The organism is Halomonas campaniensis, from assembly GCF_014193375.1.
Lineage (GTDB): Bacteria > Pseudomonadota > Gammaproteobacteria > Pseudomonadales > Halomonadaceae > Halomonas > Halomonas campaniensis.
In genome coordinates, this window is record NZ_JACHZF010000008.1 from 1 (window position 1) to 53,896 (window position 53,896).

Genomic DNA, 53,896 nt, shown 5'->3' on the forward strand with positions numbered 1-53,896 from the left:
CTGGCTGAACCCGGACCAGGAAGACCCGCTGGTTCAACGCGATCAGCGATTAGAAGCCGCCTGATTCCAGGTTCCAACAATCTTGACAGGCATCGGGTGCCACAGGCTACCTGATGGGTAAAAAAGACCACACAGGCCAAAATAGAGCGGTTGATCCAGTGCTTTTGAGCGGTTCAACAAAGGACTTTGAGCAAATCGTTGGTTTTGGTAATCAGGCGGGAAAGTATACGAGTGGTGGCTTGTATTTTGAAGAAACCAGAGAAGACTTAATAAAGAAGTTTGGCAGTGAAAAAGCAGTCAATGAGAAGCTACAAGAAATAATGGATGGTTTTGAAGAAACCTTGTTCCCAGGATTAGACAAAGATCAATATTGCGGAGTATGGGTTTTACATGAAGATAAAGGAAACATCGAGCTCAACTTTCTTTTTGCCAAAGAAGAATTGAGAAGTGGAAAAAGCCTAACACCTTATTTTCATAAGGCTGATTATTCAAGAGTTAATGCTTGGAAAGATATTGTTAATTATGAGAACGGGTTTTCAAATCCTGGCTCACCAGACAAAAGAAGATATTTTATCCCAGAGTTTTTTCAAGAGTATGCTCCCGCCGATTTTGGAAAGACTGAATCAAGGAGAAGAGATTTTAAAAAAGATTTGGTTGAAGAGTTGGAGATAATGGCTGCAAACGACCAGTTTGAAAATAGAGATGATTTGACGGGTTATCTTGAAAATCAAAGAGGGTTGAAAGTTTCAAGGAAGATAAAAACAGCAATATCGGTAATCAATCCACAAACAGATAAACCAGTGAGATTGAAAGGCGAACTGTTTGAAGAAAAGGCCGATTATAAAAAATTCTCAAGCGAAGATTATAGAAAAGAGTTAATGGAAAAGTATGAGAATGAAAGGTTGGAGAAAATACAAGCACAGAAAGAGAAATACCAAAAGCATATGATTTATAAAAAAGAAGAATTGACCAAAAAATACAACAAGGAGGTTGAAAATGGACAAATATATGAAGGAATCAATATCGAAGTTTATAGAAGAGCACCAAGAGTTGATGAAATCAACGAAAAGGGAAATAAAAGAACTGAGGGAAGAGAGCAATTTGTTGAGAGAAGAGAACAAGAAAATACGAGAGGAACAGATTTTTTCGAGGAAGAAGAGGGCATCGATTTGGAAACATTTGAAAGTGATTGCCGAAAGGCAAGAAGAGCTAGAGAATCAGCTTTCAATAGATTTTTCGGAGAGGATGGACTCTTTGGAAAAATTGTTGGCGAAGTTAGTAGAAGGCTAGCTTTATCAACTGGAATAGCTAGCAAGTTTGATAGCATAGAAAAATCCGATATTGATAAGGAATTCGAGGCCGAAATAGATTTTGAGAAGGAAGGGCAGGTAGAAAAAGAGCAAGAAATAGAGCAAGAAAACAAGAAGAAAAGCCTAAAAAACACCCAAGGCTTTTCTATGTAAGGGGCATTTAATAGCCCCTCATATCCAGTATTTCCGCTTTCAATAACTCATTTTTGCTTTCAAGAATGGCTTGCTTGTTATAATACACAAAGCCATCCCCTTCCATCTTTAATACAATACCGCCCTCGACAACCTTGGCGGTATCGCTTGGTTTTTCACTGAATAAATCGCAGAGCATTGCCTCCATATAGCCTCCTTATGCTGCTTTAAGCTTTGTCTCGAAAGGAATTCCTCTAAACTCTTCTCTAAGCTCTTTCATTAGTTTGTAGTGTGCTCCTGCCCCACCTCTCCATAAAATAAATGGCGACACCCAAATCTTTTCTAGAGCATGCCCTGACTTCGAGAAGCTAATTAAATTAAGCTCCTTTAGTTTTTTGAAAGCTCTTGACACCTCTGCATTGTCTAAACATAGCTCATCTGCTATTGCCTTTTGTGTCTTTTTAACTTTATCCATATCAACTTTGTTGTCGTAGTCGATATGCTCGATGAAGTAATAAAGAACAGCATTGTCTGTGTTGTTTAGCAACTTTCCCTTCAAGGTCTTGATTTCTTTTTCAATACTCTGAAGAGCTTCTTTATTCGAAACCATTTTTTTATTCTCTCTAAGCTGCTTTATTCTTCTCCTGACTGCTGTTTCATATTTTCTAAGTCTCATAACATACCCCTCCTTGTCGAAGCTAAAAAAGGCGAACTTTTGAAATCCAACCTTTGTCTTTGAATCTTCTTTTTGATCTTTTTTGTTTTTTGTGTTATTATTGTCCATAACTTAGTCTCCTTGATTAAGTGAAATCTCTTAAAAAATCCAAGGCACTCTGGCAAGTGCCTTTAAAGTTCGACCATTATATCACAGTTTGGATATTATCACAAAGACTTTGGATATTATCCAAACTCTATTTTCCATATTTCCAGCTCTTTTCCTTTGAAAATAACTTTTATTTTTTTTTGCTTATAGAGTATTAGTTAGTGGGCTGGTGATTTTGTCAAAAAACAAGCATTTTTTTATTGAAAACGACACCAAGCCCGCTCTCGCGGGCATCTCTTTGTTTTCGACTCTACCGCCCTGCGGGCTCTCGTTCGCTTCGCTCACTCACTGCGGGGCTTCGCCCCTTGGCTATTGAGCAAGGAGGAATTGGCTTTCTCTATCGTTAGCCTTTCAGTTTTGTGGTGATAGCTACCTACCACAGCTAGAAGGCTCTAAAAGCTCGCCTGAGCGGTTTTGTGGGTGTGGCTAGGGCGATGGGCAGGGTGTAGCCATAAGACGGCTTAGTAGGGCATATAGATGCAGGAAGATTTTGGGGCAAAAGGTTGGGACAATTCGAAAAAGAAAAAGCCCCGCAACCTGTTGATTTGCGGGGCTTTTTCAGATCTGGCGGAGGGACAGCCCGCCGGAATCAGGTTCCAAGCCGTTGCATTGTGTTTCAATAAACCTTTTAACTTCAGCAGGTTAGTCGGTTAATCCGTCCTTCCCCTGTTTCACCTTGTGGCATTCTGTGGCATCCAATGCTATCTTTTATGTTGGGATAGACGTTGGGAGCCAAACACCATGCCCAGAGTAGCTAAAGAGCTAAGTGCCGCCGAAGTTCGCCGCCTGACCCAGGCGGGCTTCTACGCCGTGGGTGGGGTGGCGGGCCTGCATCTTATCGTAAGGGATACCGGCGCGCGATCTTGGATTCTTCGCGCCCAGGTAGGGGCCAAGCGCCGGGATATTGGGCTTGGGGGCTTTCCAGACGTTCCCCTGGCCCAGGCGCGTGAAGACGCCCGCGAGGCCAAGCGTAATATCAAGGAAGGCATCGACCCGGTAGCCGAGCGGAAGGGAGCCCGGAGCAAGCTGCTAGCCCAGCAGGTGCAAGAAATCACCTTCGAGCAGGCCGCCGCCAAGGTAATAGAGAAAAAGCAGGCCGAGGCCCGCAACCCGAAGCACGCCCAGCAATGGGAAAACACCCTGAAGACCTACGCCTTCCCCCTGCTGGGGAAAATGGCGGTGAAGGACGTAGACCTAGCCGCCGTTATCAAGGTGTTAGAGCCGGAGTGGGAAACCAAGACCGAAACCATGACCCGCGTGCGCCAGCGCATCGAGGCGGTGATAGCGTGGGCGACCGTTCACGGCCACCGCAGCGGGGATAACCCGGCCCGCTGGAAAGGCAACCTTGATGCAGTGCTGCCAGCCCCGGCTAAGGTGAAGGGGGCCAAGAATCATGCCGCGCTGCCATACGCCCGCGCTGCCGAGTTTATGGCCGACCTTCGCGCCCGTGACGGGCTGGCCGCCAAGGCGTTGGAGTTCGCCATTCTCACCGCCGCGCGATCCAACGAAATACGGGGGGCCACCTGGCGGGAAATCGACCTAGCCGAGCTGGTGTGGATCATTCCCGCCGCCCGCATGAAAGCCAAGCGTGAACACCGCGTTCCCCTTTCCCCCGCCGCCGTGGCCCTGCTGGAAGCCCTGCCACGCTTTGAGGGTAACGAGCTGGTATTCCCGGCCCCGCGTGGGGGGCAAATGTCAGACTCTACCCTGGCCGCCGTTATCAAGCGGATGCACGCCAGCGCCAAGGAAAAGGACAAAGACGCGCCCGGCTACATCGACCCACGCCAAGGCGACCGCGTGATAACCCAGCACGGCTTCCGTTCCACCTTCCGCGATTGGGCAGGGGAGCGCACCGCCTACCCTGGCGGGGCCATAGAGCAAGCCCTGGCCCATACCATCCGCAACGCTGCCGAAGCCGCCTACCGCCGTGGCGATATGCTGGACAAGCGCCGCCACCTGATGACCGATTGGGCCGACTACCTGGCCGACCAAGCGCCAGCAAAAGGCACCGTGACCCCGATTCGCAAGGAGGCGAAGGCATGAGCGAATGGAAGGCGAGCGACGGCACCCCGCTAGAGTTCAACCCGCATGACCCGGAAGAGGTGCGGCGCTGGCACCTTCGCAACCTTGACCGCTTCGAGGATGAGATAGCCCAAGGCGGGGAGGTGTCAGGACGGGAGGGGCTGCACCTGATGGCCGACCTTCAGAGAGAGTGGGCCGCAGACCTTCGTAGCAGGGTAGAAAAAGAGTGGAGCCGAGCGTCGGGGGGGGACAGGATAGCCCCGGAGGCCGCTGCTCTTATCAACGGCTTTATGGCCCAGCAGAACACCCTAGCCGAGGCGATACACCAGCAGGCGACCGCCGCCACGGATATGGAAGAGGTAGGGGCACCCACGGCTATAGACGGGCTGCGCAGCAAGCGCAAAAGCACGGCAAGCGGTAGTAAAGGCGGGAAGGCCCCCAAGCGTAAGGAGTGGGCCGAGATGGCCGCCAACAGCTTGGCTAAAGAGGCTGAGGGCCTGACCAAGGATAAGGCATGGGACAAGTTGCCAACGTCCTATAGCGCGTGGGAGTTCGAGACAGACGCCGCAGCCTTTTGTGTTTACCGCGATGGGGACACCCTTTGCGCGGAAGACCTAGAGAATGGCCAGCGCCTTGGCGAAATAAAGAAATCCGCCTTTTTGAAGCGGTATTACAGGAAAGCAGGACAGTAACCCCCCTTTCTGTCCGACCCCCCTAGTCAACCTGCACCCGTTGCCATTCAATGAAACGAGGTGCGGGACTATGACCCACGAAACCTATTTAACCGTTCAGCAGGTAGCCGACCGCTACGCCACCAGCACTAGCTCTATCTGGCGTTGGGTGCGCCGTGGCCAGTTCCCCCGGCCCGTTAAACTTTCCCCAGGCTGCACCCGCTGGCGCGCGTCAGACGTTGAAGCGTGGGAAGAGAGCCGGGAGGTGGCAGCCCATGCTTGATGCAAAGAAAGGCCCCGCCGTGGCTGGCACCACTGGCGAGGCTCAAGATATGTCGTCTACCGCCAATGATACCAGCAATATGGCTGCGCTGACCATCATCAACTCAATCAAACCTGCCTATCTGGCCAAGCATTACCGGCTCGATGACAACGGCGAGTTGGTCAAGCCGCCCGGCGGTGAGTTGGTGTCTGGTAATAGTGAAATCGTCACCGTATCGAGCTTGCCAGAGTTCGCGGCGCTGCTATCGTCATTATCGCCTGCCCAGGCGCTGACGTATGGCGTACCCGAGCGCGATAACGTCAAGATCGTGACCAAAAGCCAATGGCTCAAGACGGGCCGCCCTGATGATGCGGTGCCGAGGTCGAAAGAGGCCTTTTCCTGGCCGGCTGGCGCTGGCGTCATGATGAATGACTATGACCCTGGTGCTGGCGCCGGTGTACTCGACCGGGAGGCGCTACTCGCCAGCCTATATGCAGCGGTGCCAGCCCTGGCCGAGTACGCCGCCCTGTGGTGGCCGTCATCGTCGAGCCATATCACCCGCAGCGATACCGGAGAGGATTTGACCGGGCTGCGCGGACAACGCCTGTACTGGATCGCCCAGGATGCCGGCGATATTCCCCGCGCAGGCGAAGCCCTGGAAACCTATCTTTGGGCGGCGGGGTATGGACGCATTGAGGTAGGCGCCGCCGGCCAGCTACTCAAGCGAACCTTGATTGATAGCAGTGTCTGGCAGGCCAACCGGCTCGACTTCGCTGCTGGTGCTGCCTGCATGGCACCGCTAGAGCAGCGCAGAGGGCATCCGGTGCTACTTGATGGCGCTCCCGTCATGGATACCCGAGCGGTTATTCCCGACCCCGACCCGGCGACCGTCGCGGCTGCTGAAAGGGCGATTCTCGAGGCCAAGCGCGAAGCCAAGCCCGAGGCATTCGCAGTGCGGGAGGCGTATCTCGAGGATCGCGCTATCGAGATGGCTGGCGCTGATGCCGATGACGAAAGGCTAGAACACTGTCGGGCCGTCGTCTGCCGAGCCCTGGACCATGACACGCTCGCCGGCGACTTCCCGTTGGTTATCGACGTGGATGGGCAGCGGCTCGCCACTACCGTGGGCGATGTGCTCGACAATCCCGAGCGGTATCACGGCTGCCTGACGCTTGACCCGGTAGAACCGGATTATCAGGGCGGGAAGGTCGTCGGCAAGCTGTACTTGATGGGCAGCCGACCGCGCCTCTACTCATTCGCGCATGGTGGCCGCACCTTCAAACTGACACGCCCGCCTGCCCGTGTGGAGCTGGTGAAGGGCCGCACCGTGGATGCGGTCGAGCAGGTGCTGGCGCTGATGCGTAGGGCGCCCGATGTGTTCGACTTTGGTGGGCCGCTGGTCACTGTGAACGCTGGGCAGGTTCACCCGATGGACGAGCATTCACTAAAGCACTGGCTCGGCGGTACTACTCAATTCTGGCGGCTGCACCGCATGCCCAAGGGACAAATGGTCGAGGTGCTGGAAGATCCGCCGACCGCGATTGCTAAACAGTTGCTGTCGCTGGGGGAGCGCCGCCGGCTCAAGCGTCTTGAAGGCGTCATCACCGCACCGACACTCCGGCCCGATGGCTCGATCCTAAATCAACCGGGCTTCGACGAGTTGACCGGGCTGCTACTCGAGGCCGATAGCGATGACCTCTACCCGGTGCCGGCCCAGCCGACTACCGAAGAGGTAGGGCAGGCACTCGAGCGGCTGATGCTCCCGTTCTCCGACTTCCCGCTAGTCGGGCCGGTGGATCGTGGCGTTCTGCTGGCGGCGCTGCTGACGGCTGCTGTTCGGCCGGTGCTGGACACCGCGCCCGCCATTGGCTTCGATGCGCCCGTTCAGGGCAGCGGAAAGACGCTGCTGGCGAAGTGTATTGCAGTGCTGTCGCTCGGCACCGTGCCGACTGTCTGGCCGCATACTCACGCCCGCGACGATGAGGAGATCCGCAAGCGCATCATGACCATTCTGATGACCGGCACCCGTGCTGTGATTTGGGATAACGTCATCGGCGTGTTTGATAGTGCTGCGCTGGCCGGGGCTCTAACGTCGCATCACTACTCCGACCGGATTCTAGGCAAGACTGGCGCCGCCAACGTCCCGAACAAGGCTATATGGCTGTTGACCGGCAACAACCTGACGCTTGCCGGCGATTTGCCGCGCCGTGTGCTCAAGTGTCGGATTGACCCGGAGATGGATAGGCCGTTCGCTCGACGCTTTGACCTTGACCCCGAGGCGTACTGCAAACGTCATCGCCAGCGCATGATAGCCGACGCCCTGACCATCGTTCGCGGTTGGCTGTTATCCGGTGCAGCGCCAGCCGCCGGCAGCATGGCCAGCTTCGAGGGCTGGGATTCACTGGTGAGGCAGCCTGTCGCCTGGATTAGCCGAGAGTTCGACTTGCTAGGCGAGTATGCCGACCCGATGGAAGCTGTAGACGCCGCCCAAGCCGCCGACCCTGAGCAAGAGCAACTCGACGCGCTGTTGTCGTCACTGGCTGATGTTTTCGGCACTGAGCCTTTCTCGAGCAAGGACATCAAGCGGGTACTAGACCGCTGTGCCGATGCGGGCCGTGTCGGATTCGAGCCGATACCCGGTGACGAGCAACAAACGCTTGCCGATACGCTGGAGGAGTACCGGACAGGCCGGCAACTCACTGCCCGTGGCATCGGCAAGGTCCTGCAATTCCGAGCCGACCGGGTATGCAATGGCCGACGCTTGCGGAAGCGGCAGGGGCGGTCGCGGGAAACCGCATGGATAATTGAGAAGCTGTAGCAACTGAGGGGCCGAAAGGCCCCTTTTTTCGTCAAGATGTGCAGTTTGGTGAGTATGGTGAGTTTGTTTCTACCCGTCATGAGCTACTCATAGAAGTCTATGTCGATAGTATTTGGGGGGGAATCATACTCACCAAACTCACCATACTGCATCCACCACCGGACAGAAGACTGCCCCGAAAAGTGAGAGTCTTATAAATCAAGCGTTTACGGCATCCATGGCGCCGCACCCCACTCCACCGCCTGATCCCCACGCTCAGAGCAGGCCGCTAAGGCATCGGCAAGAAATTGAACTCAATTTTTAAATCTTATCTTGACTTTTCCATGATAGCTCCTGTTTATCTATTTGTTGCTCTTGATAGCTTCATGCTATAATAAGGAACAGGCTAATGAGGTATCCCAAATGACTGAACGATTACCCGATGGGCGATTCAAGCCAGGCACCAGCGGCAACCCGAACGGGCGCCCGAAGTCGGCAACAACCGAACTCCGCCGGCAGCTGGCCGAGCATGGGCCGGCACTGGCGAGCAAAGCCGTAGAGATGGCCCTGGCTGGCGATGCCCAGGCGTTGCGGATCTGCCTTGACCGCATATCGCCGTCACTGAAACCGCAGCCGGCACCGATCCATGTGGATCTTGACGGGGCCGAGGGGCTGGCTGGCGTCTCCCGCCGCCTGGTGGATAGTGCCGCCGCTGGAGAGATTCCCGCCGATGTCGCTGCGCAGTTGGTGGGCGCTCTCGGGCAGGTGGCCCGAATCACTGAGATTGACGAGCTGGAGCGCCGTCTGGCCGCCCTGGAGGAATCCGCCAATGGGGTAGCCAACCCGCCCACCGCCTGGCCGCCCTGGATCCCCGACAGCCACAGCCACGCCAAACAGCCAACGAGTTTTTCATCGGCCTCTACCGCGACTTCTACCACACCGTGACCGGCGACCCGGACGCGCCCGATTGCCCTGACCCGACTGCCTGGAGGAAGGCCCCGTGAAGACAAACATCACGCTATCAGCATCAAACCACACCAAGTCACGCGCCGGCGGCCAGGCCCGCCAAGGTGGCCGCCTTCCGCATGAATCGCCCAAGCATCGCGCCAAGACTCAGCAGACCCCGAGGAACCGTAAATGACCATCCAGCATTCCCCCGCCCGTACCGCGCATGTGGTGGGCGCCATTGCCAGTAATCACACCCTGCCCCGGCAGCAACTCGAGAGCATCGTGGCCGACGCCCTGCAAGCCGCTGTGATCTTCGACGCCGATGCGACCTATGCCGGCACCCGCACCGATGCCGCTGACAAGCGACCCCAGCCGACAAGCCGGGAACGAGCGCACGAAATCAGCCGCGCCCAGCAAGATGCAGCCGCCGCTGATATGAAAAACCAATGGAAGAAATCGACCGGCAAGGGAGGCCAACGCTAATGGCCAAGCAAACCGCCACCGCCAAGATCGACGCCCAGCTGGCCCAGGCAGTAGAGGCTGAGGAGCAGGCCACCGCCCTCGAGGAGCAGGCCCGTCAGGCGTATCAAGATGCGCTCGCCGCTGGTGATATGGCCGCCGCCGATGTGGCCACGGTAGAGGTGGAGCGTCAGGTTCGCGCCGCCGGTATCGCCCGTGACCGCCTGGAGATCCTCGAGGAGCAGCGCATCGAAGCCGCCGCCCAGGATGCCAAGCCGGCCCATCAAAAGGCGCTCAAGGCGCTGGATGATGCGTTCGAGGCCGAGCGTCAGGCCCATGACGAGCTCGCCGCCCTGGTGCGTCAGGTGGCCGAGGTGCGGGCCAAGCTGGACGGGCTGCACAACGCAAGCAACGCGGCCATCAAAGGCGCCTGTGCTGCTGCTGACGCTGCACATGAGCCGAGCCCCAGCCTGCAAGGCCGTAGCAGTCTGGACGCCCACCCCGAGGTGATGCAGGCGTTCACCCTGGCTCGGGAGATTGCCAACATCGCCGGCCATCAAGCACAACTCATCTTCACCGCCCAACAGCGGGCGCGGGGCGCGTGACCCGCCACCGCATCGACAGGCGCCTAGCCGCCCTCGAGTCCATGGTGGAGGCTTACACCTAATGGGACTGCAATCGCGCTTATCACGCCTTGAGAGTCGCGCTAGACATTGGCGCGGCAACCTATCCCCCGAAGTGGTGGACGCGCTCAGACACCGCGCCCGCCATGCTGAGAGTGATACCAAACGCGAGCTAGCCGCGTTAATCCTGAACGCGAACGGTATCGACGCATGAGACAGATTAAAAACCGCGTGCAACGCCTAGAGCGCACCACCGCACCCGCTGGCCCTGACGACCGCGCCAACGTAGTAGCGGGCCTGGCTGCGCAGGGCATTGGCCAGCGTAACCGGATGCTAGACCTAATCACCTGGTGAAGGAGGCCCCCATGGGCAGCTTATCCATGTGGCCAATGAACGGGCACGGGCAGCGTAACCCCACGCCCGGCTAGGCGTTTTCTACCATTTTGGGAAAGTTGGGAAGGATGTTGGGACGTTTGGACTGGCAATAAAAAAGCCCTGTAAAAACAGGGCTTTGGGAATAGAAATGGCGGAGGGACAGGGATTCGAACCCTGGAAGGGCGTTAACCCTTGCCGGTTTTCAAGACCGGTGCATTCAACCGCTCTGCCATCCCTCCGGCTCACGGGTCGGCATATTACCAGTTTTCCCGGGTGGGTCAAGAGCGCCAGCGTATCAAGGCGTTAGCCAAGCGGGGCGTCCTGCGGCACACTGGAGGCAAAGGAGGGAGCCCAGCATGCCAGATTTCAGAGACGAGGCCGCCCTGCGCCCGGTGCCGGCGGTGTCGGCCGCGCTGATTCGCGACGGCCATATCCTGATGGTCCGGCGCCGCTACCCGCCCAATGCGGGACGACTGGCCCTGCCCGGTGGCAAGGTCGAGGCCGGCGAGAGCCTCCGGGACGCCGCCGCGCGGGAACTGCGCGAGGAGACCGGCGTCGAGGCCATCGGCGAGGTCGTGCTCACGGCCATCGACCTGTTCGACCATGATGCCCTGGGCAGCCTGGTGGCCCACTACGTGATCGTGGTCATCGGCATGCGCTGGCGGGGAGGCGTCGAGGCCGCCGCCGACGATGCCACGGAGCTGCGCTGGATGGACCTCGCCACGCTGGATGCGGCGGGCCCCGACGTCTGCGAGACCGCAGCAGAGGTGGCCAGGCGCCTGCTTCAGTCGGGATCGGGTGAGGAAACAGCGTTGAGGGCTTGTGCCTCAACGTCTTGCGTCGGGAACCTCTAGTCGGCATTCTAGGTCAACTGCCAAGATCACTAGACCACAGGGAGCACTGGATCCATGGCTTATCAAGACACTCAGCTGAGCCGCCAGCAGACACAGGCGGTCGGCACCAACAAGGTCCTGCGCAACACCTATGGCCTGCTGGCCATGACGCTGCTGTTCTCCGCCGTGACCGCCGGTGCGGCCATGGCGATGGGTCTCGAGCGCATGAACATCCTGGTGTTCTTCATCGGCGCCTACGGCCTGATGTTCCTAGTGCACAAGACCGCCAACTCCGCGCTGGGCCTGCTGTCCACCTTCGCCTTCACCGGCTTCATGGGCTTCACCCTGGGTCCGATCCTCAACGCCTACCTGGCGCTGCCCAATGGCGCGGCCCTGGTGATGAACGCCCTGGCCATGACCGGCCTCACCTTCATCGGGCTCTCCGCCGTGGCGCTGGTGTCCAAGAAGGACTTCAGCTTCCTGGGCAACTTCCTGATGGCCGGTGCCATCGTGCTGATCCTGGCCATGGTGGCGGGACTGGTCTTCCAGATCCCGACCCTGATGCTGATGGTCTCCGCCGGCTTCGTGCTGTTCGCCTCCGCGGCGATCCTCTACCAGACCAGCGAGATCGTCCACCGGGCCGGCGAGACCAACTACATCCTCGCCACCATCACCCTCTACGTGTCGATCTACAACCTGTTCGTGAGCCTGCTGTCGCTGCTCGGCATCATGAGCAACGACTGACCCGTCAGGCTCAGGCACGGTTCGGCTGGCCCCGCCTCGGCGGGGCCAGCCTGTTTGCGGAGACACTTTCATCATGCGCTACGCCATCCTGCTGCTCGGTGCCCCCTACAGCCGCCAGGCCTCTCACTCCGCCCTGCGCTTCGCCCGTGCCCTGGTGGCCAGGGGGCATGGCCTGGAGGGCGTCTTCTTCTACCATGACGGCGTGCACAACGCGGCGCGCCTCGCCGCCCCCCCGCAGGATGAACCCCATCTCGTCGATGGCTGGAAGGCCCTGAACCGTGAACAGGGCGTGCCGCTGCAGGTCTGCATCGCCGCGGCGCTTCGCCGGGGCCTGCTCGACGAGCGTGAAGCGGCCCGCCACGGCAAGCAGGGGCACAGCGTCGAGCCCCCCTTCGAGCTGACCGGGCTTGGCCAGCTGGTCGACCTGGGGTTGCGCTGCGATCGCCTGGTCACCTTCGGCCCCTGAGGCCGAACCGTTGAAGGAGCAAGGCAGATGAGTGAGGAGTCCACCCGGGAGAACGTGGCCGACCTGCTGGTGATCCTGCGCCACGGGCCCCATGGCTCGAGCTGGCTGCGCGAGGGGCTGGATGCCGCCCTGGTGGCGGCGGCCTTCGGCCGGCAGGTCTCGCTGCTGTTCATGGGCGAGGCCGTCACTGCCCTGGTCAGGGGCCAGCAGGCGGGCGCACTGGGCCAGAAGGGGACCGCCGCGACCCTCGAGATGCTGGCGATGTATGATATCGATACCCTGCTGGTGGAAGCCGAGGCCCTGGCACGCTTCGGTCTCGCCGAGCAGGACCTGATGCTGCCGGTGAACCGGCTCGATGCCGAATCGCTTCCCCGCCTGCCGGCCGAGCACAGGCTGGTGCTGACCTTCTGACCGTCCCCGCCGCGGGCCGGTCCGCGGCCCGAGGAGCCGAGCATGCTGCTGCATATCCTGAATCGTTCCCCCGCCACCAGCCTGGTCTATCGCCAGGCGCTGACGGCCATCGGCCCCGAGGATCGCCTCCTGCTGATCGAGGATGGCGTCCAGGGGGCCATGCCGCAGCTGGTGCGCCATTTCGAGGGGCTGGAAGGGCGACTCTTCGCCCTGCGCGAGGACCTGGCGTCGCGCGGCCTGGAGGGGCATTGCGACCCGGCCGTCCAGGTGGTCGACGTCGACGGCTTCGTCCTGCTGACGGAGGAGGCGGACCGCACGGTGAGCTGGTACTGATGGCCACGACGGAGATCGCACGCCACCTGACGGTGGAGGGCCGTGACATCGCCCTCGACCCCGAGGGCTACCTGGTCGAGCTGGCCGACTGGTCACCGGCGGTTGCCGAGCGCCTGGCGGCCGAGGAGGGGCTGACGCTCGTCGATGAACACTGGGAGGTGATCGAGGTGCTGCGCGACTTCTACGCGCGCTTCGAGCAGGCTCCGGCGATGCGCCCCCTGGTCAAGGCCGTGGGCCTGGCCCTGGGGCCGGAGAAGGGGCGCTCCATCCACCTGATGCGGCTGTTCCCCGGCAGCCCGGCCAAGGTGGCGGCCAGGCTGGCGGGCCTGCCCAAGCCGGCCAACTGCCTCTAGGCGGCCATGAACTTCCTGGCTCACGCCTGGCTGGCCCAGGGCGGCAGCGACGACTTCCTCTACGGCAACCTGATCGCCGACGGGGTGAAGGGGGCCGACCTCACGGCCTGGGCGGCGGAGGTGGCCGCCGGGATCCGCCATCATCGCCGCGTGGATGCCTACGTGGACGGCCATCCGGTGGTGCGCTCGGTGCGGGAGAGGGCGCCGTCACCCCAGCGCCGCTATGCGGGCATCGCCCTGGACCTGGTCTGGGATCACTTCGTGGCCCGCGACCTGGGGCTCGCCCGCCAGGAATCCCGGCTGGTGGCGCGCTGCTACCGGCTGCTGGCCGATCGCCCCGCGCCGGCTCGCCTGGCTCCCATGATGCCGGTGCTGGTGGAGCAGGACTGGCTCCATCGCTACGCCGACTTCGCCTTCACCTGCCGGGCCATCCGCGGGATCGGCCAGCGGCTGTCGGGCCCCAACCGCCTGGCCGAGCTGGTCCCCTGGCTGGTCGGTGACTATCCCCGGCTGGAGGCCGACTTCCAGCGCCTCTGGCCCGAGGTCAGGGCGGCGCTGGAAATCCCCGAGGCGTGACCCTCACTCCACCCGCAGCCACAGGCAGTCGATGATCTCTCCGGGGGCGACGTGGCTATTGGCCGGAATCACGGCCAGGGCATCTGCGCTGATGCAGGAGGAGAGCACCCCGGAGTTCTGGTCGCGGAAGGCCCTCGCCAGGATGCCCTCTTCGGTGAACTCCAGCGCCACGCGCATGTAGTGCCGGCGTGGCCCTGTGGTGGTGGTGAAGTCGGCCCGGGCCTTCAGCCTGGGCAGGCTGGCCAGGGACGGGCAGCCCTGCAGCGCCCCCATCAGCGGCCTCAGGAACAGCCAGGCGCCGACGAAGCTCGACACCGGGTTACCCGGTAAACCGACGAAGTGCGCCTCGCGCCCCGCCTCGCCGGGCAGGCGTCCCAGCGCCAGCGGCTTGCCCGGACGGATGGCCAGGCGCCACAGGTCGAGGCGTCCCAGCCGCTCCAGTGCCGCCTTGACGTGGTCCTCCTCACCGACGCTGACGCCACCGGTGGAGATCACCACGTCGGCTTCCCGGGCCGCGGTGGCCAGGGTCTCCCGGGTCCCGGCCGCGTCATCGGGCACCGAGGCGACCCGCACCAGTTCGGCACCGAAGCGTTCCAGCAGGCGCCTGAGCATGGGCCGGTTCGAGTTGTAGATCTGCCCAGGCGCCAGGGGCTGGCCGGGGTCGACGATCTCGTCGCCGGTGCTGAGCAGGGCGACCCGCGGGCGGCGGCGGACCCGAACCTCGGTGATGCCCTGGCCCGCCAGATGGCCCAGCGCCGCCGCTTCCAGCCGTTCGCCCGCCGTCAGCAGCGTGTCCCCGGCCGCGACGTCGCGGCCTCGGCGGCGCACATTGTCACCCTCCGGGATGCCATCGGGAATCCGCACCCGGTCGCCCTCCACCTCGACCCGCTCCTGCATCACCACGCAGTCGGCCCCCGGCGGGAGCTCGCCGCCGGTGAAGATGCGCGCACAGCTGCCCGGGGCCAGCGGAACGGCCTGGGCCCCGGCGGCGATGCGCTGGCTCACCGGCAGCCAGCGGCCGGCGTCCGCGTGTCGCAGGGCATAGCCGTCCATGGCGCTGTTGTCGAAGGGCGGCACGTCGAGTCGCGCCATGACCGCCTCGGCCAGCACCCGCCCGGCGGCCCGCTCGCAGAGCAAGGCCTCGTCAGGCAGCGGGGCCACGTCGGCGAGCAACGCGGCCAGGGCCGCCTCGACGCTCTGCATCTCAGCCATGCTGGCCTCGTTCGGGAATGACCAGATTCGCGAAATTACAGGGTTTATGTCGGCTGTCGAGCTGCTCGGCCAGGATGCCGTCCCAGGCGGTGCGGCAGGCCCCGGTGGAGCCGGGAAGGCAGAACACCACCGTGGCATTGGCCAGCCCGCCCAGGCAGCGGCTCTGCACCGTGGAGCTGCCGATCTCCTGCCAGCTGAGGTGGCGGAACAGTTCGCCGAACCCCTCGATCTGCTTGTCCAGCAGCACACCCACCGCCTCCGGGGTCGAGTCGCGGCCGGTGAAGCCGGTCCCGCCGGTGGTCAGGATCACCTGCACCTCGGGGTCGGCGATCCACCCGGCCACCACGGCACGGATCCGGTAGATGTCGTCCGGCACGATCTGCTTGTCGGCCAGGCGGTGGCCGGCGGCGGTCAGCCGCTCCACCAGGCTCTGGCCGCTGCGGTCGGTCGCCTCGGTGCGGGTGTCGGAGATGGTCAGCACGGCCACCGAGAGGGGAATCATCGCCTCGCTCATGTCACGAGCTCTCCCCGGCCTGACGCTTCTCGGCCTGGCGGGCCTCGTAGGCGGCCAGCTGTTCCGGGGTGGCCTCCTGCTGGTACTTCTCCTTCCACTCGCGGTAGGGCATGCCGTAGACGAACTCGCGGGCCGTCTCGTAATCCAGTTCCGCACCGCGCTCCTCGGCGGCGGTCACCAGCCACTTGGAGAGGCAGTTGCGGCAGAAGTCGGCCAGGATCATCAGGTCGATGTTCTGCACCTCCTTGTGCTCGTTGAGGTGCCTGAGCAGGCGGCGGAAGGCCGCGGCCTCGAGCTCCGTGCGGGTCGCGTCATCGAGGTGTTCCATGGGGTCTCTCCCTGGCGTGATGGGTGTCATGTTGTCGCCAGCATAACAAAAAGACACCGCCCGAAGGCGGTGTCGAGGGGGAGGGCTGTCAACGGGTCTCACCCGGGCCGGGAGGCGGCCTCGTCACCGCCGTCGGGCGCGGGGCGACCGGCGGCGAGCTGCTCCTCGGGGATCGCCTGGTCCTTGACCTCCTCGTACCAGAGGTTGTGGTGGTCCCTGGCCCAGGTCTCGTCGACATAGCCGGTGGTCATCCCCTCCAGGGAGCCCTCCGAGCCGATGGTGCCGATGTAGATGTGGCCCAGCGCCACGGCCGTCAGGCCCAGGGCCCCCACGGCGTGGATGATGTTGGCCCACTGCATGGTGTCGCGGCTCTGGCCATAGTTGGGGAAGTCCAGCACGAAGCCGCTGGCGACCACCGCCAGGCCGGCCGTGGCCAGCAGCCAGAACCACAGCTTCTCGCCTCCGTTGGCGAAGCCCGCGTCGGGGTGCCCCTTGCCGACCAGACCACCGCCCTGCCTGAACCAGGCCAGGTCATGACGCTTCGGCCAGTTGTGCTTCAGCACCCGGGCCAGCAGCACCACCAGCAGGATGCCGAACAGCGGTCCCAGGTAGTTGTGGGCGACCTTCGAGGCGGAGATCATCGCGCCCCACACGGCATCACCGAACAGCGGCCGAAAGACGAACTTGCCGTAGAGCAGGTTCAGGCCGGAGAGCGCCAGCACGATGAACAGCGTGGCCACGGTCCAGTGGATCGAACGCACCACCAGCGGCCAGCGCAGCAGCTTGCGGCCGGTGCGCGGTTCGCTGAGATCCTTGCGGCCGACGATCACGTAGAACAGCGCGATCACCACGATCATCCCGCCGACCGCGATCAGGCCGAAGGGGGAGACCCAGCGGTTGCGCAGCTGACGCCAGCTCTCCCCGCTGGCGTTGATCAGGTTGTAGGTGGAGTCGGCCCGACTGTCGCGGAAGTTGGGGCCGACCTCGCCGCTGCGCACCTGGCGCCAGGTGTCCGGCGAGACGCCCCCCACCGCGGTGGCGGCCTCGCGATCCGGGTCGGCCTGGGCCAGCACCGGCTGGGCACAGGCCAGACCCAGCAGCAGCGCCAGGGCCAGGGCCAGCATCCGCCACAGCGGCCAGGCAGTTGGCATATCCATGGAGCCTCCTTACCCCTGGCGGGTGGCGTCGTAGGCGAGGTTGTCGGCATCGGCACGGGGGTTCCCCGACCAGCCGCCGTCCGCATGGCCGCGCTGCACCACGCGCTGGCGGAAGATGTCCGCCACCGTCTGGGCATCGCCGGCCAGCAGGGCCTTGGTGGAGCACATCTCCGCGCACAGCGGCAGCTTGCCGTCGGCGATGCGGTTGGCCCCGTACTTCTCGTACTCCTCCTCCTTGCTCTCCGCCGGCCCGCCGGCACAGAAGGTGCACTTGTCCATCTTGCCGCGCTCGCCGAAGGCGTTCTGCTTGGGGAACTGCGGCGCCCCGAAGGGGCAGGCGTAGAGGCAGTAGCCGCAGCCGATGCACAGGTCCTTGTCGTGCAGCACGATGCCGTCGTCGGTCTTGTAGAAGCAGTCGGTGGGGCAGACCGCCATGCACGGCGCGTCATCGCAGTGCATGCAGGCCACCGAGATCGACACCTCGCCGGGTTCACCATCGTCGAGGGTCACCACGCGGCGGCGCTGGATGCCCCACTCGACGTCGTTGGCGTTCTTGCAGGCGGTGACGCAGCCGTTGCACTCGATGCAGCGTTCCGCGTCGCACATGAATTTCATCTGAGCCATGGGAATCTCCTGGTAGGCGAGCGCAATCAGCTGGCTTTCTCGATACGACACAGGGTGCACTTGGTCTCCTGCATCTGTGTCACGGTGTCATAGCCGTAGGTGGTGGCGGTGTTGGCCGCCTCGCCGAGCACGTAGGGCGCCGAGCCTTCCGGATAGCGGTCATGCAGGTTCTCGCCCTGGAACATGCCGCCGAAGTGGAAGGGCATGAACACCACCTCGCGGGCCACCCGGGGCGTCACCAGGGCCTGGACACGGACGCGGCCGCCTTCGGCCCCCTCGACCCACACCATGTCGCCATCGGCCACCGCCAGCTCGTTGGCCAGCGCCGGGTTGATCTCGACGAACATCTGCTGCTGCAGCTCGGCCAGCCACGACATGGAGCGGGTCTCCTCGCCGCCCCCCTCGTACTCCACCAGGCGCCCCGAGGTGAGGATGATCGGGTAGCGATCCGAGTTGTCGTTGTCCTGGATGCTCTTGTAGAGCGTCGGCAGGCGGTAGTGGGAGGCAACGTCGTCCCAGGTGGGGTAGTCCGCGACCAGGTCGCGGCGGCTGGTATAGAGCGGCTCGCGGTGCTTGGGGATCGGGTCCGGGAAGGTCCAGACGTTGCAGCGCGCCTTGGCGTTGCCGAAGGGGGCGCACTCGTGGGCGATGGCCACCCGCTGGATGCCACCGGAGAGGTCGGTCTTCCAGTTCTTGCCCTCCGCCTCGGCCTGCTCCTCCTGGGTGAGGTCGTCCCACCAGCCCAGATCCTTGAGCATGGCATCGGTGAACTCGGGATAGCCGTCGTTGAGCTCGGACCCCTCGCTGTAGGAGCCATCGGAGAGGATGTTCTCGCCGTTGCGCTCGATGCCGAAGCGGGCCCGGAAGGTGAGGCCGCCCTCGGAGACCCGCTTGCTGGTGTCATAGAGGATCGGCGTGCCGGGGTGGCCCATCTCGGCGGTGCCCCAACAGGGCCAGGGCAGGCCGTAGTAGTCGCCATCGGCGGGACCGCCCTCGGCTTGCAGGGTGCGGAAGCTGAAGGTGTGCCAGTTCTGCTGGTGGTCCTTGAGCCGTTCGGGGCTCTGGCCGGTGTAGCCGACGGTCCACATGCCGCGGTTGAACTCGCGGGTGATGTCCTCGATGACCGGCTCGGTGCCGTTCACCTCGATGTGCTTGAACAGCTCATCGGCGAAGCCCAGCTTGCGCGACAGCAGATACATTATCTCGTGGTCGGGCTTGGCCTCGAACAGCGGCTCGATCACCTTGTCACGCCACTGGATGGAGCGGTTGGTGGCGGTGACGCTGCCGGTGGTCTCGAACTGGGTCGCGGCGGGCAGCAGGTAGACCCCGTCCTGGCGGCCGTGCATGACGCCGGCCACGGTGGGGTAGGGGTCGACGATGACCATCATCTCGAGCTGCTGCATCGCCTGCTGCATCTCGGGACCGCGGGACTGGGAGTTGACCGCATGGCCCCAGTAGAACATCGCCTTGAGCCGGGTGCGCTGGGAGATCGCGTCCTCCTCCTCGAGTACGCCGTCGATCCAGCGCGACACCGTGATGCCGTTGCTGTACATCGGCTGGCCGTCGGCATACTCGGTCTGGTCGAAGCGGCTCTTCAGCCAGTCGAGGTCGAGGTCCCAGACCCTCGCCCAGTGGGCCCAGGCCCCCTCGGCGAGGCCGTAGTAGCCGGGCAGGGAGTGGGACATCAGCCCCAGGTCCGTGGCCCCCTGGACGTTATCGTGGCCGCGGAAGATGTTGGCGCCCCCGCCGGACTTGCCCACATTGCCCAGCGCCAGCTCGAGGATGCAGTAGGCGCGGGTGTTGTTGTTGCCGGTGGTGTGCTGGGTACCGCCCATGCACCAGACGATGCATCCCGGGCGGTTCTCGGACAGGCGGCGGGCGGTGTCATACATCTGCGCCTCGGGCACTCCCGTGATGCGCTCCACCTCGCTTGGCGGGAAGCTGGCGACCTCGGCGCGGACCTCGTCCATGGCATAGACGCGCTGGTTGATGTACTCCCGGTCTTCCCAGCCGTTCTCGAAGATGTGCCAGAGCAGGCCCCAGATGAAGGCCACGTCGGAGCCGGGGCGGATGCGCACGAAGCTGTCGGCCTTGGCGGCGGTGCGGGTGAAGCGCGGGTCGACGACGATGATCTGGGCGTGGCTGCGCTCCTTGGCCAGCAGGATATGCTGCATGGCCACCGGGTGCGCCTCGCTGGGGTTGGAGCCGATGAACATGATCGACTTGCTGTTCTGCATGTCGTTGAGCGAGTTGGTCATCGCCCCGTAGCCCCAGGTGTTGGCCACCCCGGCCACGGTGGTGGAGTGGCAGATGCGCGCCTGGTGATCGGTGTTGTTGGTGCCGGCCAGCGCGGCGAACTTGCGCATCAGGTAGGCCTGTTCGTTGTTGAACTTGGCCGACCCCAGCCAGTAGATGCTGTCGGGACCGTGCTGCTCGGTGAGCTGGAGCACCTTGTCGCCGATCTCCTCGATGGCGTCCTCCCAGCTCATGCGCTGCCACTCGCCCCCCACCAGCTTCATGGGGTACTTGAGTCGCCGGCTGGAGTGGCCGTGCTGCCGCAGGGAAGCGCCCTTGGCGCAGTGGGCCCCGCGATTGATGGGATGGTCGAAGGCCGGCTCCTGCCGGGTCCAGATGCCCTCCTGCACCTCGGCATAGACGCCGCAGCCCACCGAGCAGTGGGAGCAGACCGTCCGCCTGGTCTCCACCGGCGAGTCGAGCACGGGGGTCTTCTCCGCGGCCTCGCTGCGACGCATCATCGGCGCGCCCATGAAGCCGGCCGCGGCGAGGCCACCGGTGGTGGCGCCGCTGCGCTTGAGGAACTGGCGGCGGGAGATGCCGAGCCCGGGGGCCTGGGGGGCATCACTTTTACGAGTCAGACGCATGGTGTGATCTCCTGGCTGTCGAGCCGTCAGTCCCGCAGGGTGGCGTAGAAGGTGCGGATATGGTCGGTTTCCCGGTAGCCCTCGGCCCGGTCGGCCGGGGACTCGGCGCGGGGCGTCTCGGCCTGCACCAGGGTGACGTGGCCGACGGCGGCAGCCGCCCCGGCGGCGGCGGTGCCGACGCCGAGGGTCTTGAGGAAGCGACGGCGCTGGGGGTTCTTGGTGTTGTTCATGGAGGTCTCCTCGTTCATGCCGTGGCCGTGAGTTGGCGCGGTGTCGTGTGGGGCCTTGTCGTTATCTTTGTCGTCGTCATGGATCACTCTCGCGAGCCGGCGTCAGTCGGGGGTCAGGGCTCCACGAGCCTGACCGGTTCCTGCGCTGCCTCGCGGGCGAGCAGCGCCTCTTCCCTGTCGATGAAGGCGCGGCCGAGTCGGCCGAGCCCGGAATAGAACACACTCTCCACCCCGGCCAGGTCCGTCAGGCAGGAGGCCGCCCAGGGGGCCAGGTGGGTCATGAAGAAGCGGGCCTCGGCGGGCGAACCGGCCTCGATGAGCAGGGCCATCGTCTCGCAGAGCGCCGCCAGGTGGTCCTCAGGGTCGCGGCTCTGCGCGTCGCGCTCGATGCCCAGCGCCTTGAGGTCGCGGCGCAGCGCGACCAGGGCCTGGTCCATCAGCTCGCCATCGCGGTACCAGGAGGCGTAGGGGGTCACGTCGCCCTGGATGACGCCGACCAGGTGGCGGAAGTGCTCCCGGGCGAGCGCCTCCGGGCGGGACTGGCGTGACGCCTCGACGAGCTCGCGCCAGGACGCCGCCAGCGGGCTGGCCTCGTCCTCGACCTCGAGATCGCCCAGCCAGGCCAGCAACTCGGCATCGGGCGCCTCGCGCAGCAGGCGCGCCAGCAGGCGGTAGACATCGGCTCTCAGGGCGTGGAGCTCGTCCGGCCCGGTCGCTGCCTCGTGCATGACAGTATCGCTCATCGGTTCACACCTTCAGTTGCGATTCGGGGTCCCGTGCCAGGTCCCGCCACACGTCCCGAACGCGGCAGTCCTCGCACATCTCGAGCCGCGAGATCGCGTCGCCGGCGAAGTAGGGATGGTCGGCCAGTTTGGCCTTGATGCTCGCGATGGTGCTGGCGGTGGCGAACGGCTTGCCGCAGCGGATGCAGTCGAAGGCCGCCTCCGCATGGCAGACCTGCCGCTGCTGGCGGGCAGGGTCGGCCAGGAAACCGGGGAGCAGGGCGATTGCCTCCTCGGGGCAGGCATCCGCACAGAGGCCACACTGCACGCAGTCGGCCTCGCGGAAGCTGAGCTCCGGGCTCTCCGTGCCGGCCGCCAGGGCGGGGGTCGGGCAGCTCGCCACGCAGGCCATGCAGAGGGTGCAGCGCTGGGTGTCGACGGCAAGGCCCCCGTAGGCGGCCTCGCGGGGCATGGCATGGCGGGCCCCGTCCGGCTCTCCCAGGGCGGCGAGACGGTCGAGTACCTGGTTGAGACGATCCCGCTTGTCCGCGGCATCGAGCACGAAGTCATCGGCGGGGAGCGGCGGGCAGGCGGGCAGGGCATCCCGGGCCAGGGTGTCGCCGACAGCGACCACCGAGAGGCGCTCGGCCGGATGCCCCAGCGCCTCGAGGAGGGCGTGTGCCTGGGCCAGCTGGTCGTCGAGGAAGGCGTCCAGGCGCGCCGGCATGTCGGGGTGATGCTGCAGGCGCACCTCGGCGGCACCGCCGGCCAGGGCCGTCAGCCACTGGTCATGGCCGGCAGCGCCGAGCTCCTCGAGGGGCACGTCGAGGACATGGCCGGCCGGTGATTCGTCGGGGGGGAGGTGGTCGCTCGCCACGAAGCGTACCACCGGCTGGCCGCCGCCCGCCTGACGGTAGGCCGAGAGCCAGGCCAGCAGGGTCTCCTGCTGGCGATGGGACTCGGGCAGGCGGAACTCGATGGCGCCGGTGGGGCAGGCGCTGCTGCAGCTGCCGACCCCGTGGCAGCGGTAGGGATCGATCTCGATGTGCGACCCGACGCGACCCTTCTGGCTCTGGATGGCATCGGCGGGGCAGACCTCCAGGCAGCGGGTGCAGCCGGTGTTGCCACTGGCCGAATGGGCACAGAGCGAGTGGTTGATCTGGAAGTAGCGGGGCTTGTCGAACTCGCCGACCAGAGCGGCGAAGGCGTCGAGCCGGGCAGGGGCCTCGGGGGCGGCCCAGCGGGTCGCAACATACCCGGGCGGCGGCAGCTCCAGCGCCAGGGCCGGGGTCTCGCCGAGGTCGAGTACCTGGTCGAAGTGGTCGCGGTCGGCCAGGGCGCGGGCCAGGTCGAGCGGGGCCTCGCCCTGCTCGAGGGTGACCCGGAAGCGGCCCAGGTATCCCGCGACGCGCAGGCTCGCCGCCTGCTCGCGGGTCAGCCGGTGGTGCGTCAGGCCGGCGGTCGCGGCCAACAGCGCCTCGTCATCCACCTCTCCCTCGGCGGCGGCAGCAGGAGGAACAGGCTCGGTGAACAGCAGCGTAAGGGAGCCGAGCCCCCGCTCCCGCAGGGCAAGGGCGGCGAGGCGTGCGTCACGTTCGTTGCCGAGGAGCAGGGCGTGGCCCTGGCTGAGGTACTCGACGCTGGCCGGGGTAAGGTTGAGTGGCCAGGAGGCGCGGCGGTAGGCCGCCTCCCTCGCCTGACGGTTGCCGGCGTCGTCCACGGCAATCGTGTCGATTCGCTGATTCATGCCACCTCACGGTCGGGATGTCTTCGTTATTATTTTGAGAAGCTAATATTGAATTCTGGTCGGTTTGGGTGATCCTGCCACCTCACCCTTGGTCTAATGCCTCCCCGCGGGAGGCCGAACCGCCATCGGTGAGGCTCTCGTCCAGCCGCCGGTCATCGCGGTCGCCACTGTCGTCGTTGGCCGAAGCCGTGTCAGGCCCCTGCGCCTCGGCTGATGCCTCGTCGGCCGGTGCGTCCGCCTGAGGCTCCTCCTCCTCGACCCGCCGAGTCCACTGCCTGAGTCGCTGGGCGAGCTCGCCGGCCAGTGGCTTGAGCCGCTGGCGATAGTCATCGTCGTAGTCATCGAGACCGTCACGAATCCCGTAATGGTCGCCCGAGAACATGCGGCGCAGGGCCCGCCGACGCAGGCCATCGCTGACGCCCGCCTGCAGGAATGCCGTGAAGTCGCTGCCGGCAGGGAGGTCCTCGGGGTCGGGCAGGGTGGCATCCAGGCTGCCCGGCTCGGGCTCCGCCGCGGCCGGCGGCTCGGCCTCCTCCCGCGCGGCGACCGCACCCTCGGCCGGGGCCTCTTCCTCGAGCTCATCGCCGAGCTTGCGGCGTGACCAGCGCTCCAGACGGCTCATGCGGTCTGCTCCCGGGCGCGGCCGGCGCCCTTGCGCTTCTTCTTGCGGCCCTCGTCGGGGGCCTCCCCGTGGCGGGCGAGATAGGCCTCGATCCAGGCCTGGATCGCCAGCGGCATCGCCACCTCGAGCACCTGCTGCTCGCCATCGAGCCAGGCGGCGGCGACGTCCTGGCTGGCCGTTACCGCCGACGGGCAGGGGGGGGCGCCGCTCTCGCCGGCGCGCACGAACAGCCGCGGCGTGCCCGCCTCGAGATTGAAGCGATAGGCGGCACGTTCGGTCAGCAAGAGCTGGAGCCTGAGCACCCAGGGGCCGCCATCGCCGGGCGACAGGTCGGTGATGGTCCACCGGGTCGAGGTGAAACCCTTGACCCGGCGGGACTCGCTGGCGAGGTCGAGGCTCAGGGTGGTCTGGCTGCTGGAGGCGGACATGGCGTCGTGCTCGATGGGGATGTCATGATCTTGATCCTTCCAGTAAAGACACCGGGAGCGGGGAATGCCATCATCTCCTTCAACGCTTTGCCGAGGAGCCGTCGATGCATGAGATCAGCCTGAGCCGGGCCCGCCTGCCCGCCACCCTGGAGATCGAGGTCTTCGACGAATTCGGCGAGGCGAGGCGCCAGGCCATCGCCGCCGAGCGCGCCCTGACTCTTTACCTCAACAAGCGCGAGATCGTCACCCTGATGACCCTGGGCGCCGATCCCGAGGCGCTGGTGGTGGGCTACCTGCGCAACCAGGGTCTGATCGCCGCCCGGGAGGACCTGCTGGCGGTGCATGTGGACTGGGAGGTGGAGGCGGCGGCCGTGGTGACACGGCACGAGCCGGAGGACCTGGAGGAGCGGCTGGGGCACCGCACGGTGACCACCGGCTGCGGGCAGGGCACGGTGTTCGGACGGCTGCTCGAGGCCATTCCCCGCCAGCCCCTGCCCGAGACCCCGCTGCGCCAGTCGGTGCTCTACGGGCTGCTGGAAAGCCTCGGGGAGCACAACGAGACCTACCGCAGCGCCGGCGCCGTGCATGGCTGCGCCCTCTGCCGACAGGAGCAGGTGCTCGACTTCGTCGAGGACGTCGGACGCCACAACGCCGTGGATACCCTGGCGGGGCGCCAGTGGCTGGCCCAGGCGGATTCGGGGGGCGCCGACATCTTCTACACCACCGGGCGGTTGACCTCGGAGATGGTGCTCAAGGTCGCCCAGATGGGGATCGGGGTGCTGGTTTCCCGCTCCGGGGTGACCCAGAAGGGGGTGGAGCTGGCCGAGCGCTTCGGGGTCATGCTGGTGGCCCGGGCCAAGGGGCGTCACTTCCAGGCGATCCACGCCGGTTCGCGCCTCGAGCTCGACGCCATTCCGCCGCGGCGCCCCGGGGACCGCCTGCGGGCCGGCGGCCGGGGATGAACCCCGGCGGGGGCGTCAGGCGGCGCTCTCGCCCCGGGTGCAGACCGACAGCACCACGGCATCCTCGTCGCTGACCGACACCAGGGCGTGGCCCATGTCGCTGTCGAAGTAGATGCTGTCGCCCTGGACGAGGTGCAGCGGCTCGTAGAACTCGGTGTAGAGCAGGATCTCGCCGTCGAGCACCATCAGGAACTCCTCGCCGTCATGGCGCACCCACTCGCTGAACTCCTCGAAGGCCCGCGCCCGGACGATGGTCTTGAAGGGGATCATGCGCTTCTGGGCCAGTTCGCAGCTGAGCAGCTCGTGCTCGTAGGTGGGCGTGGGGTGCTGCTGGCCGTGGCCGCGGCGGGTCAGGTCGCGGCGTCCCATGGTGCGGGTCTGCTGGCGGGGCGGCGAGAGCAGCTGCGGCAGGTCGATGCCGAGCCCGCCGATCAGCTTCTGCACCGCGGTGAAGGTGGGCGAGATCTGGTCGTTCTCGATCTTGGAGAGCGTCGAGCGGGCCAGGCCGGTGCGCTGGCTGACGTCCTCGAGGGTCCACTGGTTGGCCAGACGGATCTCCTTGAGCCGCTCGCCGAGGCGCAGGGGCTCGACGAAGGGCTTGCGTCCCGAGGCGATTCGCAGGGCGGCATCCTGGTCGGTGGTGGCGGTCATCGTGAGGTTCACTATAGGAAACAGAGTTTCCCCCTAGACTACCACAGCCTCGCCCGGCTGAGGCCCCGGGGGCACGCGCTCACGACGGGCCAGACCGCCCTCGGGCCCAAGGCAACGTTTCCCGAGGGCGGGAAACCCCTCAGTCGGCGAAGGGCAGGCCCAGCAACGCCTTCAGGTGGGCCTCCACGCTGCGGCCCAGGGAGTCGAGGTGGTAGCCGCCCTCCAGCACCGAGACCAGGCGGTTGTCGGCATAGAGGGCGGCGATCTCCATGGCCATGTGGGTGACCCAGTGGAAGTCCTCGTCCTCCAGGCAGAGCTCGGCCATCTCGTCCTCGCGATGGGCGTCGAAGCCCGAGGAGAGCAGCACGATCTCGGGCTTGAAGCGGTGCAGGGCCGGCAGCCAGTCGTCCTCGATAGCGCGACGGAAGGCGGCGCTGTCGGTGCCGGCCTCCAGCGGCGTATTGACCACGTTCTGCCACTCGCTGCGCAGGTAGCGCCAGGGGTAGAAGGGGTATTGGAAGCTGGTGCAGACCAGCACCTCGGGGTCATCCTTGAAGATGTCGATGGTGCCGTTGCACTGGTGCACGTCGAAGTCGAGGATGGCGATGCGCCGGGCGCCGTACTTCTCGCGGGCGTGGGCGGCGCCCACCGCCACGTTGTTGTAGAAGCAGAAGCCCATGGCATCGGTGGCCTCGGCGTGGTGGCCCGGGGGGCGAACCGCACAGAAGACGTTGTCGGCCTGGTGGCGGAAGACCTGGTCGACGCCACGGATCACCGCGCCGGCGGCCACCCGGGCCGCCTTTAGGCTGTCCGGGTTCATCATGGTGTCGCTGTCGAGGGTGACGATGCCCTGCTCGGGCACGCACTTGTCCAGCGCCCGCAGGTGCCGCACCGGGTGCACCCGGGCCAGCTCCTCCTCGGTGGCCTCGCGGGCCTCGGACTGCATGGTCTGCTGCAGGATGCCGGACAGCGACAGCCGGGCGCGGATCGCCTCCAGCCGCAGGGGGCTCTCGGGGTGCTCTGGCCCCATGTGATGAAGCTGGCAGTGGGGATGGGTAATGTAACCGGTGATCATCGGTGCCTCCAGGCTGACTGGGGTCACTTTACTTTGGCCCGACCCTTGCCAGACAGTCACAATAGGTCGTACACAGTAGTCAGCCATCCATCGGGACAACCCTCGGGAGAGCGTCTTGAGCACCCGTTTCCTGCGTCACTTCTTCGAACCCCGCACCATCGCCGTGATCGGCGCCTCGGAAAAGCCCCACTCCCTGGGTGGCCTGGTGATCCGCAACCTCCAGGAGGCCGGATTTCCCGGCACCCTCTGGGCCGTGAATCCCAAGGGTTACGAGAACGTCTTCGGGCAGCCCGCCTTCGCGCGCATCGCCCAGCTGCCGGAGACCCCGGACCTCGCGGTGATCTGCTCGCCGGTGGCCACCGTCCCCGGGCGCATCGCCCGGCTGGGGCGCTTCGGGGTGCGTGCCGCCCTGGTGCTTTCCGGCGGCTCCCATCTCGACGAGGCCCGCGACGGCAAGGCCTCGATCCGCGAACGCATGCTCAATGCGGCGCGGGAGTCCGGCATCCGCGTGCTGGGGCCGGAGTGCATGGGCCTGATCGTGCCGGGCCGCAAGCTGAACGCCTCCTATGCCAGCCAGCCGATCAAGGCCGGGCGGGTCGCCTATCTGGGGCAGTCGGGCATGCTCGGCACCGCCATGATCGACTGGGCGGCGGGGCGCGGCGTGGGCTTCTCGCACCTGATCACGGTGGGGGACAGCGTCGACGTGATGCTTCCCGACCTGCTGGACTACATCAACCAGTACTCCCCGAGCCAGGCGATCCTGCTCCACCTGGAGAAGATCCTCGACGCCCAGCACTTCATGACGGCGCTGCGGGATGCCTCGCGCAACCGCCTGGTGCTGGCGATCAAGAGCGGGCGCACCCCCGAGTCCGACCTGACCGGTCTGCCGCCGACCCCCGGCGTCGCCAACCGTGACCAGATCTTCGAGGCCGCCTTCTCGCGGGCCGGCGTGGTCCGGGTCCAGGACTCCGACGAGCTGTTCGACGCCCTGATGACCCTGTCGCGCATGAAGCCGCTGCGCGGCGACCGCCTGGCCATCGTCTCCAACGGCCTGGGCCCGGCGTTGCTGGCCATCGACAAGCTGATCAGCGCGGGGGGCAAGCTGGCCCACTTCACCGAGGAGACCCGGACGGCGCTGGAGCGCGGCGACTTCGACATGAGCAAGCCAGGCGAGAACCCGGTGGACCTGGGCGGCAACGCCACCCCCGAGAAGTTCGTGGATGCCATCGAGATCGTCGCCAACGACCCCAGCGTGGATGCCGTGCTGGTGGTGCATGCGCCCACGCGGCTGGCTCCCTCCAAGACCACCGCCCAGGCGGTCGTGGCCAACCGCAAGCGTTTCCGTCGCAACCTGCTGACCAGCTTCATGGGGCTGGAGGAGGCGCTCTCGGCGCGCCACGAGTGCAACCTGGCCGGGATCCCGACCTATGTGTCACCGGAGAAGGCGGTCAAGGCCTTCATGCACATGGTGGACTACCAGCGGGTGCAGGCGCTGCTCCAGGAGACGCCGCCGAGCCTGCCGTTCACCACCACGGCCGACATCCGCCGGCGCTGCCGGACGCTGATCCGCGACGCCAAGGAACAGGGGCGCGAGACGCTGTCGCACTCCGAGACGGCCCAGGTGCTAGAGGCCTACGGCATCTCGGTGGCGCCGAGCCGCTACGTGGCCACCCCCGAGGAGGGGGCCCTGGCCGCCGCGGAGGTCGAGGGCGCCATGGCCCTCAAGGTGATCCACGAGGGCAACTGCCGGCCGTTTCGCTATCGCAAGCACCCCCACCGGCTCTCCGCCGGCCTGCTGCAGGACCTGCGGACCCCGGAACAGGTCGCCGAGGGGGTGCGGCAGCTGGGCGAGAAGGTGGCCGAGAAGTTCCCCGCCTTCGAGGTGCGGGAGTACTGCCTGCAGCCGATGCAGCGGGGCAAGCACTCGCTGCAGGTGTGCGCCGGGGTCACCCGGGACCCGGTCTTCGGCCCGGTCATCGTGTTCGGCATCGGCGGCTACAAGGTCAACATCCTGGCCGACCGCCAGGTGGCCCTGCCGCCGCTGAACATGACCCTGGCCGAGGACATGGTCGACCGCACCCATGTGGCCCGCCTGATCCACGAGCACTCCAGCGACCCCGACCGCGATATCCAGCGGCTCTGCCAGCTGCTGGTCAAGCTGTCGCAGATGGCCAGCGACCTGCTGGAGCTGCGCGGGGTGGAGATCAACCCGCTGCTGCTCAACCGCGACGACATGGTGGCGGTGGACTTCGCCATGGACCTCGGCGCCCCGGCCCGCTTCGCGATCATGCCCTATCCGGAGGAGCTACGTGAGTGGGTGACGCTCAAGAACGGCTGGGAGGTGGAGGTGCGTCCGATCCGCGCCGAGGATGCGCCGCTGATCACCACGTTCCACCGCCAGCTCTCGGAGGAGAGCATCCGCTTCCGCTACTTCCACAACAAGTCGGACCTCACCCAGCGCGACCTGTCGATGCTGTCGCACATCAACTACGACCGCCAGATGGCCTTCATCGCCGAACACCGGCGCGACGACGGCAGCAAGGAGATGCTCGGCGTGGTCCGGGTGTGGAACGACCCGGACAACATCCGCACCGAGTTCTCGGTGATCATCCGCGATGATCTCCAGGGCCTCGGCATCGGCAGCCTGCTGATGAACAAGATGATCGACTACTGCAAAAGCGTCGGCACGCTGGAGATGATCGGCAAGATCATGGTCGACAACCACCCCATGCGCGCCCTGATGAAGCATCTGGGCTTCAAGCAGCGCTACAACATGGAGGAGCAGGTGGTGGATGCGGTGCTGCGGCTCAACGAGCCGGAGAGCGAATGGCAGCGGCACCGTCTGGAGAGCCAGCCCGACTGAGGGGCGCCGGCACGATTTACCAACGCGAGACCCCCGCCACTGGCGGGGGTCTCGCGTTACCGAACACCGACCTGTTCAGGCCGCCGGGACGCTCAGGGCGCCATGCGGAAGTGCTGCCAGCTACCGTCGCGGCGCTCGTAGCGGAGACGGTCGTGCAGGCGGCTGGGCTGCCCCTGCCAGAACTCGATCATCTCGGGAATGACGCGATAGCCGCCCCAGTGGACCGGCCGGGGGATCTCCTGGTTCTCGTAGGCCTGCTCGAAGCGGTGCTGCCGCTCCTCGATCCAGGTGCGATCGGGGATCACCACGCTCTGGGTGGCGATCCAGGCGCCGAGCTGGCTGGCCCGCGGGCGGCTGGCGAAGTAGGCGTCGGACTCCGCGGGACTGACCTGCTCGACCCGCCCCTCGACCCGCACCTGGCGAGAGAGCGATGGCCACCAGAACACCAGGGCGGCGTGGGGCACGTTGGTCAGCTCGCTGCCCTTGTGGCTGTGGTAGTTGGTATAGAAGACCAGGCCCTGGTCATCGACGCCCTTGAGCAGGACGATGCGGGCGTGGGGTCGGCCCTGGCTGTCCACCGTGGCCAGGGTCATGGCGTTGCCGTCGTCGCCCTCGCTCTCCAGGCCCAGGGCGAGCCACTCGTCGAACAGCTCCATGGGGTCCTCGGTGGCCTGGGCCTCGTCCAGCTGCCCGCCCTCGTAGTCGCGTCGGATATCGGCGATATTGCGTGTCATGATGTTCTCCTCGAAGTTTGTTGCATGGTCGCCGGTCCGGGCGACGAGCTCAACACCCGAATCGTCGTGGGCCATGGATTTGTGCGCATAAGCCGAGGCCGGTCAAGTACCTCGCTTGGTCAGGGCGTCCAGCCGATCTGCACCATGGCCATGTAGGCCCCGGTGCCGGCGACGATCGAGAGCAGGGCGTGCCGACGCCAGAGGTGGAGGAGGGCCACGACCAAGGCCGCCACGACCATGGGCCAGCCGTCCGCGGCGGCGTTGAGCTGCCCCTCGGCGAGGGGGCGGAAGTCGCGCAGGGCATAGATCACCAGGATCATCATCACCGTGGGGGGCAGGTAGCGGCCCAGGTGGAGGATCAGCGGGTGGTCGGCCTGGCGGGCCAGGGCCACGAAGGGGAGCACCCGGGTGGCGAAGGTGGCCAGGGCGCAGACCGCGATGAACAGCAGCAGGGTCGGGGTGCTCATGAGGCCATCTCCCCGTGCCGGACCCGCTGCCGACGGTAGTGGATCAGCAGGATCAGGCTGGCGGCGCCGATGGCGCCCAGCAGCAGGTGGCGGTCGGGCAGCAGCAGCAGGGCGCCAAGCCCCGTGGCCAGGGCGATCACGAAGGGCAGGGCGCGGCGCAGGCGCCTGGCCTGCTCCAGGGTCAGCACGATGAACAGCGCGGTCAGGGCGAACTCGATGCCACGGCTGTCGAATGCCAGGGTGGTGCCGATCAGCGCACCGGCCAGCGACCCCAGCACCCACCAGGCCTGGTTGAGCAGGCTGATCCGGAACGCCAGGCCATGGTCCCGGGCGCGGTCGGCCGGCAGGGTGGTGAGCAGCGAGTAGGTCTCGTCGGTGAGCGAGAAGATCAGGTAGGGCTTGCGCCAGCCGGCACCGCGGAACCGCTTGAGCAGCGAGAGACCGTAGAAGAGGTGGCGCGAGTTGAGCATCAGGGTCGCCACCGCGACCTCGACCAGCCCGGCACCGGCAGCGAGCAGCGCCACGGCCAGGAACTGGCCGGCGCCGGCATAGATCACCAGGGACATCAGCAGGGCGGCCCACCAGGCGATACCGACCTCCACGGCGAGGATGCCGAAGGCCGCCCCGAGGGGCAGGTAGCCGAACATGACCGGGAGGGTGAGCAGGCTGGCGTCGCGCCAGGGGTGAGACGATGACAAGGGGGAGCTCCTTCTGCAGGCCATCGGCATGGGAGGGTGTCAGGGAATGGACTATGGTAAGCCAAATGTTCGGGGCTGGCAGCCCGGCTCCGCAGAATCGACTGTAAACAGCAGGGAGGCGAGATGACACGACTCAAGGTCTGGGAATTGCCGGTGCGAATCTTCCACTGGGGACTGGTCGGAGGGGTGGCACTGGCGTTCTACACCATGAAGACCGGGGGGGCGCCCTTCGTGTTTCCGATGGATATCCACGCCCGGGCGGGCTATGTGCTGCTGGGGCTGCTGCTGTTCCGCTGGCTGTGGGGGCTCGTCGGCGGGTTCCACGCGCGCTTCTCGAGCTTCCTTCGCTCGCCGGCCACCCTGGTCGGCTACGCCCGCCGGCTGCTGACCGGGCGGCCTCCCGCCTACGCGGGACACAACCCGCTGGGCGGCATCATGGTGGTGGTGATGCTGCTGTCGCTCTCCTTCCAGGCGGCGAGTGGGCTCTTTCTCACCGATGACATCTTCTTCAGCGGGCCCCTCCACGGCCTGGTGGAACGCGACACGGCCCGCACGCTGAAGAGCCTCCACCACCTCAACGCCAACCTGCTGCTAGCGCTGATCGCCGCGCACCTGCTGGCCCTGGTGGTGCATCGTCTCAAGGGGGAGCGGCTGGTCGGGGCCATGATCACCGGTCGCAAGACGCTCCACGCCGTCCCCGAGGACCAGCCGGCCGAGACACCGGTGCCGCGCCGGGTCAGCCCCTGGGTGGCGCTGGGCGTGATCGCCCTGTCCGCGCTGCCGGTGCTCTGGCTGTGGAACGCCTAGACCCGACCGGCCAGACGCAGCAAGGCGGCCGAATGGCCGCCTTGCTGTCCGGCTGGGGAGTGCGCGGCCTCACTCGGCGCGGTAGTCGTCGTGGCAGCCCTTGCAGCTGTTGGCCACGGCACCCACCTGGCGACGCAGGGCGCTGAACGCCTCGCCGTCATCGACCATCTGCGCCAGGGTGGCGGCCTCCTGCTGGAAGGTCTCCCGGCGCTCGTGGAAACCGTCCCAGTCATCGCCGATACCGGCCAGGGCGCGGGTCTCAGCCCCATGGCCGTCGCCCTGGAGGGTACCGTCCATGAACCCCTCCCAAGGCAGGTGGGCGGCTGCCGCCAGGTTGGCGGCCCGGGTGGCGAAGACCTCCTCGTCGTAGTCGATGTTGCCCTGGGCCATGTCGCCCATCGGCCCCAGCTGCCAGGCCAGGACCCGCAGTGCCGACTGGCGATACTCGATGGCGTCCTCGGGTTCGGCGGCCTGGGCCATGACCGGCAGCACCAGCGCGACGGAGAGGCCCAGGGCCAGGAGGGGGCGGAAGGTCACGGTCATCACGAACTCCTTTCGTTGGCTTGTCGGTTGCGCGGCTTGATGCAGGTCAACCCCCATCAAGCCTAGCACGCCACCGACTCAGTCGCCGCCGGACCGGGCGCGCAGCTGTCGGCTGCGGAAACGCGCATAGCCGGTGCAGCCGGCAAACAGCGCCAGGGAGGCGAAGGCGATCAGCAGCCCCAGCAGGCCCAGGCCGGGGAGGATCGCCACGTTCACCCCGATCATGAAGTAGAGCAGGCTGACGAAGGCCAGCCAGGCGTGGCCGCGTGGGCGACGGCCGATCAGCGACGGCAGGAAGAGCAGCAGTGGCAGCAGGAAGGCCAGTATCGGCCGCAGGTTGCCTCCCTCGACGCGCAGCAGCAGCACGCCCCAGGTCAGCATGGCGAGGGTCAGCACCAGAAAGCTGCCGAGCACCAGCCGCCGCATCCGGTCGGTGAGGGCATCGAGCCCCTGCTCATCCTCGAGGCGTTCGAGCCAGGCCCTCATGAGTGCGGCTCCTGCAGGGTGGCCAGGGCCAGCGCGAGCCGGGACAGGCGCCTGCCCTGTGCCCGCGCCAGCTGACGCTCGTGGTCATCCAGTGTCCGGTCGCTGCGCTTGCCGGCGAGATGGCTGGCCCCGTAGGGGGTGCCGCCGGTGGTCGTCTCCATCAGCTCGGTCTCGCTGTAGGGCAGGCCGGCATAGACCATGCCGTGGTGCAGCAGGGGTACCAGCATGGTCAGCAGGGTGCTCTCCTGGCCGCCATGCAGGCTGGAGGTGGAGGTGAAGGCCGTGGCGGGCTTGTCGATCAGCGCCCCGCCCAGCCACAGCTCGCTGGTGGTGTCGAGGAAGTGCTTGAGGGGGGCTGCCATGTTGCCGAAGCGAGTGGGGCTGCCGATGGCCAGTCCCGCGCAGTGGCGCAGGTCATCCAGGCTGGCGTAGACCGCGCCCTCGTCTGGGATCTCGGGGTCGACCGCCTCGCAGGTGGGCGAGACCGGCGGCACGGTGCGCAGCCTCGCCTCGATGCCGCGGCAGGATTCGACGCCGGCGGCAAGCTGTTCGGCCATGGCACGGGTCGCGCCGTGGCGGGAATAGTAGAGGACCAGCACATAGGGAAGAGGGGCGCTCATCGGGGCTCCTGCGGCAAGGGTGAGGGCGGGTGTCGGGAGGCCGGGTGGTCCAGGTCGGCGATCAGCGCGAGGCGACCAGGGCCAGCACCTCCTCGGGGGGCCGACCGATCACGGCACGCCGGCCGTCATCGGCGATGGGGCGTTCCATGATCCGGGGGTGGGCGACGAGGGCCCTGACCACCTGCTCGGGGTCGGCGGGATCGGCGGCAAGCGCCTTCCACTCGGGCTCCTGGCGGCGCACCAGGGCGCCGGTGTCGCCGTCGAGCCGGGCCATCAACGCCCGCAGTTCCGGTTCGGAGAGGGAGTCGTCCAGGTAGCGCCGCACCTCGACCGCCACGCCCCGCTCTTCCAGCAGCGCCAGGGCCTGGCGGGACTTCGAGCAGCGCGGGTTGTGGTAGAGGGTGATGGCGGTCATGGGGAACTCCTGGGTCACGGCGGGGCGTCCACGGGACGGGTCGGCGGCTATTGTAGAAGGCCGCGACGCTCGCTCACAACCGCGCGCCTGCGGCGGCCTCCTCGGGCAGCCGTCGATAGACCCAGGCCTCCCGCCCGTCCGCAAGCTCGAGCCGGACCCGCTCGTAGCGGATGCCCAGGCGCTCGTAGCGATCCAGTCGGGCGAGCTCCTCGGCGCTGACCGTGATCACCTCGCCCTCGACCCGTTCCCCGGGGGCCTCCTCGAGATCCAGGCCGGTGCGTCGGAAATCCTCCAGCACCGCCGGTCGCGACTCGCCGGCGCGGCCGGTGACCACCCAGCGCACCACGCCCGAGCGAAGGGTGCCGTAGACGAACACCTCATGGGGGCCCTCGCCGATGGGGGCCAGCCCGTCGGGCGGGTCGTAGGTGAAGGGGCTGAGCATGGTCAGCCAGAGCCAGCCGGCCACGGCGAGCGGCAGGCCGAGCAGGGTGGTCAGCAGCAGGCGACGTCGGGTCATCGGGCCTCCGTGAGGGTCGGCAGCCGCTCTATCCTGACATTCGCGGCAATCGCTGTCTGCCGTCGGCGAGGCACCCTGCCCGGTGGTGAAGTGCGCCGGGCGGCTCTGCTAGGATGGAACTCCCCTTGACGACGGGAGGTGCCCCATGACCCAGCCTGCACGCGACGATCTGGACTTCCGGGCCCTGATGGGCGATGTGGCGCCGCTATCTAGGGCCCGCAACCGGGCCGACCCCGGCCGCCGACAGGGCGGCCCCAGCGAGGCGCAGCTGGCTCGTCGCGAGAGCGCCGCCGCCGAACAGGCGGACCGCAACTTCCTCTCCGATGACTTCGTGGATCTCGTGCCGCCCTTCGACCCCCTGGCGTATCGCCGCGACGGCATCCAGCAGGGCGTGGTGGACCGCCTGCGCCACGGGGGCTATGCCGCCCAGGCAAGGCTGCACCTGCTGCGTCTTCCGCTGGAGGAGTGCCGTCGCGCACTGCCTCCGTTCATTCAGGAGGCCCACGCCCATGACCTGCGCTCGGTGCTGATCGTCCACGGCCGCGGCCAGGCGATCGACAGCCCGGCCAACGTGCTGCGCTCCTACCTGGCCAAGTGGCTGGCCCAGTTCGAGGAGGTGCAGGCCTACGTCTCCGCCCAGCCCTCCGACGGCGGCCTCGGCGCCACCTGGGTGATGTTGCGCAAGAGCGACCGCGCACGCGCGGCCAACCGCGAGCGACAGCAGAAGCGAAGGGGGTGAGCAGGATGGTGCAGGTATCTCGCCCAGGAATGGGGCAGGGCAGGTCCCGGGGCTGACCCGGCAACAGGTCTTTTCGGGGGCGCTGTGAACCCTTCCCTGGGCACTACCTCGGCCATCCCTGGTCCTCGGACCCCCTCCAGACCTGTCCCCGGCGCCCCTCATTGCCCCATTCGATGTCGGACCAGAAATCGCTTGGTCAGGCGTAGGCGGGGGCCTTCTCGCGGGCCTGCGCCCACTCCCGTTCGCGGCGCCGGAACAGCGGCTCGGGCTGGTCCACCGCCGGCTGGTAGGCGCGGCTGAAGGCGCCGAGGGCCTTCAGGGCATCCTCGACCCACTGGTCCTCGCGCAGCGACAGGGCATCGAAACCGCAGCGGGTCATGAAGTAGAGCTGGTCCACCAGCACGTCGCCGATGGCGCGGATCTCGCCGACATAGCCGTAGCGCTCCCGGAGCAGCCGGGCCAGGCTGTAGCCGCGGCCGTCGGTGAACTTCGGGAAGTCGATGGCGATCAGCGGGGCGTCGGCCAGCTCGGCGGCCAGGGCATCGGTGAGTTCGGTGTCGCTGGCCAGCCAGGGGGCCTGGCCGGCACCCGCCTGCCAGGTGGCCAGCGGCACGATGGCCCGCTCCCCGCTCGGGGCGGCGTCGGCGTCGCGGACCAGGGTCCAGGCGTCCACGGCCGGCTGGCCGGCGCGGATCAGGGGGCGTGGGGTAGTGGCTTGATCAGGCATAGACCCGCTCCTTGAAGGGTTTGAGACCGATGCGGCGATAGGTGTCGAGGAAGGTCTCGCCGTCGCTGCGTTCGCCGACGTAGACCTGGAGCAGCCTGTCGATCACGTCCGGGACCTTCTCGCGGCTGAACGAGGGGCCCAGGATCTTGCCCAGCGAGGCACCGTTGCCCTGGGCGCCACCCAGCGAGATCTGATACCACTCCTCGCCCTTCTTGTCGACGCCGAGGATGCCGATCTGGCCCACGTGGTGGTGGCCGCAGGCATTCATGCAGCCGGAGATGTTGAGCTCCAGCGGACCCAGGTCGTAGAGGAAGTCAAGGTCCTCGAAGCGCTCCTGGATGGCATGGGCCACCGGAATCGACTTGGCATTGGCCAGGCCGCAGTAGTCGCCGCCGGGGCAGCAGATCAGGTCGGCCAGGGTGCCCACGGTGGGATTGGCCAGGCCGAGGCCGTCGAGTTCCTGCCACAGCGCCTCGAGGCGATCCACGGGCACGTCCGACAGCACCAGGTTCTGCTCGTGGGTGACCCGCAACTCGCCGAAGCTGTATTCGTCGGCCAGGTCGGCGATCTGGTGCATCTGCTCCCAGGTGACGTCGCCGGGGGACTGGCCGCGCCGCTTGAGCGACAGGGTGACCGCCTTGTAGCCGGGCACCTTGTGACCCTGGACGTTGTTGGTCACGAAGCGGGCGAAGGCACGGTTCTCGGCGCGCAGGCGCTCGAACTCGGCAATGGCGGCCTCGCCGAGCGGGCGGCGCTCGGGGTCGACGAAGTGCCCCTGCATCGCGGTGACGGTGTCGCGGGTGAGGGTCTGGGGGCCATCCTTGAGATGGGCCCACTCGGCCTCCACGCGGCGGGAAAACTCCTCGGCCCCCAGCGCCTTGACCAGGATCTTGATGCGCGCCTTGAACTTGTTGTCGCGGCGGCCGAACTGGTTGTAGACGCGCACCAGCGCCTCGAGGTAGGTCAGCAGGTGCTGCCAGGGGAGGTCCTCGCGCACCACCTCGCCGATCATCGGCGTGCGCCCCAGGCCACCGCCCGCCAGCACCGTGGCCCGGACCTCGCCGCGGTCGTTGCGCCACAGCCGCAGACCCACGTCGTGCACCTGGATCGCCGCCCGGTCCTCGGCGGCGCCGGTCACGGCGATCTTGAACTTGCGCGGCAGGTAGGCGAACTCCGGATGGAAGGTCGACCACTGGCGAATCAGCTCGCACCAGGGGCGCGGATCGACCTCCTCATCCTCGGCCACCCCGGCGAACTGGTCGGTGGTGGTGTTGCGGATGTCGTTGCCGCTGGTCTGGATGGCGTGCATCTGCACGCTGGCCAGCTCCGCGAGCATGTCCGGCACGGTCTCGAGCTTCGGCCAGTTGAGCTGCAGGTTGGTGCGGGTGGTGAAGTGGCCATAGCCGCGGTCGTAGTCGCGGGCCAGGTCGCCGAGCTTGCGCAGCTGGTAGGCGGCGAGCATGCCGTAGGGGATGGCGATGCGCAGCATGGGGGCGTGTCGCTGGACATAGAGGCCGTTCTGCACGCGCAGCGGCAGGAACTCCTCCTCGCTGAGTCGGCCTGCCAGATAGCGTTCCATCTGGCCCCGGAACTGGGCGACGCGTTCATTGACCAGGGTCTGATCGTGGGAGTCGTAGCGATACATTCAGCCGATCCTGCTGCAGTGAAAGTGGCATGGCGTGTCCGTCACCATACCGACCGGCCATTATTCTTGGAAAGAATAAATACTTATAGTTTTTATGCAAAAAGTAATTACCGGCCGGGCGCTGGACCCGGACCGCCGTCAGATCTTCAGCTGCTGCCAGCGGCGGCGCTGCCAGATGGCGGCGAACCAGGCCGAATTCAGGCAGCGGTAGCCGAGCTGGGCCCACCAGATGCCGAGCAGCCCCTGCTCCAGGCCCACGCCCACCCACCAGGCGAGCGGCAGGAACACCAGCCACTGCAGGCTCAGGGTGGTGGTCATCACGGTGCGGTTGGCGCCCGCACCCAGCAGGGCCTGGGCCAGCACCAGGGCCGCGGCATCGAGCACGATCATCAGCGCGGTGAGTTGCAGCGGCAGCCGGCCGAGCGCGATCAGTGCCGGGTCGTGGAGGAACAGGCCGAGCACCCGGTCGGGGAAGAGCGCCATGGGCAGGGCCAGGGCGGCCAGGCAGAGCCAGGCGAGGTGCACCACCTCCCAGCCCCAGCGGTGGGCGTCACCGTGGGCCTCGCGCCCCAGCGCCTGGCCGACCAGACTCATGGCGGCCATGCCGAGCCCCACGCCGGGCAGGATCAGCAGCAGCGACAGGTTCACCAGCACATGGCCCACGGCCACGCTGGCGGTACCGATCTGGCCGAGGATCCAGAACAGCACCGCGTAGCCGGCGGCAAACCACAGCTGCTGGAAGGAGTGGGGCATGGCCAGGCGCAGGGTGGTGAAGAAGGTGAGTCTCCGCGGCAGCCCGGCGAGGAAGCCGCTGGCGGAGGCGTGCCGGGCGCTGAGCACCGCCCAGATTGCCAGGCCGGCGAACAGCGACAGGCTCGTTCCCGCGCCGGCCCCGGCGGCCCCCATGGCCGGCAGCCCGAGGTGGCCGAAGATCAGGCCGATGCTGGCCAGCACGTTGATGAGGTGCATGACCAGGATGATGCGCAGGTAGATGCCGGTCTGCTGGATGCCGTTCCAGTAGCCGCGGAAGCAGAAGATCATCGCCACCGCGGAGAGCGACAGCACCCGCCAGCGAAAGTACTCCACCGCCACCGCGTTCACCGCCGGGTCCTGGTTGAGCAGGGCGAGCAGGCGGGGCGCCTGCCACAGGCAGAGCAGGGTGATCGGCAGGGCGGCGATCACCGCGATCACCAGGCCCGCATTGAGCGGCATGGCACGTCGTTCCCAGTCCTCCTCGCCGTGACGGCGCGCGGTCTGGGCCTGCACGCCGGAGGAGAGCCCGAACACCAGGGCGGTGATCATGAACATGGCATAGCCGCCGATGCCCACGCCGGCCAGCGGCACCTCGCCCAGCGAGCCCACCAGCGCGGCGTCGATCAGGTTGATCAGGCTCTGCGACAGCATCCCCGCGATGATCGGCAGGGCGAGGCGCAGGATCCTCTGGCGTCGGGTGGGCTCGGGCAGCATGGGCATCCGCTGGTCGGAAATCGAGGCCGCCAGCGGGTGCCGGCGGCCTGGGCTCAGGCCGGGTCGTAGGAGAGTACCGGCGCCAGCCAGCGCTCCAGCTCCTCCAGGGTCATCTGCTTACGCTCGGCCATCACTGCCACCTGGTCCCGGGTGATCCTGCCGGTGGAGAAGTACTTCGACTGCGGATGGGAGAAGTACCAGCCGGCCACCGCCGCCGCCGGCCACATGGCGAAGCTCTCGGTAAGCGTCAGGCCGCTGTTGGCCTCGGCATCGAGCAGGCGGAACAGGGTAGCCTTCTCGGTATGGTCCGGGCAGGCCGGATAGCCCGGCGCCGGACGGATGCCCTGGTACTTCTCGGCGATCAGCGCCTCGTTGTCCAGCGACTCCTCGGGCACGTAGCCCCAGAACTCCTTGCGCACCCGCTCGTGCATGCGCTCGGCGAAGGCCTCGGCCAGGCGGTCGGTCAGCGCCTGCACCAGGATGGCGTTGTAGTCGTCGCCCGCCGCCTTGTACTGCTCGGCCAGTGCCTCCACCCCGTGGCCGGTGGTCACCGCGAAGCCGCCGATCCAGTCGGGCTTGCCGCTCTCCTTCGGGGCGATGAAATCGGCCAGGCTATAGCAGACGCCATCACGGTTCTTGGCGGTCTGCTGGCGGATATGGTGCAGCCGTTCGACCACGTCGGTGCGTGACTCGTCGGCATACACCTCGATGACGTCGTCGTCGACGCTGTTGGCCGGCCAGATGCCGATCACGCCGCGGGCCTGGACGCGCTTCTCGTCGATCAGCTTGCGCAGCATGGCCCGGGCATCGTCGAACAGGTGGCGCGCCGCCTCGCCGACCACCGCGTCATCGAGGATCTTCGGGTACTTGCCCGAGAGCTGCCAGCTCATGAAGAAGGGCGTCCAGTCGATGCGCTCGATCAGCTCCTCGAGGTCATAGTCGTCGAACGCCTTGAGGCCCGTGAAGGCCGGGCGAGGCGGGGTGTAGTGGGTCCAGTCGACGGTGAACTTGCGTGCCCGGGCCTCGGCGTAGCTGAGCTCGGCGGCCTTGGGGCGCCGCCTGGCGTTGCGCTCGCGCACCTTCTCGTACTCGGCACGGATCTCGGCCACGTAGGCCTCCTTGAGGCCCGGCGAGAGCAGCTTGCCGGCCACGCCCACGGCCCGCGAGGCGTCGGTGACATAGATCACCGGGTGCTCGTAGCCGGGCTCGATCTTCACCGCGGTGTGCGCCTTGGAGGTGGTGGCCCCGCCGATCATCAGCGGCAGGCTGAAGCCCTGGCGCTGCATCTCCTTGGCGACGTGGACCATCTCGTCCAGCGATGGGGTGATCAGGCCGGAGAGGCCGATGATGTCGGCATTCACCTCCCGTGCCGTCTGCAGGATCTTCTCCGCGGGCACCATGACGCCGAGGTCGATGACCTCGTAGTTGTTGCACTGCAGGACCACGCCGACGATGTTCTTGCCGATGTCGTGGACGTCGCCCTTCACCGTGGCCATGACGATCCGGCCCTTGGCCTGCTGGTTTTCCAGCTCGCTCTTCTCGGCCTCGATGTAGGGAATGAGATAGGCCACCGCCTGCTTCATGACCCGCGCCGACTTGACCACCTGGGGGAGGAACATCTTGCCGGCGCCGAACAGGTCGCCGACCACGTTCATGCCATCCATCAGCGGCCCCTCGATCACCTCGATGGGGCGGGCGGCCCGGCCTCGGGCCTGCTCGGTGTCCTCCTCGATGTAGGCGGTGATGCCCTTGACCAGCGCGTGCTCGATGCGCTTCTCGACCTCCCAGCTGCGCCACTCGAGGTCCTCCTTCTTCGCCGCGCCGCTGCCGTCGCCCTTGTACTTCTCGGCCAGGTCCACCAGGCGCTCGGTGGCATCGCTGCGGCGGTTGAGCACCACGTCCTCCACCGCCTCGCGCAGCTCCTCCGGCAGGTCGTCGTAGACCGCCAGCTGGCCGGCGTTGACGATGCCCATGGACAGGCCGGCGCGGATGGCGTGGTAGAGGAACACCGAGTGGATCGCCTCGCGCACCGGGTTGTTGCCGCGGAAGGAGAACGACACGTTGGAGACCCCACCGGAGACCATGGCGTGGGGGAGGTGCTCGCGGATCCAGCGGGTGGCCTCGATGAAGTCCACTGCGTAGTTGTCGTGTTCCTCGATGCCGGTGGCGATGGCAAAGATGTTGGGGTCGAAGATGATGTCTTCCGGCGGGAAGTCCAGCTCGTCCACCAGGATCCGGTAGGCGCGCTGGCAGATCTCGGTCTTGCGGGCGAAGGTGTCGGCCTGGCCCACCTCGTCGAAGGCCATGACCACCACGGCGGCACCGTGGCGACGACAGATGGTGGCCTGCTCGCGGAAGGCCTCCTCGCCCTCCTTCATCGAGATGGAGTTGACCACCGCCTTGCCCTGCACGCACTTCAGGCCCGCCTCGATGATCTCCCACTTGGAGGAGTCGATCATGATCGGCACCCGGGCGATGTCCGGCTCGCCGGCGACCAGGTTGAGGAAGCGCACCATCGCCTCCTCGGACTCGAGCATGCCCTCGTCCATGTTGATGTCGATGACCTGGGCGCCGTTCTCCACCTGCTCCAGGGCCACTTCCAGGGCGGTGGTGTAGTCCTCCTCGACGATCAGGCGCTTGAAGCGCGCCGACCCGGTGACGTTGGTGCGCTCGCCGACGTTGACGAACAGCGAGTCGGCCCCGATGTTGAACGGCTCGAGCCCCGAGAGCCGGCAGGCCCGCGGGCGCTCGGGCACCGCGCGCGGCGCCAGGCCCTGGATGGCCCGGTGGATGGCGGCGATATGCTCGGGGGTGGAGCCGCAGCAGCCGCCGATGACGTTCACCAGGCCGCTCGCGGCGAACTCGCCGACGATGGCCGCCATCTCCTCGGGGGTCTGGTCATATTCGCCGAACTCGTTGGGCAGGCCGGCATTGGGGTGGGCGGAGACGAAGGTGTCCGCCTTGGTCGCCAGCTCCTCGAGGTAGGGGCGCAGCTCCTCGGCGCCCAGGGCGCAGTTGAGGCCGACGGTGAGGGGGCGGGCATGGCGCACCGAGTTCCAGAACGCCTCGGTGGTCTGGCCGGAGAGGGTGCGACCGGAGGCGTCGGTGATGGTGCCGGAGATCATCACCGGCAGCCGCTCGCCACGGGCCTCGAACAGCTCCTCCAGGGCGTAGATCGCCGCCTTGGCGTTGAGGGTGTCGAAGATGGTCTCGATGAGGATCAGGTCCGCGCCCCCCTCGACCAGCGCCTCCGCGGCCTCGAGGTAGTTCTCGCGCAGCGCATCGAAGGTGACGTTGCGCCTGGCCGGGTCGTTGACGTCCGGGGAGAGCGATGCGGTGCGCGAGGTCGGCCCCAGCACGCCGGCCACGTAGCGCGGCACGCCGGTCTCCTCGGCCACGGCATCGCAGACCTCGCGGGCCAGGCGTGCCGCCTCGCGGTTGAGCTCGGGGACCAGCGACTCCATGCCGTAGTCCGCCTGGGAGAGGCGGGTGCTGTTGAAGGTATTGGTCTCGACGATATCGGCCCCGGCCTCCAGGTACTCGCGGTGGATCCGCGTCACCAGGTCCGGGCAGGTCAGCACCAGCAGATCGTTGTTGCCCTTGAGGTCGCTCGGCCAGTCGGCGAACCGCTCGCCGCGGAAGTCGTCCTCGGAGAGGCCGGCATTCTGCAGCATGGTCCCCATGCCGCCGTCGAGCATCAGGATGCGTCGGGACAGGCTGTCGGTCAGGGTGGCGGTCTGGGCGGTAGGAACGGCGGCCATGGGTCGGGTCAATCTCCAGGGTGTTCAGCGTCGGGGACTCGGCTGGCGGCGGGCTTCTTCGCGCCCTTCGGCCCCCAGGCTCGGAGGGCGTGCCACCAGTGGCAGGCGACCGCGTCGCGGGAGGCATCGGCGGCCGGATAAGCCCACCATGTTAGCAAAAGGCGACGGCTCAGGGCAGTAGGGAGCAGGCCCCGCGGCCCCTCCGCTCAAAAACCGAGCAATTCACTCGGGATTGTCTCATCGCGTCGCCTCGCTTACCATTGGGGCATGACATTCCCGGCACGCGGCCTCGAGACGTACCCCCCGTTACCGCGCCGCGGCCCGACCAGCGAGAATCCCATGAGCGAACCGATCCAGATCACCGACAGTGCCCAGGACTACCTTGCCGAGCTGCTCGAGAAGCAGAACGTCGAGGGCATCGCCGTGCGCATCTTCATCACCCAGCCGGGCACTCCCTACGCGGAAACCTGCCTGGCCTACTGTCGCCCCGGCGAGGAAGAGCCCACCGACGAGCCGCTGGAGCTGCCCAAGCTGCGGGTCTACCTGGACAAGAACAGCCTGCCGTTCCTCGAGGAGGCGGTGGTGGACTTCAATGCCGACCGCATGGGCGGACAGCTGACCATCAAGGCCCCCAACGCCAAGATGCCCAAGGTCAATGCCGACAGCCCGCTGGAGGATCGCGTCAACTACATCCTCTACAGCGAGATCAATCCCGGCCTCGCGGCCCACGGCGGCGAGATCAAGCTGGTCGAGCTGACCGAGGAGCAGGTGGCCGTGCTGGCCTTCGGCGGCGGCTGCCAGGGCTGTGCGGCGGTGGACCTGACCCTCAAGGAGGGCGTCGAGAAGACGCTGATGGAGCGCATCCCGGAGCTCGCCGGCATCCGCGACGTGACCGACCATACCGACACCACCAACGCCTACTACCGCTAGGACGCGACCGGGAGGCGGGCGCCTCCCGCTACTCCCCGATTCTCCCTGAAGGCTCCGCTGCGGCGGGGCCTTCGTCGTCTTCGTCACGCGCCTCCCGAGCCGGCGGGGTCTGCCACAGGCAGCGGTGGAGCTGTGACTCCAGGTCACGCAGCCGCCTCGCCTGCTCCTCCAGCAGGCGCTTCTGCTCGTCGATGCGCGCCTGGAGCAGCTCCTGCTCGTGCTGGCGGGTGCGCAGCTGCTCCTCCGCCTGGCGCCGGGCCCAGTCGACCTCCCGGTGGCGCTTCTCCTCGTCGGCGAGCCGCCCCCGGGCCTCCTGGAGCTGTGCCTCGAGGCGCTCCAGCCGCCGGTCCTGCTGGGCCTCCCGGGCCGCGGCGGCCTTCTCCGCCGCCTGGCGCTCCTGGCGCGCCTCGTCGAGCAGCCCCATCAGTCGCGCCTCGGCGCTCTCGTGGCGCTGCTCCTCCTGGGCCAGGCGCTCGCCGTGCCGGGTGTCGCGCTCGGCCAGCGCCTGCTGGTGCTCGCCGGCCTGCTGCTCCATCTGCTGCTGCTGCCGCGCCAGCGTCTCCTCGAGCTGCGCCTGGCGCGATGCCATCCGGCCCTCCTGCTCGAGCAGGGCTTCGCGCTCCGATTCGCGGCGCGCCAGGGCGGCGCTGCGCTCCTCCAGGCGCCGTTCGGTACCGGCCAGGTGGGCGGCCAGCGCCGACTCCCGCTGCTCGGCATCCTCGGCGCGCCGCTGCGCCTCGGCCATCTGCTCGCGCGCCTCTTCGGCGCGCCGGTCGGCCTCCTCGCGATAGTGGGCCAGCGCCTCGTTGGCGGCCTCCTGGGCCTTGTGCCACAGCGCCTCGGCCAGCTCCTGCAGGGCGGCGGGCATGCCGCGGGGCGGGGGCACGTCACGGTTCGCCTCGCGCCGGACGCGCCACTCCCGCATGTGGTCGCTGATGGTGGTGAAGCTGCCGGTGCCCAGCACCTCGCGCACCTTCTGCACGCTGGGCGACTCCCCGCGAGCCAGCAGGTCGTCGATCGCCCGCTGCACATCCTCGTACTGCACGCCGCTGCGCGCCATCTCGCTCTCCTTGTCCGGTCATGGCCCAGGGGCCCCATGGATGGCGGCAGCATAGCGCGGCATGCCCGGCAAGGGGAAGGTTTTTACATGATACGTATTATGTAGTTTACATTACAAACCACGTGACAAATTCAAGATTACGCGGCTTATCTTGCTTTTCCATGGGAGGGGCAGGGATACTGGCACGCAAGGAGCAAGGAGCAAGGAGCAAGGAGCAAGGAGCAAGGAGCAAGGCGCTATGGGCAGGATGAAAGAGGAGCCAGGAGTACACAGTGCGGGCCGTGAGCCGGTGCCGGCGGACGCCGTACCCGGCCTGGTGGAGCTTCCGGCCGCCGGGCAGGGCGCCCATATCGCCGCGCGCAGCGACGCCGAGGCGGTGGCCCGGTGGCTGGCGGAGTACCGGGCCAGCCCGCGCACCCTGAGCGCCTATCGGCGGGAGGCGGAGCGCCTGCTGCTGTGGCTGGGCGAGCAGGGCCTCGGCCTTGCCGAGGTGAGGCGCGAGCACCTGGATGCCTTCGAGGCCTTCCTGGCCGACCCGGTGCCGCGCCACCGCTGGGTGGGGCCGCCCCGGCCGCGCCGGGCCGCCGACTGGAAGCCGTTCCGGGGCCCGCTGTCGCCGGCCAGCCGGCGCCAGAGCCTGGTGATCCTGCAGGGCCTCTTCGCCTGGCTCGTCGAGGCGGGCTGGGTGGCCCACAATCCCTTCCGGCTGATGCGGGACAAGCGCCGGCGGCTGGACAACCGCCAGCCGGACATCGAACGCTATCTGGAGCGGCCGCTCTGGGGCTGGTTCTGGGCCTGGCTCAACCGGCCGGTGGAGGAGGGCGCGTCACCCAGGGTGCGCTACGAGTGGCAGCGCCGCCGCCTCATCTTCGGCTTCGCCTACCTGCTGGCCCCGCGGATCAGCGAGATGAGCGCGGCGTGCATGGGGGATTTCCATCGGCGCGAGGGCCGCTGGTGGTGGCGGGTGACAGGCAAGGGCAGCAAGGTCGCGCGGGTGCCGGTGCCGCCCGACATGGCGACCCTGCTGACGGAGTGGCGCCTCGCCCTGGGGCTCGCTGCGACGCCGCAGACCGACGACGCCACGCCGTTGCTGCGCGCCCTGGACGGCCGGCGCGGCATCGGCGACAACCGCCTCTACCGGCTGATCCGCGAGACCTTCCGCGAGGCCGCCGAGACGCTGGAAGCGGAGCAGGGGGAGGGCGGCCGCCCCGGGGCCATGCGCCTGGCCGCCGCCACCCCCCACTGGCTGCGCCATACCGCCCTGACCCACCAGGCCCAGGCCGGGGTGGAGCTGCGCTACCTGGCCGCCACCGCCCGCCACTCACGGCTGGACACCACCTCCCGCTACCTCCACGCCGAGGACGAGGCCTGGCATCGCCAGCAGTCCCGACATGGCCTGGACCAGCAGGAGCCGGACACCGGCGCCGGGTAATGGCGCGGGAGACGGGGCCAGGCCTGACCCCGGCAGGCCGAAGCCGGTATAATCCCGCCATCGACCCTCAAGGAGCTCCCATGACGACCGAGACCACCGCCGAACAGGCCCAGCAGGCGCTGATCGACGAGTTCGCGATGTTCGACAACTGGATGGATCGCTACCAGTACATCATCGACATGGGCAAGGCGCTGCCCGCCTTCCCGGAGGAGTGGAAGACCGCCGAGCTCAAGATCCAGGGCTGCCAGTCCAACGTCTGGATGCACCACCGCCGGGACGGCGAGGTGATCCACTTCGACGCCGTCTCCGATGCCGCCATCGTCTCCGGCCTGATCGCCGTGCTGATGCGGATCTACAACGATCGGCCCGCCGCCGAGATCCGCGACACCAGCCCGCACTTCCTCGAGGACCTGGGCCTCGACAAGCACCTCTCGCCCACCCGCAGCAACGGCCTGCATGCCATGCTCAAGCGCATTCACGAGGTGGCGGAGGACGAGGCCGCCTAGGCCTGACCCTGTGCTGCCGCCCGGGCGGCCATGCGTCTCCCGCGCTCGCGATCCAGGATCGCCTCCGCGTCCAGGTCGGCGATGGGGGAGTCCGGCTCCCGCGGCACCTCGCCGGCCAGCTGCAGCGCCAGATAGCGGCCGCAGCAGACCCGCAGGAAGGAGGCGAAATTGGCGGGATCGTGACCCGCCTCGGCGCTCTCCCGGGACAGCCGGGTCACCAGCCGGCTCAGGCTGAGCCCGTCCCGCTGCCCGATCTCCTCGAGCACCTCCCAGAAGAAACGCTCCAGCCGCACGCTGGTGCAGAGGCCGTCGAGTCGCATGGAGCGAGTCTGCGCCTCCCACTGGTCGGGATCGGCCCCAATGAAGAGTCTGCACATGATGCCGTCTCCTGCCTGGCGGGCCCGTCGCCCGCGAGCTCATCATGAGGGCGGACGGCAGGCGCCGCAAGGCGGGGGCTCAGGGGGCTCAGGCGTGGACGATGCGCGTTCCCAGCACGGCCAGGAACTGGGCGATCCAGTCGGGATGGGCGGGCCAGGCGGGGGCGGTGACCAGCTTGCCATCGGTGACCGCGGCATCCACGGCGATGTCGGCGTAGCGGCCGCCGGCCAGCTCCACTTCCGGGCGGCAGGCGGGGTAGGCGGAACAGGTGCGCCCCTCGAGCACGCGGGCGGCGGCCAGCAGCTCGGCGCCGTGACAGATCGCCGCCACCGGCTTGTCGGCCTCGAAGAAGTGGCGCACCAGGGCGATCACCGACTCGTTCAATCGCAGGTACTCGGGGGCGCGGCCGCCGGGAATGACCAGCCCCTGGTAGACGGCCGGGTCGACGGTGGCGAAGTCGGCATTGAGGGTGAAGCGATGCCCCGGTTTTTCGGTGTAGGTCTGGTCGCCCTCGAAATCATGGATGGCGGTGGCAATGCTCTCGCCCGCCTTCCTGTCGGGGCAGACGGCATCGACCCGGTGGCCCACCGCCTGCAGGGCCTGGAAGGGCAGCATGATCTCGTAATCCTCGACGAAGTCACCGCACAGCATCAGCAGCCGTTGACCGGACATGGCGTATCTCCTTTGCAGGGTTGTCGTAGTCGTATAACAGGGGAGCTTACGCTGTCAGTCTGGCACAGGCATGCGATGCCGGGGTGTTAGCCGGCTACTACAGGCCGTGGGTCCTGGGGGGAGCTCAGCGCCGCTCGGCGCGGTCGCCGGGCTCACGCGGCCTGAACTGCTCATCGAGCTCCGGGTCCTCGCGACACAGCGTCTCGCTGGGGCCGCCGGGCACCGGGTCGATGCCGCCCTCGCAGCCCGGGTGGCAGCGCGCGATGCGCCGCGCCGCCAGCAGGCCGCCCCGGAAGGGCCCATGCACCTGGATCGCCTCCACCGTGTAGCTCGAGCAGCTCGGCCAGTAGCGGCAGCGCGGCCCCAGCAGCGGGCTCAGCGTGACCTGGTAGACCTTGACCAGGGCGATCATCAGCCACCCCAGGCTGCGGCGAAGGGCGCGCACCAGCCGGGCCAGCCAGGCGACGAGGCAGGGCATCTCAGCCCTTTCCGTAGAGGGTGTCGGGATCGATCAGCGGGGCCGAGGTGACCCGCGCCGCGTCGCCCTCCAGGGCCACGTAGAAGCAGCTGCGACGCCCGCTGTGGCAGGCGGGGCCGGTCTGGTCCACCTGCAGCAGCAGGGTGTCGCCGTCGCAGTCCAGGGCCGCACCCTTCAGGTGCTGCTGCTGGCCGGAGCTCTCGCCCTTGCGCCACAGCTTGCCGCGCGAGCGCGACCAGTAGCAGACCCGCCCGGTGCGCAGGGTCTCTTCCAGCGCCTCGCGGTTCATCCAGGCCATCATCAGCACCTCGCCGCTGTCGTGCTGCTGGGCGATGGCGGGAATCAGCCCGTCATGGTTGAAGCGGATCGCCTCGAGGATCTCGCCGATCGGGCGGCGGCTGTCGCGTTCGGCCCGCTCCAGGGCCTTGAAGGGTTCTTGCATGGCGGGTGTCCGGGGTTGGTCGATGTCGGTGGCGTGGCGATCAGAACGCCGGCGCGGCGCCGTGGCAGGCCTCGCAGTGGCCCAGCAGCTCGATGGTCTGGCGCTCGACGCAGAAGCCCAGCTCGCGGGCGCGCCGGAACAGCTGGGCGTTCACCTCATCGAGGTGCAGCTCCTCGACCCGGCCGCAGAGCCGGCAGATCAGCAGCTGGAAGCCATGGGCGTGCTCGGGGCAGGGGCAGGCCACGTAGGCGTTGAGCGACTCGATGCGGTGCACCAGTCCCTGGTCGATGAGGAACTCCAAGGCACGGTAGACCGTCGGCGGCCGGGCCGAGGCGTGTTCCGCGGCCAGGCGGTCGAGCAGGTCATAGGCCTTCAGGCTGCCCGGCGTGTCGGCGATCATCTCCAGCACGCGGCGGCGGATCGGCGTGAAACGCACGCCACGCTGCTGGCACTGCCGTTCGGCCTGGTGCAGCAGGGCATGGGAGTCGGTCATGTCGGCCTGCGGTGGCGAAGTGGAAGGCAATATTCTACGCACCGCCGGCGTGCCGGGCCAGTCGGCCCGTCACGCGGGCTCAGCCGGGCTCGGTCACGGTGGCGACCTCGGCACTCGTCTCGAGCTCGCTGCGGCGGGCGAAGTGCTGCTGGGCAAAGGCCACCCGCGCCTCGGGTGCCACGCCCTCCGGCTGCCGCTCGATCAGGTCGAGCCGATTGCGCAGTCCCTCGCCGTTGGCCATCTGGATGGCCAGGCCGGGACGGGCGTTGAGCTCCAGCAGCATCGGCCCCAGGTCGCGGTCGAGCACCATGTCGGTGCCCAGGTAGCCGAGCCCGGTCATCTCGTAGCAGCCGGCGGCCAGCAGCAGCAGGGTGCGCCAGTCCGGGATATGCAGGCTGGCGAGCTCGTGCCCGGTATCGGGATGGTCGTGACGGGTGCGGTCGAACTGGACGCCGCGGATGGCCGTGCCGGTGGCGATGTCCAGCCCGACCCCCACGGCGCCCTGGTGCAGGTTGGCCTTGCCGTCCGATGCCGCGGTGGAGAGGCGCATCATCGCCATCACCGGGTAGCCCTTGAAGACGATCACCCGGATATCGGGCACCCCCTCGTAGGTGTACTCGGAGAGTCGCTCGTCGAAGTTGATCAGCGCCTCGATCACCGCCACGTCGGGCGAGCCGCCCAGCGAGTAGAGGCCGGAGAGGATGTTGGAGACATGGCGCTCCAGGTCGCCCAGGCCCAGCCGAGCCCCGCTCGGCTTGACGTAGGCGCCATCCTCGACGTGCTCGATGACCAGGATCCCCTTGCCGCCGCTGCCCTTGGCGGGCTTGATCACGAAGCCGCGGTGGCCGTGCAGCATGGCGTCGAGCTGCTTGACGCCGAACTGGGTGGTGACCGTGCCGATCAGCGCCGGCGTGGTGATGCCGTACTCCTGGGCCAGCAGCTTGGTCTTCAGCTTGTCATCCACCAGCGGGTAGAGCCGCCGGTTGTTGTAGCGGCCGATGTAGCGGATGTTGCGCCGGTTCATGCCGATGATGCCCTTGTCGCGCAGCTTGCCGGGGGAAGTCCACATGGCGCTCAATCCTCGGTGACCGGCTTGAAGCGACGCAGCTCGAGCAGCCGGTAGCCGGTGTAGTTGCCGAGCAGCAGGATCAGCGCCATCAGGATCATCTGCACCCCCAGGAAGTTGAAGGTGATGTGGCGCACCCAGGGGTTGTTCATGGCCAGGTAGGCGATCACTGCGGTGAGCAGGCTGCCGCCGCCCTGGATCAGCACCTGCTTGGGTCCCTCCTCCTCCCAGAGGATCGACATCCGCTCGATGGTCCAGGAGAGGATGATCATCGGGAAGAAGGTGATGGTCAGCCCCGCATTGAGGCCGAAGCGGTAGGAGAGCACCGAGAACAGCGAGATGATGGCGATGACCGTGATGATCACCGCCGTGACCCTGGCCACCAGCAGCAGGTTCAGGTAGGAGAGGTAGTTGCGGATCACCAGGCCCACCGCCACGATCAGCAGGAAGCCGACCAGCCCGGTGATCAGGGTGGTCTGGATGAAGGCCAGGGCGATCAGCACGGGCATGAAGGTGCCCGAGGTCTTGATGCCCACCAGCACGCGCAGGATGACCACCACCAGGGCGCCGATGGGGATCAGCAGGATGGTCTGGAACAGCGCCTGTTCCTCCAGTGGGAGGCTGTGGATCGAGAAGTTGAGCAGGGTGTCCTCGGCCAGCTGGTTGCGCACCGCGGCCGCGGCGGGCTGGTTGTGGGTCAGCATCGAGAAGGTGACCCGCGAGTTGGTCCCGCCCTGGACCTCCAGCACGGCCTGGCCGGAGGACTCCCAGAGCAGCAGGTTGTCGGGCCGACCCTGCTCGCCGGTGGCCGGGTCGAACAGCGCCCAGCGCTCGCCGTCGAAGACCTGGACCCAGTTGGCCAGGGTCTGGCGCCGGCGCCCGTCCTCCAGCAGCAGGCCACTGACCTCCCGTGCGGGCACGCCGGCCTGGTTGAGCAGGCGCACCAGCAGCGGGCCACGCTCGAACTGGGTCAGCAGCAGGCGCGAGTTCTCGCCCTGGCGCTCATCGCCGAAGTCGCGGATCAGCTCCCGGGCGAAGGTGAAGGAGTCGGCGCTGCGGCTCCAGGCGCGCTCGATCACCTGGGCGGCGGCGGTATCGTGGGGACGCTCCCAGACGATATCGCGGCGCAGTGGCGGAGGCGTGACCTCGGGCGGCCGCGAGTCCGGGGCGACCAGCAGCTGGGTGGTATAGTAGAGCTGTTGGCTGCCGGTGGCCTCGCGGATCGACCATTGGGCGCGGCGGGCGCCGCCTTCCTCCAGGAAGGAGAGCCCGAAGCCGGGCGAGGCGGTATGCTCGGTGAGCAGCCGGAACCCCTGCTGGTTCGACGGCAGCGCCATGTCCACCAGCACCGGGCCACCCTGGGCATTGAAGTTCACCAGCGCCTCGACCTCCCACACCTGGCGCTGTTCACCCGGCGTCCAGGGAACCTCGAGGGCGACGTGGCGATGGACGCTCAGGCCGATCCCGGCCACCAGCAGCAGGCCGACGAGCAGATAGAAGGGCAGTCGTGACATGGGTCATCCTTGCAGGGAGAGGGGGCCCGAGTGGGTCTGACACTCAGGCCTCTTCGTCATCGTCATCTCGATCATCTTCCTCGTCGAGCTCGGCTTCCTCTGCCGGGCGCCCGCCGGGGAATTCGGGGCGGTCGTGAAGGTAGGCCTCGGCCACATCGATCACGGCGATATCCATCAGGAAACGCCTGCCGAGCAGTACCGGGTAGTTGAGGTGGCTGCGGTCGTTGAGCGTGAACTCGACCGGCTCGCGGATCGGCCCGAGGGTCATCATCAGGCTGACCACCGGCCGGGACTCCTGGCCCGCGGCCTGCAGGATGCGCACCCGGCGCTCGATGGGGGCCTCGATCCACTCGTCGCGCACCCCCTCGACCACGGCGTCATCCTCGGCCAGGCCGAGCTTGAAGCGGACCCAGTTCTCGCCGTCGCGCTCGAAGCGGGTGATCTCGCTGGCCGAGAGGGACGAGGTCTGGGCGCCGGAATCGACGCGGGCCTTCAGGTAGGTCCCGACGTCGGGTAGCCCGATCCACTCACTGCGGCCGACCACGGCCTTGTTGGCCAGCCCCAGCTCGTCGGCGGCGCACTCGCGCGTGATCACCATGGGGTCACTATCGGCGCGCTCCAGGCGCTCGATATCGGCCCGCAGGTGCCGCAGCAGGCTGCCGACCTCGCGAACGTCGGCGCTGAGCGAGTCCTGGCGGCGGGTCTGGGCCTCGACGCTCTGGCGCGTCAGGTCACAGCGGGCCGCCAGGTCGGCCTCGAGGCGGTCGATACGGAAATGGAACGCATCGGGGCCGAGCACGGGCTCCGGCTCCGAGGGCTCGATGGGCAGGGCACAGCCGGCCAGCAGCAAGGCAAGGGACAGGGCTCCGGTGAGCAGCAGGCGTAGGCGCATTAGGCAAGGGCATTCCTTGAATGGGTGGCATGATGATAAGGAGTCGCCGGCAGGCTTGTCCAACGGGGGAGCGGCAAAGCGTGTCAAGAATGGCGCCCGTCGCGTAAGGGAATGTCACCGAGGCATTCTCGGACATCATCGATTTAACATAATATACATTATGCGCACTAAAGACATGGTCAGCTTTATCATGGGAATTATTGATGGACCTCACATCCAAGGACCTAAAAGCGTGCCATGCTGCGGGATGAG

At 66.6% G+C, this 53,896-nt stretch carries 58 protein-coding genes and 1 tRNA gene; 22 read left to right on the forward strand and 37 right to left on the reverse strand.

Translation table 11 applies throughout. From position 1 onward, the window contains the following. Positions 1-113 precede the first annotated feature (113 nt). Positions 114-1,463: a hypothetical protein gene (locus tag BDK63_RS06365; RefSeq protein WP_183330531.1), complete on the forward strand. Its 1,350-nt coding sequence runs from the start codon at positions 114-116 to the stop codon at positions 1,461-1,463. 7 nt (positions 1,464-1,470) lie between these two features. Here BDK63_RS06365 and BDK63_RS06370 read toward each other — a convergent pair whose 3' ends face one another. Together BDK63_RS06370 and BDK63_RS06375 are read right to left on the reverse strand one after the other, a co-directional pair. Then, positions 1,471-1,650, reverse strand: coding sequence for a hypothetical protein (locus BDK63_RS06370; protein ID WP_183330532.1), 180 nt, complete (start codon positions 1,648-1,650; stop codon positions 1,471-1,473). Positions 1,651-1,659: 9 nt separating this feature from the next. After that, positions 1,660-2,226, reverse strand: coding sequence for a helix-turn-helix domain-containing protein (locus tag BDK63_RS06375; protein WP_183330533.1), 567 nt, complete (start codon positions 2,224-2,226; stop codon positions 1,660-1,662). Between the two features lie 780 nt (positions 2,227-3,006). Between BDK63_RS06375 and BDK63_RS06380 the strand changes: the two genes are divergently transcribed. The 7 genes from BDK63_RS06380 (at position 3,007) to BDK63_RS06410 (ending at position 10,029) form a co-directional block, all read left to right on the forward strand. Beyond that, positions 3,007-4,308 carry a tyrosine-type recombinase/integrase gene (locus tag BDK63_RS06380; protein WP_183330534.1) on the forward strand — a complete coding sequence of 434 codons (1,302 nt, stop codon included), beginning with the start codon at positions 3,007-3,009 and terminating at the stop codon, positions 4,306-4,308. After that, positions 4,305-4,979: a hypothetical protein gene (locus BDK63_RS06385; RefSeq protein WP_183330535.1), complete on the forward strand. Its 675-nt coding sequence runs from the start codon at positions 4,305-4,307 to the stop codon at positions 4,977-4,979. The genes BDK63_RS06380 and BDK63_RS06385 overlap by 4 nt, the downstream gene beginning before the upstream one ends. Positions 4,980-5,049: 70 nt before the next feature. Beyond that, entirely contained in the window at positions 5,050-5,241 is a 192-nt protein-coding gene (locus BDK63_RS06390; protein WP_183330536.1) for a helix-turn-helix transcriptional regulator, read from the forward strand. Continuing rightward, complete coding sequence (locus BDK63_RS06395; RefSeq protein ID WP_183330537.1) at positions 5,234-8,038, forward strand: hypothetical protein; 2,805 nt, start codon at positions 5,234-5,236, stop codon at positions 8,036-8,038. The genes BDK63_RS06390 and BDK63_RS06395 overlap by 8 nt, the downstream gene beginning before the upstream one ends. A 402-nt stretch (positions 8,039-8,440) precedes the next feature. Beyond that, complete coding sequence (locus BDK63_RS06400; RefSeq protein WP_183330538.1) at positions 8,441-8,962, forward strand: DUF5681 domain-containing protein; 522 nt, start codon at positions 8,441-8,443, stop codon at positions 8,960-8,962. A gap of 192 nt (positions 8,963-9,154) precedes the next feature. Then, positions 9,155-9,448, forward strand: coding sequence for a hypothetical protein (locus tag BDK63_RS06405; RefSeq protein ID WP_183330539.1), 294 nt, complete (start codon positions 9,155-9,157; stop codon positions 9,446-9,448). Continuing rightward, complete coding sequence (locus tag BDK63_RS06410; RefSeq protein WP_183330540.1) at positions 9,448-10,029, forward strand: hypothetical protein; 582 nt, start codon at positions 9,448-9,450, stop codon at positions 10,027-10,029. Before BDK63_RS06405 ends, BDK63_RS06410 begins: the two co-directional genes overlap by 1 nt. 542 nt (positions 10,030-10,571) lie before the next feature. Here BDK63_RS06410 and BDK63_RS06415 read toward each other — a convergent pair. Continuing rightward, positions 10,572-10,661: transfer RNA gene (locus BDK63_RS06415), tRNA-Ser, on the reverse strand. A 117-nt stretch (positions 10,662-10,778) separates the two neighbouring features. Here BDK63_RS06415 and BDK63_RS06420 point away from each other — a divergent pair. The 7 genes from BDK63_RS06420 to BDK63_RS06450 all read left to right on the forward strand — a co-directional run bounded on the left by BDK63_RS06420 (position 10,779) and on the right by BDK63_RS06450 (position 14,138). Beyond that, positions 10,779-11,276: an NUDIX hydrolase gene (locus tag BDK63_RS06420; protein ID WP_183330541.1), complete on the forward strand. Its 498-nt coding sequence runs from the start codon at positions 10,779-10,781 to the stop codon at positions 11,274-11,276. A gap of 54 nt (positions 11,277-11,330) precedes the next feature. Beyond that, positions 11,331-11,999: a Bax inhibitor-1/YccA family protein gene (locus BDK63_RS06425; RefSeq protein WP_183330542.1), complete on the forward strand. Its 669-nt coding sequence runs from the start codon at positions 11,331-11,333 to the stop codon at positions 11,997-11,999. A gap of 73 nt (positions 12,000-12,072) precedes the next feature. Continuing rightward, the gene (gene tusD, locus BDK63_RS06430) at positions 12,073-12,465 is read left to right on the forward strand and encodes a sulfurtransferase complex subunit TusD (protein WP_183330543.1); all 393 of its coding nucleotides are present in this window, start codon (positions 12,073-12,075) and stop codon (positions 12,463-12,465) included. 27 nt (positions 12,466-12,492) lie between these two features. After that, positions 12,493-12,876 carry a sulfurtransferase complex subunit TusC gene (gene tusC / locus BDK63_RS06435; protein WP_183330544.1) on the forward strand — a complete coding sequence of 128 codons (384 nt, stop codon included), beginning with the start codon at positions 12,493-12,495 and terminating at the stop codon, positions 12,874-12,876. A 42-nt stretch (positions 12,877-12,918) separates the two neighbouring features. Further along, entirely contained in the window at positions 12,919-13,209 is a 291-nt protein-coding gene (gene tusB / locus BDK63_RS06440) for a sulfurtransferase complex subunit TusB (RefSeq protein ID WP_183330545.1), read from the forward strand. Beyond that, positions 13,209-13,562 (forward strand): TusE/DsrC/DsvC family sulfur relay protein, encoded by a 354-nt coding sequence (locus tag BDK63_RS06445; RefSeq protein ID WP_183330546.1) that lies wholly within the window; start codon positions 13,209-13,211, stop codon positions 13,560-13,562. The genes tusB and BDK63_RS06445 overlap by 1 nt, the downstream gene beginning before the upstream one ends. Positions 13,563-13,568: 6 nt before the next feature. Beyond that, positions 13,569-14,138 carry an acyl carrier protein phosphodiesterase gene (locus BDK63_RS06450; RefSeq protein ID WP_183330547.1) on the forward strand — a complete coding sequence of 190 codons (570 nt, stop codon included), beginning with the start codon at positions 13,569-13,571 and terminating at the stop codon, positions 14,136-14,138. A 3-nt stretch (positions 14,139-14,141) separates the two neighbouring features. On the opposite strand, the gene BDK63_RS06455 is transcribed toward BDK63_RS06450, so the two are convergent. The 11 genes from BDK63_RS06455 to BDK63_RS06505 form a co-directional block, all read right to left on the reverse strand. Further along, positions 14,142-15,350 carry a molybdopterin molybdotransferase MoeA gene (locus tag BDK63_RS06455; protein ID WP_183330548.1) on the reverse strand — a complete coding sequence of 403 codons (1,209 nt, stop codon included), beginning with the start codon at positions 15,348-15,350 and terminating at the stop codon, positions 14,142-14,144. Further along, positions 15,343-15,864 carry a molybdenum cofactor biosynthesis protein B gene (gene moaB / locus BDK63_RS06460; RefSeq protein WP_183330549.1) on the reverse strand — a complete coding sequence of 174 codons (522 nt, stop codon included), beginning with the start codon at positions 15,862-15,864 and terminating at the stop codon, positions 15,343-15,345. Before moaB ends, BDK63_RS06455 begins: the two co-directional genes overlap by 8 nt. 1 nt (position 15,865) lies before the next feature. After that, on the reverse strand, positions 15,866-16,192 hold the full coding sequence (locus BDK63_RS06465) for a DUF1244 domain-containing protein (RefSeq protein ID WP_183330550.1): 327 nt from the start codon (positions 16,190-16,192) through the stop codon (positions 15,866-15,868). Positions 16,193-16,290: 98 nt separating this feature from the next. Continuing rightward, positions 16,291-17,349, reverse strand: a complete 1,059-nt coding sequence (locus tag BDK63_RS06470) for a formate dehydrogenase subunit gamma (protein WP_183330551.1) — start codon at positions 17,347-17,349, stop codon at positions 16,291-16,293. A gap of 9 nt (positions 17,350-17,358) precedes the next feature. Then, on the reverse strand, positions 17,359-17,973 hold the full coding sequence (gene fdh3B / locus BDK63_RS06475; RefSeq protein WP_183330552.1) for a formate dehydrogenase FDH3 subunit beta: 615 nt from the start codon (positions 17,971-17,973) through the stop codon (positions 17,359-17,361). A 26-nt stretch (positions 17,974-17,999) separates the two neighbouring features. Further along, on the reverse strand, positions 18,000-20,855 hold the full coding sequence (locus BDK63_RS06480; RefSeq protein ID WP_183330553.1) for a molybdopterin-dependent oxidoreductase: 2,856 nt from the start codon (positions 20,853-20,855) through the stop codon (positions 18,000-18,002). Between the two features lie 26 nt (positions 20,856-20,881). Further along, positions 20,882-21,085: a twin-arginine translocation signal domain-containing protein gene (locus BDK63_RS06485; RefSeq protein WP_183330554.1), complete on the reverse strand. Its 204-nt coding sequence runs from the start codon at positions 21,083-21,085 to the stop codon at positions 20,882-20,884. Positions 21,086-21,198: 113 nt separating this feature from the next. Beyond that, complete coding sequence (locus tag BDK63_RS06490) at positions 21,199-21,828, reverse strand: TorD/DmsD family molecular chaperone (protein ID WP_246385892.1); 630 nt, start codon at positions 21,826-21,828, stop codon at positions 21,199-21,201. Between the two features lie 4 nt (positions 21,829-21,832). After that, complete coding sequence (locus BDK63_RS06495) at positions 21,833-23,554, reverse strand: 4Fe-4S binding protein (protein WP_183330555.1); 1,722 nt, start codon at positions 23,552-23,554, stop codon at positions 21,833-21,835. 82 nt (positions 23,555-23,636) lie between these two features. Next, entirely contained in the window at positions 23,637-24,176 is a 540-nt protein-coding gene (locus BDK63_RS06500) for a DUF3306 domain-containing protein (RefSeq protein ID WP_183330556.1), read from the reverse strand. Then, positions 24,173-24,604, reverse strand: a complete 432-nt coding sequence (locus BDK63_RS06505) for a DUF3305 domain-containing protein (protein WP_183330557.1) — start codon at positions 24,602-24,604, stop codon at positions 24,173-24,175. Before BDK63_RS06505 ends, BDK63_RS06500 begins: the two co-directional genes overlap by 4 nt. Before the next feature lie 104 nt (positions 24,605-24,708). On the opposite strand from BDK63_RS06505, the gene BDK63_RS06510 reads away from it, so the two are divergent. Then, positions 24,709-25,566, forward strand: coding sequence for a formate dehydrogenase accessory sulfurtransferase FdhD (locus BDK63_RS06510; RefSeq protein WP_183330558.1), 858 nt, complete (start codon positions 24,709-24,711; stop codon positions 25,564-25,566). A 15-nt stretch (positions 25,567-25,581) separates the two neighbouring features. On the opposite strand, the gene BDK63_RS06515 is transcribed toward BDK63_RS06510, so the two are convergent. Further along, positions 25,582-26,217 (reverse strand): helix-turn-helix domain-containing protein, encoded by a 636-nt coding sequence (locus BDK63_RS06515; RefSeq protein ID WP_183330559.1) that lies wholly within the window; start codon positions 26,215-26,217, stop codon positions 25,582-25,584. A 139-nt stretch (positions 26,218-26,356) separates the two neighbouring features. After that, positions 26,357-27,292 carry a histone deacetylase family protein gene (locus tag BDK63_RS06520; protein WP_183330560.1) on the reverse strand — a complete coding sequence of 312 codons (936 nt, stop codon included), beginning with the start codon at positions 27,290-27,292 and terminating at the stop codon, positions 26,357-26,359. A 115-nt stretch (positions 27,293-27,407) separates the two neighbouring features. On the opposite strand from BDK63_RS06520, the gene BDK63_RS06525 reads away from it, so the two are divergent. Further along, positions 27,408-30,155, forward strand: coding sequence for a bifunctional acetate--CoA ligase family protein/GNAT family N-acetyltransferase (locus BDK63_RS06525; RefSeq protein ID WP_183330561.1), 2,748 nt, complete (start codon positions 27,408-27,410; stop codon positions 30,153-30,155). Positions 30,156-30,247: 92 nt separating this feature from the next. Here BDK63_RS06525 and pdxH read toward each other — a convergent pair whose 3' ends face one another. From pdxH to BDK63_RS06540, 3 genes are all read right to left on the reverse strand, one after another. Then, positions 30,248-30,889 carry a pyridoxamine 5'-phosphate oxidase gene (gene pdxH, locus BDK63_RS06530; RefSeq protein WP_183330562.1) on the reverse strand — a complete coding sequence of 214 codons (642 nt, stop codon included), beginning with the start codon at positions 30,887-30,889 and terminating at the stop codon, positions 30,248-30,250. 119 nt (positions 30,890-31,008) lie between these two features. Continuing rightward, positions 31,009-31,356, reverse strand: coding sequence for a branched-chain amino acid transporter permease (locus tag BDK63_RS06535; protein WP_183330563.1), 348 nt, complete (start codon positions 31,354-31,356; stop codon positions 31,009-31,011). Next, positions 31,353-32,054 carry an AzlC family ABC transporter permease gene (locus BDK63_RS06540; protein WP_246385894.1) on the reverse strand — a complete coding sequence of 234 codons (702 nt, stop codon included), beginning with the start codon at positions 32,052-32,054 and terminating at the stop codon, positions 31,353-31,355. The genes BDK63_RS06535 and BDK63_RS06540 overlap by 4 nt, the downstream gene beginning before the upstream one ends. A gap of 123 nt (positions 32,055-32,177) precedes the next feature. Between BDK63_RS06540 and BDK63_RS06545 the strand changes: the two genes are divergently transcribed. After that, the gene (locus BDK63_RS06545) at positions 32,178-32,861 is read left to right on the forward strand and encodes a cytochrome b/b6 domain-containing protein (RefSeq protein WP_183330564.1); all 684 of its coding nucleotides are present in this window, start codon (positions 32,178-32,180) and stop codon (positions 32,859-32,861) included. Positions 32,862-32,930: 69 nt separating this feature from the next. On the opposite strand, the gene BDK63_RS06550 is transcribed toward BDK63_RS06545, so the two are convergent. The 5 genes from BDK63_RS06550 to BDK63_RS06570 form a co-directional block, all read right to left on the reverse strand. Further along, entirely contained in the window at positions 32,931-33,404 is a 474-nt protein-coding gene (locus tag BDK63_RS06550; protein ID WP_183330565.1) for a c-type cytochrome, read from the reverse strand. Between the two features lie 78 nt (positions 33,405-33,482). After that, positions 33,483-33,890 carry a DUF2069 domain-containing protein gene (locus BDK63_RS06555; protein WP_183330566.1) on the reverse strand — a complete coding sequence of 136 codons (408 nt, stop codon included), beginning with the start codon at positions 33,888-33,890 and terminating at the stop codon, positions 33,483-33,485. Then, a complete protein-coding gene (gene wrbA / locus BDK63_RS06560) occupies positions 33,887-34,510 on the reverse strand; it encodes an NAD(P)H:quinone oxidoreductase (RefSeq protein WP_183330567.1) in 624 nt (207 codons plus the stop codon). Before wrbA ends, BDK63_RS06555 begins: the two co-directional genes overlap by 4 nt. Before the next feature lie 61 nt (positions 34,511-34,571). Beyond that, positions 34,572-34,925 carry an arsenate reductase (glutaredoxin) gene (arsC, locus tag BDK63_RS06565; RefSeq protein ID WP_183330568.1) on the reverse strand — a complete coding sequence of 118 codons (354 nt, stop codon included), beginning with the start codon at positions 34,923-34,925 and terminating at the stop codon, positions 34,572-34,574. A gap of 73 nt (positions 34,926-34,998) precedes the next feature. Further along, positions 34,999-35,442 carry a gamma-glutamylcyclotransferase family protein gene (locus tag BDK63_RS06570; RefSeq protein ID WP_183330569.1) on the reverse strand — a complete coding sequence of 148 codons (444 nt, stop codon included), beginning with the start codon at positions 35,440-35,442 and terminating at the stop codon, positions 34,999-35,001. 145 nt (positions 35,443-35,587) lie between these two features. On the opposite strand from BDK63_RS06570, the gene smrA reads away from it, so the two are divergent. After that, a complete protein-coding gene (gene smrA / locus BDK63_RS06575) occupies positions 35,588-36,181 on the forward strand; it encodes a DNA endonuclease SmrA (RefSeq protein ID WP_183330570.1) in 594 nt (197 codons plus the stop codon). A gap of 196 nt (positions 36,182-36,377) precedes the next feature. Here smrA and BDK63_RS06580 read toward each other — a convergent pair whose 3' ends face one another. The 4 genes from BDK63_RS06580 to metH all read right to left on the reverse strand — a co-directional run bounded on the left by BDK63_RS06580 (position 36,378) and on the right by metH (position 43,781). After that, positions 36,378-36,908 carry a DUF934 domain-containing protein gene (locus BDK63_RS06580; RefSeq protein WP_183330571.1) on the reverse strand — a complete coding sequence of 177 codons (531 nt, stop codon included), beginning with the start codon at positions 36,906-36,908 and terminating at the stop codon, positions 36,378-36,380. After that, a complete protein-coding gene (locus BDK63_RS06585; protein ID WP_183330572.1) occupies positions 36,901-38,553 on the reverse strand; it encodes a nitrite/sulfite reductase in 1,653 nt (550 codons plus the stop codon). The genes BDK63_RS06580 and BDK63_RS06585 overlap by 8 nt, the downstream gene beginning before the upstream one ends. A 138-nt stretch (positions 38,554-38,691) precedes the next feature. Continuing rightward, the gene (locus BDK63_RS06590) at positions 38,692-40,020 is read right to left on the reverse strand and encodes an MATE family efflux transporter (RefSeq protein ID WP_183330573.1); all 1,329 of its coding nucleotides are present in this window, start codon (positions 40,018-40,020) and stop codon (positions 38,692-38,694) included. A gap of 53 nt (positions 40,021-40,073) precedes the next feature. After that, positions 40,074-43,781: a methionine synthase gene (metH, locus tag BDK63_RS06595; protein ID WP_183330574.1), complete on the reverse strand. Its 3,708-nt coding sequence runs from the start codon at positions 43,779-43,781 to the stop codon at positions 40,074-40,076. A 339-nt stretch (positions 43,782-44,120) separates the two neighbouring features. Here metH and nfuA point away from each other — a divergent pair, with 339 nt between their 5' ends. Next, entirely contained in the window at positions 44,121-44,711 is a 591-nt protein-coding gene (nfuA, locus tag BDK63_RS06600; RefSeq protein WP_183330575.1) for a Fe-S biogenesis protein NfuA, read from the forward strand. Between the two features lie 28 nt (positions 44,712-44,739). On the opposite strand, the gene BDK63_RS06605 is transcribed toward nfuA, so the two are convergent. Then, the gene (locus BDK63_RS06605; protein WP_183330576.1) at positions 44,740-45,771 is read right to left on the reverse strand and encodes a DNA-binding protein; all 1,032 of its coding nucleotides are present in this window, start codon (positions 45,769-45,771) and stop codon (positions 44,740-44,742) included. 247 nt (positions 45,772-46,018) lie between these two features. On the opposite strand from BDK63_RS06605, the gene BDK63_RS06610 reads away from it, so the two are divergent. Together BDK63_RS06610 and BDK63_RS06615 are read left to right on the forward strand one after the other, a co-directional pair. Next, on the forward strand, positions 46,019-47,203 hold the full coding sequence (locus tag BDK63_RS06610) for a tyrosine-type recombinase/integrase (protein WP_183330691.1): 1,185 nt from the start codon (positions 46,019-46,021) through the stop codon (positions 47,201-47,203). An 80-nt stretch (positions 47,204-47,283) separates the two neighbouring features. Further along, complete coding sequence (locus BDK63_RS06615) at positions 47,284-47,709, forward strand: SufE family protein (RefSeq protein ID WP_183330577.1); 426 nt, start codon at positions 47,284-47,286, stop codon at positions 47,707-47,709. Here the strand turns inward: BDK63_RS06615 and BDK63_RS06620 are convergent. The 8 genes from BDK63_RS06620 to BDK63_RS06655 all read right to left on the reverse strand — a co-directional run bounded on the left by BDK63_RS06620 (position 47,706) and on the right by BDK63_RS06655 (position 53,644). Next, complete coding sequence (locus BDK63_RS06620; protein WP_183330578.1) at positions 47,706-48,086, reverse strand: ribbon-helix-helix domain-containing protein; 381 nt, start codon at positions 48,084-48,086, stop codon at positions 47,706-47,708. The genes BDK63_RS06615 and BDK63_RS06620 overlap by 4 nt on opposite strands. 88 nt (positions 48,087-48,174) lie before the next feature. Further along, positions 48,175-48,759, reverse strand: coding sequence for a DJ-1/PfpI family protein (locus tag BDK63_RS06625; protein ID WP_183330579.1), 585 nt, complete (start codon positions 48,757-48,759; stop codon positions 48,175-48,177). A gap of 124 nt (positions 48,760-48,883) precedes the next feature. After that, the gene (gene yidD, locus BDK63_RS06630) at positions 48,884-49,237 is read right to left on the reverse strand and encodes a membrane protein insertion efficiency factor YidD (RefSeq protein WP_183330580.1); all 354 of its coding nucleotides are present in this window, start codon (positions 49,235-49,237) and stop codon (positions 48,884-48,886) included. 1 nt (position 49,238) lies between these two features. After that, positions 49,239-49,679: a phosphoribosyl-AMP cyclohydrolase gene (hisI, locus tag BDK63_RS06635; protein WP_183330581.1), complete on the reverse strand. Its 441-nt coding sequence runs from the start codon at positions 49,677-49,679 to the stop codon at positions 49,239-49,241. Positions 49,680-49,719: 40 nt separating this feature from the next. Further along, positions 49,720-50,172, reverse strand: a complete 453-nt coding sequence (locus BDK63_RS06640; RefSeq protein ID WP_183330582.1) for a transcriptional repressor — start codon at positions 50,170-50,172, stop codon at positions 49,720-49,722. A 79-nt stretch (positions 50,173-50,251) separates the two neighbouring features. Then, positions 50,252-51,241 (reverse strand): alpha-L-glutamate ligase-like protein, encoded by a 990-nt coding sequence (locus BDK63_RS06645; RefSeq protein WP_183330583.1) that lies wholly within the window; start codon positions 51,239-51,241, stop codon positions 50,252-50,254. A gap of 5 nt (positions 51,242-51,246) precedes the next feature. Continuing rightward, a complete protein-coding gene (locus tag BDK63_RS06650) occupies positions 51,247-52,752 on the reverse strand; it encodes a UUP1 family membrane protein (protein WP_183330584.1) in 1,506 nt (501 codons plus the stop codon). A gap of 43 nt (positions 52,753-52,795) precedes the next feature. Next, positions 52,796-53,644: an ATP-dependent zinc protease family protein gene (locus BDK63_RS06655; protein ID WP_183330585.1), complete on the reverse strand. Its 849-nt coding sequence runs from the start codon at positions 53,642-53,644 to the stop codon at positions 52,796-52,798. Positions 53,645-53,896 lie beyond the last annotated feature (252 nt).

Coding starts and splice junctions, on each gene's coding strand:
- BDK63_RS06365 (WP_183330531.1), top strand. CDS start 114: ATGGGTAAAAAAGACCACACAGGCCAAAATAGAGCGGTTGATCCAGTG.
- BDK63_RS06370 (WP_183330532.1), bottom strand. CDS start 1,650: ATGGAGGCAATGCTCTGCGATTTATTCAGTGAAAAACCAAGCGATACC.
- BDK63_RS06375 (WP_183330533.1), bottom strand. CDS start 2,226: ATGGACAATAATAACACAAAAAACAAAAAAGATCAAAAAGAAGATTCA.
- BDK63_RS06380 (WP_183330534.1), top strand. CDS start 3,007: ATGCCCAGAGTAGCTAAAGAGCTAAGTGCCGCCGAAGTTCGCCGCCTG.
- BDK63_RS06385 (WP_183330535.1), top strand. CDS start 4,305: ATGAGCGAATGGAAGGCGAGCGACGGCACCCCGCTAGAGTTCAACCCG.
- BDK63_RS06390 (WP_183330536.1), top strand. CDS start 5,050: ATGACCCACGAAACCTATTTAACCGTTCAGCAGGTAGCCGACCGCTAC.
- BDK63_RS06395 (WP_183330537.1), top strand. CDS start 5,234: ATGCTTGATGCAAAGAAAGGCCCCGCCGTGGCTGGCACCACTGGCGAG.
- BDK63_RS06400 (WP_183330538.1), top strand. CDS start 8,441: ATGACTGAACGATTACCCGATGGGCGATTCAAGCCAGGCACCAGCGGC.
- BDK63_RS06405 (WP_183330539.1), top strand. CDS start 9,155: ATGACCATCCAGCATTCCCCCGCCCGTACCGCGCATGTGGTGGGCGCC.
- BDK63_RS06410 (WP_183330540.1), top strand. CDS start 9,448: ATGGCCAAGCAAACCGCCACCGCCAAGATCGACGCCCAGCTGGCCCAG.
- BDK63_RS06420 (WP_183330541.1), top strand. CDS start 10,779: ATGCCAGATTTCAGAGACGAGGCCGCCCTGCGCCCGGTGCCGGCGGTG.
- BDK63_RS06425 (WP_183330542.1), top strand. CDS start 11,331: ATGGCTTATCAAGACACTCAGCTGAGCCGCCAGCAGACACAGGCGGTC.
- tusD (WP_183330543.1), top strand. CDS start 12,073: ATGCGCTACGCCATCCTGCTGCTCGGTGCCCCCTACAGCCGCCAGGCC.
- tusC (WP_183330544.1), top strand. CDS start 12,493: ATGAGTGAGGAGTCCACCCGGGAGAACGTGGCCGACCTGCTGGTGATC.
- tusB (WP_183330545.1), top strand. CDS start 12,919: ATGCTGCTGCATATCCTGAATCGTTCCCCCGCCACCAGCCTGGTCTAT.
- BDK63_RS06445 (WP_183330546.1), top strand. CDS start 13,209: ATGGCCACGACGGAGATCGCACGCCACCTGACGGTGGAGGGCCGTGAC.
- BDK63_RS06450 (WP_183330547.1), top strand. CDS start 13,569: ATGAACTTCCTGGCTCACGCCTGGCTGGCCCAGGGCGGCAGCGACGAC.
- BDK63_RS06455 (WP_183330548.1), bottom strand. CDS start 15,350: ATGGCTGAGATGCAGAGCGTCGAGGCGGCCCTGGCCGCGTTGCTCGCC.
- moaB (WP_183330549.1), bottom strand. CDS start 15,864: ATGAGCGAGGCGATGATTCCCCTCTCGGTGGCCGTGCTGACCATCTCC.
- BDK63_RS06465 (WP_183330550.1), bottom strand. CDS start 16,192: ATGGAACACCTCGATGACGCGACCCGCACGGAGCTCGAGGCCGCGGCC.
- BDK63_RS06470 (WP_183330551.1), bottom strand. CDS start 17,349: ATGGATATGCCAACTGCCTGGCCGCTGTGGCGGATGCTGGCCCTGGCC.
- fdh3B (WP_183330552.1), bottom strand. CDS start 17,973: ATGGCTCAGATGAAATTCATGTGCGACGCGGAACGCTGCATCGAGTGC.
- BDK63_RS06480 (WP_183330553.1), bottom strand. CDS start 20,855: ATGCGTCTGACTCGTAAAAGTGATGCCCCCCAGGCCCCCGGGCTCGGC.
- BDK63_RS06485 (WP_183330554.1), bottom strand. CDS start 21,085: ATGAACAACACCAAGAACCCCCAGCGCCGTCGCTTCCTCAAGACCCTC.
- BDK63_RS06490 (WP_246385892.1), bottom strand. CDS start 21,828: ATGAGCGATACTGTCATGCACGAGGCAGCGACCGGGCCGGACGAGCTC.
- BDK63_RS06495 (WP_183330555.1), bottom strand. CDS start 23,554: ATGAATCAGCGAATCGACACGATTGCCGTGGACGACGCCGGCAACCGT.
- BDK63_RS06500 (WP_183330556.1), bottom strand. CDS start 24,176: ATGAGCCGTCTGGAGCGCTGGTCACGCCGCAAGCTCGGCGATGAGCTC.
- BDK63_RS06505 (WP_183330557.1), bottom strand. CDS start 24,604: ATGTCCGCCTCCAGCAGCCAGACCACCCTGAGCCTCGACCTCGCCAGC.
- BDK63_RS06510 (WP_183330558.1), top strand. CDS start 24,709: ATGCATGAGATCAGCCTGAGCCGGGCCCGCCTGCCCGCCACCCTGGAG.
- BDK63_RS06515 (WP_183330559.1), bottom strand. CDS start 26,217: ATGACCGCCACCACCGACCAGGATGCCGCCCTGCGAATCGCCTCGGGA.
- BDK63_RS06520 (WP_183330560.1), bottom strand. CDS start 27,292: ATGATCACCGGTTACATTACCCATCCCCACTGCCAGCTTCATCACATG.
- pdxH (WP_183330562.1), bottom strand. CDS start 30,889: ATGACACGCAATATCGCCGATATCCGACGCGACTACGAGGGCGGGCAG.
- BDK63_RS06535 (WP_183330563.1), bottom strand. CDS start 31,356: ATGAGCACCCCGACCCTGCTGCTGTTCATCGCGGTCTGCGCCCTGGCC.
- BDK63_RS06545 (WP_183330564.1), top strand. CDS start 32,178: ATGACACGACTCAAGGTCTGGGAATTGCCGGTGCGAATCTTCCACTGG.
- BDK63_RS06550 (WP_183330565.1), bottom strand. CDS start 33,404: ATGACCGTGACCTTCCGCCCCCTCCTGGCCCTGGGCCTCTCCGTCGCG.
- BDK63_RS06555 (WP_183330566.1), bottom strand. CDS start 33,890: ATGAGGGCCTGGCTCGAACGCCTCGAGGATGAGCAGGGGCTCGATGCC.
- wrbA (WP_183330567.1), bottom strand. CDS start 34,510: ATGAGCGCCCCTCTTCCCTATGTGCTGGTCCTCTACTATTCCCGCCAC.
- arsC (WP_183330568.1), bottom strand. CDS start 34,925: ATGACCGCCATCACCCTCTACCACAACCCGCGCTGCTCGAAGTCCCGC.
- BDK63_RS06570 (WP_183330569.1), bottom strand. CDS start 35,442: ATGACCCGACGTCGCCTGCTGCTGACCACCCTGCTCGGCCTGCCGCTC.
- smrA (WP_183330570.1), top strand. CDS start 35,588: ATGACCCAGCCTGCACGCGACGATCTGGACTTCCGGGCCCTGATGGGC.
- BDK63_RS06580 (WP_183330571.1), bottom strand. CDS start 36,908: ATGCCTGATCAAGCCACTACCCCACGCCCCCTGATCCGCGCCGGCCAG.
- BDK63_RS06585 (WP_183330572.1), bottom strand. CDS start 38,553: ATGTATCGCTACGACTCCCACGATCAGACCCTGGTCAATGAACGCGTC.
- BDK63_RS06590 (WP_183330573.1), bottom strand. CDS start 40,020: ATGCTGCCCGAGCCCACCCGACGCCAGAGGATCCTGCGCCTCGCCCTG.
- metH (WP_183330574.1), bottom strand. CDS start 43,781: ATGGCCGCCGTTCCTACCGCCCAGACCGCCACCCTGACCGACAGCCTG.
- nfuA (WP_183330575.1), top strand. CDS start 44,121: ATGAGCGAACCGATCCAGATCACCGACAGTGCCCAGGACTACCTTGCC.
- BDK63_RS06605 (WP_183330576.1), bottom strand. CDS start 45,771: ATGGCGCGCAGCGGCGTGCAGTACGAGGATGTGCAGCGGGCGATCGAC.
- BDK63_RS06610 (WP_183330691.1), top strand. CDS start 46,019: ATGAAAGAGGAGCCAGGAGTACACAGTGCGGGCCGTGAGCCGGTGCCG.
- BDK63_RS06615 (WP_183330577.1), top strand. CDS start 47,284: ATGACGACCGAGACCACCGCCGAACAGGCCCAGCAGGCGCTGATCGAC.
- BDK63_RS06620 (WP_183330578.1), bottom strand. CDS start 48,086: ATGTGCAGACTCTTCATTGGGGCCGATCCCGACCAGTGGGAGGCGCAG.
- BDK63_RS06625 (WP_183330579.1), bottom strand. CDS start 48,759: ATGTCCGGTCAACGGCTGCTGATGCTGTGCGGTGACTTCGTCGAGGAT.
- yidD (WP_183330580.1), bottom strand. CDS start 49,237: ATGCCCTGCCTCGTCGCCTGGCTGGCCCGGCTGGTGCGCGCCCTTCGC.
- hisI (WP_183330581.1), bottom strand. CDS start 49,679: ATGCAAGAACCCTTCAAGGCCCTGGAGCGGGCCGAACGCGACAGCCGC.
- BDK63_RS06640 (WP_183330582.1), bottom strand. CDS start 50,172: ATGACCGACTCCCATGCCCTGCTGCACCAGGCCGAACGGCAGTGCCAG.
- BDK63_RS06645 (WP_183330583.1), bottom strand. CDS start 51,241: ATGTGGACTTCCCCCGGCAAGCTGCGCGACAAGGGCATCATCGGCATG.
- BDK63_RS06650 (WP_183330584.1), bottom strand. CDS start 52,752: ATGTCACGACTGCCCTTCTATCTGCTCGTCGGCCTGCTGCTGGTGGCC.
- BDK63_RS06655 (WP_183330585.1), bottom strand. CDS start 53,644: ATGCGCCTACGCCTGCTGCTCACCGGAGCCCTGTCCCTTGCCTTGCTG.